Below are 57,671 nucleotides of genomic sequence, written 5' to 3'. Positions count from 1 at the left end.
GTTCCACACGCCCAGCGGGGAGCCTCCCAAACCGCAGTTCTGCTACCTGGACGACATCGAGTCCTGGTCCACCAACGAGGTCGCGATCAACTGGAACTCCGCGCTGGCCTGGGTCGCGTCCTTCGCCGCCGGCCAACGCCCGCCCGGCGACAACGACGGGCCGTACCGCGTCGGCGACGTGACCGTCCGCCTGAGCGGCGACCACCAGGTCGACGTCGTGGTGCCGGTCGGCTGGTCCTTGCACGTCGAATCGGCCGCGACGGGGCGATGAAACCCCCGCCGGTACACCGCCGATGCGGGGGGTGATTCGGATGAACGGGAAAGTGCAGCTGCCGGCAAGCTTCGTGAACCAGGCCGGTGACGACCTCGCCGGTCCGACCAAGCAGGAGCTCATCGCGCTCAACCTGCTCGAAGCCGACGGCACCAGCGTCACCGGCTGGAAAACGCCGTTCGACAAGCAGGCGATCACGGCGGGCGCCCTGGCTGTCAGCAAGTGGACGGGCGCGGCGATCGCCTCGGTCGGCGGCGTCGCCACCGTCCTCGCGACGATCGCGGCGTTCACCGCGACCGAGCGCATCGCGTACGCGGCCTCGGCGACCGTCCTGCTGGTCGGCGTCGCGCTCGCACTGGCCCTGATCGTGCGCGCCGACGTCACGGCCCGCGCCACCGCGACGGCGGCGATGTACCAGGCACGCGCCCAGGTGGCGAAGAGCTTCCTCACCACCACCGGCGCCGTCCTCGGGTCAGAGCCGCAGTACTGGGCCAAGTCCAACAAGGACAACCACTGGCATCCGATCAGCGAGTTCAAACAACAGGGCCGCGAGATCGTCGCGGTGGGCCCGGACGGCTTGCCCTTGCACCTCGCCGAGATCGACGACCTGGAGATCTCCCACGTGCACTCAGTGCGCTGACCTCGACCCGTTCCGCCGCGGTGCGAGGAGGCCGGCGGTGGGATCGCCGCCGCCGGCCTCGTGGTGCTCAGTACCTTCTGGTCGTCTGGTGCCGGGCCGTGCGGCCTGCACCAGGTGCTACCGGTTGAACTGGAACCAGTTGAGGTTGACGAAGTCGGTGCCCGCGGTGCCGGTGAAGGTGAGGAACACCGGGTGGACGCCGGTGGCTGTGCCGGTCAGGTTGGTGGTGGTGCTGGTCCAGGCTTGCCAGCCGCCGGTGGAGGTGACTGGGACGCTGGCGATGATCGGGCCGGTGGTGGAGTCCAGGCGGTACTGGATGGTGCCGCTGGACGCGCCGGAGGCCAGCCGCGTGGTCACCGACACCGCGGTCGGGGTGCCGAAGTCCACGTTGGTGTAGCCGAGCCAGTCGCCGGGCGTGACGTAGCCGACGTTCTGGCCGCCGCCGGTGTCGGTGGTGGTCTCGGTCTGGGTGCCGGACTGGCTGCCGAAGCTCTCCGCCTGCCGCACGCCGTACGCGTTGGGCAGTGCGCTGCCCGCGTTGAACTGCAGCCAGTTGAGGTTGACGAAGTCGGTGCCCGCGGTGCCGGTGAAGGTGAGGTACAGCCGGTGGACGCCGGTGGCGGTGCCGGTCAGGTTGGTGGTGGTGCTGGTCCAGGCTTGCCAGCCGCCGGTGGAGGTGACGGGGACGCTGGCGATGATCGGGCCGGTGGTGGAGTCCAGGCGGTACTGGATGGTGCCGCTGGACGCGCCGGAGGCCAGCCGGGTGGTGACCGAGGCCGGCGACGCCGCGCCGAAGTCGAGGTCGTAGGCGAGCGTGTCGCCCGGCGTGATGTAGCCGATGCTCTGGCCGCCGCCGGTGTCGGTGGTGGTCTCGGTCTGCGTCCCGGTCTGGGCGTTGTAGCTCTCGGCCTGGATCTGGGTGTACGCGCTGCGCGTCGGCTGGGAAGTGCTCCACGGGACCTGCGGCGAGCTGTAGTAGTTGATCCCCTGCACCGTCCACCGTGGACCCTGCGCGCCGAGCCGCACCTTGAAGGTGTCCCAGTTGCGTGCCGACTGCGGCGACCACGCCAGCTCGGCCAGTGCCGGCAGCCGCGGGAACGCCATGAACTCGATGTCGGCCAGTTTGGTGATCGTCTCTGTCCACATGGGAGCCTCGACGCCGATGATCGCGCTGGCCGGCACGCCGGAGAGGTAGGCGCCCGGGTCCCAGTTGTAGGCGGTCTGCACCTCGATCAGGCCCGCCCAGCTGAGGCCGATCGGGGTCGCGTTGGTGTACTTCATGTCCAGGTACGCCTTGTTCGCCGGCGACAGCAGGATCTTGTCGCCCTTGCTCACCGCCGCGCTCAGGTCCGCGTCCGATGTGGACGTTCCCCAGTACTGCGCGACCCGGTTCGTCGTGTGGTTGGCCTGCCCGACCTGGTGCCAGCCCATGACGGTCTTGCCGGCCGCGCCGACGAAGGGCTGCACGCGGTTCATGAACGTGGTGTAGTCCGCCGGCGGCGTGCTGGACGCCTCGTCGCCGCCGATGTGCAGGTACGGCCCGGGGGTGATCGCGGCGAGCTCGTTGAGCACCTGCTGCACGAAGGTGTACGTGATCTCCTTGCTGACGCACAGCGAGCTGAAGCCGACGTTCGTGCCGGTGTACAGCGGCGGGGCCGTGTTGTTGCAGTTGAGCTGCGCGTAGGAGGCGAGCGCGGTGTTGGTGTGTCCCGGCATGTCGATCTCGGGCACGATGGTGATCTGCCGCGACGCCGCGTAGGAGACCAGGTCGGAGTACTGCGCCTTGGTGTAGTAGCCGCCCGCGCCGCCGCCCACCTGGGTGCTGCCGCCGATGGTGGTCAGCTGCGGCCAGGCGTCGATCACGATGCGCCAGCCCTGGTCGTCGGAGAGGTGCAGGTGCAGGGTGTTGATCTTGTACTGGGCGATCTCGTCGATGTAACGCTTCACCACGTCGGGGGCGAAGAAGTGCCGCGAGACGTCGAGCATCGCGCCGCGGTAGGCGTACCGCGGGTAGTCGACGATCCGCCCGCCGCTGATCGTCCACGGGCCGCTCTGGACGGTCCTCGCCTCGACCGTCGCCGGCAGCAGCTGCCGCAGCGTCTGCACCCCGTTGAACAGTCCGGCCGCGGTCTGCGCGCGGAGCGTGACGGCGGCGGCGGTCACGTCGAGCTGGTAGCCCTCGGTGCCCACGCTCGGGTCGGCGCCGGACAGCAGCAGTGCGATGCCGCTCGTCGGTGTGCCGGTCGTGGTCGAGACCGGCAGCGCGTAGCCGGTTGACGGGCGGAGGATGCCGGCGAGGTAGTTGCCGGCGTCGGTGGCGCCGGCCGCGGTCTGGATCGCGGCGTTCGACGGCAGTGTGTAGGTCACGCCGGCGGCGGGCTGCGCCGACACCGGCGCGGGCACGACGTCGGAGAGGCTCACCGCGGCGCCGGCGGGGGAGGCCGCCAGGAGTAAGGCGGCGCCGGCGGCGGCGGTCGCGACCGCCACGGCGGAGGCGAGCAGCGGGTTGCGCGGAGAACGGTGCACGGCATCCTCCAGTGAAACTGTTAAGTTTCCTGCTAGTTTGACGGCACGCTATGTCCCACGCGGGAAGGTGTCAAGGGACCCGCCTCCCTGCTCCACCCGCTGCCACAACCCGTCCGGCACGATCTGCGGCTACCGACGGGTGATCAAAGTCGAGCGGGCGTTGTCCGGACTGCCATTGAGCAAGGCGAAGTCGTAATCTCCGTCGCCGTCGGGGGTCAACGCATAGCCGCAGTACCTCCCGGTCAGGACAGGCGGGGTGGTCGCTGTGGTGTGGCGCGTGAGGTACGCCCACGCGTCGTCGACCAGGCGGACGCAAGCGATGCCGTGGGCTTTGGCGAACTCGATGGCGCCGCTCTGGAAGCCGGTGGCGGCCACCACGACGCCCTTCTGGGCGCCCGTGGACTGGAGCTTGGTGAGCAGCACCTGGACGTCGGACCGTTTGACGGGGTCCTTGTGACGCTTGCACTCGAACAGGATCAGGAAGTCCATGCCCGCCAGCTGGAACCGCGCCGTGACGTCCATGACGTAGGTCCCGTCCAGCCCTTCGAGTGGGTCGAGGTGTTTGACCTCCCAGCCCACCAGCTCCAGGTCCATCGACCCGGCGATCGCGGCGACTGCTTCCTCGTACCCCTTCGGCGTGATGTCGAACGACGGCCAATGGTCTTCCTCGCCCGCCGCGGCAGTCGTAGCCGGGGAATTGTCGCTCATGATGCCCGCTCTCGGTGAGGAGTGAATCAGTCGGTGGAGGCTGCCGGTACGTCCGGCAAAAGGCTAGCCGCGCCTGGAATGGCTAGGATGCGGCCGGTGGGCATTGACGGCGGTGCGATGATCGATCTCGAAAACGAGGCGCATGAGCCTGTCGCGCAATGGCAGCTGCGCGACCACGGCCCCTTGGACATGGCGGTGCGGATCCAGGTCGGCACGGTCGCCGGCGGCTGGTACGTGCGTCACCAGGGGTTCGGTGGCCGGCGCTTCGGCGACAAGACGGCCGCCTGGCAGGCAGTTCGTGGGCTGATGGGCCAGCACGACGGCCGCTGGGAACGGGTCGAGGTCGACTCCGCGCCGTTCCGCGTGGTGTGCCGTCCGGATGGTTCGCGGGTCCTGTACGACACGCACGACGACGAATCGCTGCACGCCGGCTGGGGCCGGCACAAGGACGAGCGTTGGGCCGCCTATATGGCCGCAATGGACGCGGGCGAGACGCTGCGGAGGACCGAGACGCATTCGCTGCTCGAGGGCGCCATCGAATTGATCAGATATCGCGACCCGGTCGAGGCGGCGGTGCGGTACGCGGTCTCCACGGCCGTCGAGGCGGGCTCGGACTGGCGGGTGGTCGACCACCGCGAGCGGGGTCCCGCCGACGCGGAGTACGAGCACGAAGTGCATGCCAACGCCGACCCGGAGCTGCCCTACAGGTCGAGCGACATGACCGACGTGCCGGTCAGCCGCCGGTCCAGGCCGCCGGACGGCCTGAGCGTCCTGCCGTCCGGGGAGGTCGGCGTGACCGAGGACCTGCGGCACCTGGGGCTGCTGCCGCCGCGCATCATCTGGCCGCGGACGCCCGCGCCGGCAGGTCCGCCGCGCCCGGTGTGCGGCATGACGGCGCGACCCAGAGACTGGGGACCGAAGGCGGTGAACGTCCAGGACGTGACCCCGGTGGCGTGGCAGGAGGCGGTCGACCCGCCGCCCAACCACCTGGCCCTGGCCTCCCTACCTGACGGCCGGCACCTGCTCGCCTCGGCCGACGACGCCGTCGCGGAGGTCTGGAGCACCGGCGACGGCCGCCGGATACGCACGGTCTCCGGGCACGCCGAGTGGGTCCTGTCCGTCGCGCTCACGGTGCTCCCCGACGGCAAGGTGGTGCTGGCGACCGGCGGGAAGGACGGCCTGGCCCGCGTCTGGACCACCCGGGAGGGCGAGCCGGTCGCCGAGCTCACCGGGCACCGCGGACCGGTCAACGCCCTCGCCTGGGCCAGCCCGCCGGGCGACGTGCCGTGGTTGGTCACCGGCGGCGACGACGCGACCGTACGCGTCTGGGACGTGGAATCCGAGCGGATCCGGGCCGCCTTCGAGGTCGGCGACCGCGGTGTCGACCTCGTGTGGTCGGTGGCCGCTGCCGTCCGGTCCGACGGGCACGTCTGTGTCGTCGCCGGCGTCGACGACGCGGCCAGGTCCACCGTGTACGTCTGGGACGCGACCGCCGGCACGACCACGCACGAGTTCGTGTTCGAGCGCGCCGAGTCGGGGATCCGGTCGCCGCAGGTGGCGGTGGCGACGCTCGCCGACCGCTCGTTGCGGGTCGCGGCCGCGGCCGGCGGCGTGGTACGGGTGTGGGACGGCCACACCGGTGAGGTGGTGCGGACGTTCACCGTGCCCGGGCGGGGTGACGGAGGCGTCGCGCTGGCCGTGCTGCCGGACCTGCGCGTGGCCGTCGCCGCGACCGGCGGCCGGCAAACCGTGGTCTGGGACGCGGAGTCGGGGGCGCCACTGGCCACCGTGGACCACGCGGGCGAGGGCTGGCGGAAGCCGGTCGCCCTCGTGGCCCGGCCGGACGGTGCGCTGCTGCTGGCGACCGGCCGGGAGGGCGACACACCGGCCCGCGTGCTGCGGGTGAGCCCGCATTGGTAGCGGCCATGTCCATCGAGGAGCTCATCGTCCGGGTGACCGCCTGGGTCGAGGAGTACCGGTGGTCCGGCGATCCGGCCGCCCTCCTGGACACCACCGCGCAGCGGGACGCGGCGGCACTGTGGCGGGTGGTGCGCGGCGTCGACCCGGACACCGCCTCGGCACCGCTGGAGGCGCTGTTTCTCAAGGCCTGCCACGCGCTGGGCCTGCTGCACTACTGGCGGCACCGGGCGTCGGCCGGCGATCGACGCCACGCCGAGTTGGCCCGGGCGCTGGTGTGCCTGGAGGTCGTCGCGGATGACCACCACGCCGTGCCGGCCGAGCTGCACCCGCTGGTCGGGCGGTTCACCGATCCGGATGCCCAGGCGGAGGCTGCGGTGGCGCTGCTGGCGGCTTCGGTTCGGCTGCCCGACCCGGCCCTGCTCGACGCGGTGATCCTGCTGATGACCGTCGCGGCGCAGGCGCCGCCGCCGCGGGATCCACGTCGCGGTGCGCGGCTGTCGCATCTCTGCCTCGCCCTGCGGCGCCGCCACGAGCGGGACGGCGCTGCGGCCGACCTCGACGCCGCGGTCACCGCCGGCGAGGAGGCGGTCGAGATCGCCGACGGGCGTGGCGAGCCGGCCCCGGAGGCATGGTCGAACCTGGCCGCCGCCTACCGGTGCCGCCACCGCCTCCGCGGCCGGGCCGGAGACCTGCGGCGGGCCGTCGACCTGCTGGAGCGGCGGCTGGCGGTCACCGGGGCCGACCCGGCCGCGCTGGCCGAGCTGGGTGAGGCCTACCGGCAGCGGTACGAGCAGACCGGCGACCCCGCGTACGTCGAGCGGGCCGTGGCACTGGCCGACCAGGCGGTCACGCGCGCCGGCGAGCAGGCGAGCCCCGCGCTGCTGGCCACCCTCGGCGGCGCGCTGCTGCGGCGGTACGAGCGGACCGGCGCCCGGCCCGACCTGTGGCGCGCGGCGGACCTCAGCGAACGGATCGTGGCCGGGCTGCGGCCGGACGTTGCCGACCGCGGCGCCCACCTGGCGGCCGCGGCGTCTGTCCTGCTCAAGCGGTACGAGCGGAGCCGGTCGCGGGAGGACGTGCACCGCGCCGTCGACCTGTACGAGCAGGCGCTGTCGACGCTGCCCGACGACGACCGCGCCCGCCCGCCGCTCCTGCGCGGCCTCGCCGGGGCGCTCCACCAGCGACACCTCACCACCGGCGACGGTGCCGACCTGGAGCGGGCGGTGACCCTGGCCGGCTGGGCGCTCGCCGCGGTCCCGCCCGGCCACCCCGAGCGGGCCGCCGCGACCATGGAGGCGGTGGCCGTCCATCTGACCCGGTACGCGCGCACCGGCGTGCTCGCCGACCTGGCCTACGCCGTCGACCAGGCCGAGACGGTGCTCGCGGCCGGTGGGCCACCGCCGTGGCTGTCCACCTTGGGCGACGCCTACCAGCAGCGGTACGTCGTCACCGGCGACGTCGCCGACCTCGACCGGGCGATCGCGCTCGGCGAGCGGGCCGCGGTCGGCACGGACTTCGCGCTCGCCGCGCGGCAGGTGCGGCTCGCGACCGCGTACTGGCGCCGCCACCGCGGCGCGGACCGCAAGAGCGACCTGGACCGGGCGGTCGAGCTGGGCGAGCGGGCCGTGTCCGGTACTCCCGCGGACCACGTCGAGCTGCCCGGTCGGCTGTCGCTGCTCGCCGAGATGCGGCTCGACCGGTACCGGATCGGCGGCACGACCGCGGACGCGGACGCGGCGGCTGACCTCGGCGAGCGGGCGCTGGCAAGCGCCCCGGCCGACCATCCCGGCCGCTCGCTGTTCACCGCCACCGTCTGCGTCGCCCACCTCGAACGCGGAGCCGCCGCGCTGGATCCGGCCCGGCTCCGCGACCTGGCGGCCGGGGTCGCCGAGGCACGGGGCACGGCGCCACTCGACCGCATTGCCGCCCACCACGCCGCCGGCTCGCTCGCGCTGGCGGCCGGCGATGCGACGCTGGCCGTGCAGCTGCTGGACCGTGCGGTCGCGTTGCTGCCGTCCGCGGCGCCGCGGGAGGCCGGCTGGGCCGACCAGCAACACCGGCTCGGCAGGCAGGCCGGCCTCGTCGGTGACGCGGTGGCCGCGCACTGCGCGGCTGGTGACCCCCGCGGGGCGGTCGAGGTCGCTGAGCTCGGCCGGGGCGTGCTGCTCGCGAGCCAGGCGAACACCCGCGTCGACCTTGTGGAGCTGGCCGACCGTGACCCGCGCCTCGCGGACCGGTTCGGGTGGGTGTGCGACAGACTCAACACGCCCGACTTTCCGGCCGACGAACGGCGGCGGTGGTGGGCGGACTACGACGCGCTGCTCATCGAGATTCGGCAGCTGCCCGGTCTGGAGGAGTTCCTGGCCGCGCCGCGCCTGGCGGGACTGCGCCCCGCGGTGGCGGGCGGCTGCGCCGTCCTGGTCAACGCGAGCCGGCACCGCGGCGACGCGGTCGTCGTCCGGCCCGACGCCGAGCCGTCGCTGGTCGAGCTGCCCGCCCTGCGCCTGTCCGATGTGGATACCTGGGTGACGGCGCTCCTCGGCGCGTTCGAGGGCGAGCCGTCGCTGGCCGGCGTGCTGCGCCGCGGGCGAGTGGTACGCGAGGTCCTGGACTGGCTGGAAGAGACGGTCGTCGGCCCGGTCGTCGCCACGCTGCCCGCGACGGAGGCGGCGCCGTGCCGGGTGTGGTGGCTGCCGACCGGCCTGCTCGGCCTGCTGCCGCTACACGCCGCCGGCACCGCCCCCGACCTGCTGGTTTCGTCCTACATACCCTCCCTGCGTGCCCTGCGGACGGCCCGCGACCGCCCGCCCACGACCCGGCGCCGGCGCCTCACCGTGGCGTTGCCGCACACGCCCGGTCTCGCCGCGCTGCCCGGAGCCGCCCGCGAGGCCGCCGCGCTGGGCGGCACGGTGCTCACCGACGGGCAGGCCACCGCCGACCGGGTGGTGCCGGCCATCGAGGCGGCCACCTGGGCGCACTTCGCCTGCCACGGTGTGCTCGACCCGACCTCCCAGGCCGACAGCGGGTTGCGGCTGTTCGACCGGACGCTGCGCCTGCCGGAGGTCGGCGGGCTGCGGCTGGCCGAGGCGGAGCTGGCGTATCTGTCCGCCTGCTCCACCGCCAACCACGGCATCCGGTACGCCGATGAGGTGCTGCACCTGGCGTCCGCCTTCCAGTTCGCCGGCTTCCGGCACGTGGTGGCATGCCTGTGGCCACTCGACGACGGCATCGCCAGGAAAGCCGCCCGCGCGTTCTACAAAGGGCTGCCGGACGCACCGGTCGCGGACGGCGCGGCCACGGTCCTGCGGCAGGTGATCCGTCGCCTGCGCGCGGCGAACCCGGATCGCCCCGACCTCTGGGCCCCATTGATCCATAGCGGACCATGAGTCATCGCTGCCATGCCGGTGGTGACCGGGCCGGGGCCGCGGGAACCGCTGCTGCGGCTCACGCCCGTTGTGGGTACCCTTGGGACAGGCGATCAACAACCGGAGCCGGCACAGCCATGGCACGTGGCGAACGTGCAGCACACCCGGCATCGGGAGCTGCCGAGATGAGCGTGTGGCAATGTCGTGTGGCAATGACGCCGATATCGACGTGACTCGTCGCGTTCAGGCGGTTCTCATCTCGTTGCCGCACCGTACGCAGATGCGTACTGCCCCGTTCCGGGTGACCGCCGCGAGGCGGACGTGGGCCTGGCCGCGGTGGGTGGGTTACGCGCTGACCCTGGCTGCGGTGACGGCGGCGTTCGTCCTGCTGCGCCGGTCCCTGCCTGACCCCGGCACTGTCCTGCGGGCGCTGGTGGATGCGCGGTGGGGGTGGCTTACCGCGGCGCTGCTGGTCCAGGCCGGGTCCGTCTTCATGTACGCCGTGCAACAGCGCCGGCTCCTGGCGGCCTACGGCGGTGCGATGTCCAACGGCCAGGCCGTCGGCGTGTCGCTCGCCCGTACGGCACTGTCCACGGCGATGCCGGCCGGTGGCCCGGTGTCGACCGCGTTCGCCGTGCGGCAGTTCTGCACGTACGGCCTGACCAGCGCGCACGCCCTTGCCACCACGGCCCTGGCCAGCGTGCAGGCGAGCGCGGCCATCGTGCTGCTGTACCTCGTCTGGTACCTCACCGGCCTGACTACCGGCGAACTGCTGATCACCGCTGCCGTCGCGGCCCTGCTGTGCACGGCCGTCGTCCTGGTCCGGCTCCTGCGGCACCAGCTGCGGCACCAGCTGCGGCACCAGCTGCGGCACCAGCTGCGGCACCGCCTGATGCGCCGCCGCCCCGAGCTGCTGCGCCGCGCACCGCACGCCCCGCACGCCCCGCAGGCACCGCAGGCCCCGGGCATCCCGGCGCAGCCCGCGGGGGCGCTGCGCCGTGGCGTCCGCGCGCTGATCCGCCTGGGCGCGGACACGTCGCGTGCCTGCTGGTCGCTGCCGGGCAGATACTGGCTCACGGCCGGCGGCGCGGCCGTCGCGAGACGGCTGTTCGACCTGGTCTGCTTCATCGCGGCGGCATACGCGTACCGTCTCGACACCGCCACCACGGCTCTTGTCGGCGCGTACCTCACCGGCCAGCTCGTCCGGCAGATCCCGCTCGTCGCCGGCGGTGCCGGACTCATCGAGGCCAGCCTCCTGGCCGCGTTGATCACCTCCGGCGCCGACCCCTCGGCCGCCGCGGCCGCCGTCCTGACGTACCGGCTGCTGTCGTGCTGGTTGATCGCGCTCGCCGGCCTGCCCGTCGTGATCACCCTCGACGGTTCAGCGAACTGCCACCCCCGGCGGGACGCAGGTCCGGTGCGATCGTCGATCGGGGCGCGCCCGTGCGGCGGGGGCGGCGGCGGCCGGCCCCGCCGCACGGAAGCGGTCGGGCCGCTCAGCCGGTGGCGCGGCCGGTCAGCTTGTCCCGCAGCCGGTCGACCAGGCCCACACCGGGCCCGACCAGCTTGTGGAACAGCTCGCTGTTCGGCGCGCCCGGGTGCGGGCGGGTCGGCGCGAGCTTCTTCGCGGTCTCCACCTTGGCCGCCAGTTCGGTGAGCTCCTCGTGCGGGACCCGGCCGCGCTCCTCGGCCACGGTGTGGCGCACCAACTCGCTGATGGCGGTGTCTGCCAGGTCCCGGCGGGCCTGCGGGTCGGTCGTCGCCCGGATCTCCCCGAGGAGCGCGGTGACCTCCCGGTGGTCGGTGGTGAGCACGTCGACGACGTCGCCACGGACTTGGCTGCTGGTCATGAGATCTCCATGGGTCAGCGCCGGCAATTGCGCCTGGCCTCCCCAGCGGCGGCTCGATCACTCATCGCAGTCACCCGCGGTTGCCGGTCCGGTGGGTGAGTCACCGGACGGCGAAGGGCCCGGCAGCCGACGCTGCCGGGCCCTTCCGGTGTGCTGCGAGGGTCAGCCCACCGTGATGTACGTGACGTTGGTGGCGCCGGCGTAGGAGATCACGCCGAAGTACCGCTTGGCCGGGTCGAGACCCGTCCAGGTCGCGGTCAGCGTCGTCGGCACGCCGGCGGTCACCGGCGGGTTGCTGACGCTGAGGTTGCCCGCGGCGCTGTTCGGCACCACCCAGTTGCTGAGGGCGTACGACGTGGCACCGCCGGGCGTGGCGAAGCCGTTGACATAGATGTCGTACGTGCCGGCGGCCGGCGCGTCCAGCGTCGCGCGTTCGTCCGCCGAGCCGGAGGCCGACAGGCCCACCAGCGTGCCCGCCTTGTAGACGTACAGGTCGAGGTCGGCGGTCTTGTCGTCGGAGACAAGGTCGAACCGTGCCGCCTTGGTCCCTTCCGGCACCGTCACCTGGTACACCTTCGTGCCCGCGCCGGCCACCGGGTTGGCGCTGTCGAACGGTCCGGTGGCCACGCTGTCGGCGACCGGCGTGACGCCGACCAGGCCGGCGACGGACGTACCGAGGGCGGCCGCCGTCGAGCCGGGCGTGACCGAGTACGTCGCCGACCCGGCCGAAATCGCCCCGGCCACATCGCTCGGCGCCTTGACCGCAACGGGCCGCAGCGCGATGGGGCTGCGGACGCTGTGCTTGCCGTCCGACCAGGTCAGGCTGCCGGTGGCCCACGTGGTCAGCGGCGTCGTGCCGCGGGTGAACGTGACCGTGAACGTCTGCGTCGCGTTCGGCGCCAGCGTGAAGCTGGACGGCGAGACCACGGCGGTGAAGCCGGGGACGTTCGCCGTGGCCTTGTAGGTCGCCGTGGTGGTGCCGACGTTCTTCACCGTCCGGGTCACCGTCTGGACGCCGGCCAGGCCGCCGATGGCGATCGACGCCTGGTTGAGGTCCGGGCCGGCGACGGCCGGCAGCGTGTCGTACGGCGCCGCGAACTGGACCCCGAGGCTGACCATGTAGCTGCGGTAGTCGTTCGGGGCGGCCGGGTAGACCAGGCCGGGGTCGGCCGCACGGTTCGGGTTGACGAAGCCGGCGCCCTGGGCGAACGGGCTGGTCGTCGTCTTGGTGTCGACGGCCGACGTCATGAGCGCGGACTTGATCTCGGACGGCTGCCAGGTCGGGTGGAGCTGCTTCATGAGCGCGCCGATGCCCGCGATGTGCGGTGAGGCCATCGAGGTGCCCGAGTAGAAGTCCCAGTCGCGGCCGTGGTTGCTCGGCGGCGCGACCGCGGCCACGACGTCGTTGCCGGGTGCGGCGATGTCCGGCTTGAGGATGTCGCCACCGGTGGTCGTCGACGGGCCCCGCGAGGAGAAGTCGGTGATCTCCGGGACGTCCGGCAGCGCGGCGACCTCCGCCGGGGTCAGGTCCACGATGCTCGCGGTCGCGCCGGGCGTGGCCGCGTACGCCTTGACGGCGGCACCGGCGACGTCGTTGAGGTGGACCGACGGGATCGGGTGGTAGTCGCCGTTGAGCGAGTTCGGGCTGGTGTTCGTCAGCACCATGCCGACGCCGCCGGCCCGCTTGACCTCGAAGCTCTTGTCGATCCGGGCGTTGACGCCGCGGTCGCAGATGACCACCTTGCCGGTGACCTTGGCCGGGTCGAGCGTGCCGTCGAAGCAGAGCCTGGCGTCATTGTCGCTGGCCCCGGCCAGCTTCGCGCTCACCGCGGTGACCAGCGGCGCCGGCGTGTTCAGGGCCGAGGTGGTCGACGCGCCCACGTACCGCGCGCCGTTGCCGAGCGCGACCGCCCGGTACGCCTTGCGGAAGGTGGCGGCGGCGACGGTGGTGACCCACGGCGCGGGGTGGTCCAGGGTGCTCGCGCCCGGGCCGCTGTTGCCGGCCGAGTTCGCCACGAAGATGCCGGCGTTCGACGCGACCCGGAACGCCTGGGCCACCGAGTCGAGCACCGACGACTCCGACGAGCCGCCGATCGAGTAGTTGATCACGTCGACACCGTCGAGGACGGCGTCGTTGATGGCGGCGACGCTGTCGGAGTTGTAGCAGCCGGCCGCGACGCCCGGCTTGCCCTCCCAGCAGACCTTGTACATCGCGACGGAGGCGGCCGGGGCCATGCCCGACGCGGTGCCGATCTGCTTGCCGTCGATCGTCACCGAGACCCCGGCGTTGCCGGCGGCCGTCGAGGTGGTGTGCGAACCGTGGCCCGATCCGTCACGCGGCGACAGGTAGTCCTCGTCGGCGATGTTCTTCTTGCCGAAGCCCTCGACGTAGTACCGGGCGCCGACCAGCTTGTTGCCGCACAGCGACACCGCGAAGTTCTCGCCGGCGACACACGCGCCGTGCCAGTTCTTCGGCCGCGGGTTGATCTTCTCGTTGGCGAACGAGGGGTTCTCCGGCCAGATGCCGCTGTCGATGACGCCGACGACCACGCCGGCGCCCGCGTTGGCCTGACCACCCGCCTGCGCCCACACGCCGCCCGCGGTGTTGAGGCCGAGGAACTCCGGCGACACCGTGGTGTCCACCTGCGACACCTGGTCGCGCTCGAGCTTGATGACACCCGGAGTCTTCGCGAGCACGGCCGCCTGCGCCTTGGTGAGGTCGACGGCGACGCCGTTGTTCGTGATCGTGTAGTCGTAGATCTTGGTCGCGCCGACCTTCGTCAGCGCCGCGTCGTGCTTGCTCGTCAGGTGCGCACGCCACGCCTTGACCGCTGCGGAATTCGGGTCGAGTTTGTCGCCCGCCTTGGGTTTGGTGGCCTTGAAATTGGCGTCGTAACCCTCATAGCTACCGACGGGGTCATCCACGAACGAAACGATGTAGCGGCCGTCGTTGTAGGCGCCGGAGTTGCTGGACGACGAGGCCGCGTCCGACGTTGTCGCGGCAGCGATGCTGCCCGCGGCGGCGATGATCGGGAGCGCGGCCAAACTTGCTCGCCGCATCCCCTTCGACCTGAAGATCATGTGGTTCTCCTCAGCGGTGCGTTGCCCGGTTGGGGCACGTCGGCATCATGACCAAGGAGGGGATCGCTGTCCATACTGTTCATGCCGCGAGGTCGTCGTCGAAATCAAATCGGCACATTTGAAAACAATGAGCGGGAATTGTGTAACGCGGGACGGCCGCGATCCGCTTCTTCAACGCGTGGTGTGTTCGGGCCGTGAGGTACACGCCGAGGAGGCGTCACCCGGGTTTGTGATCGAGGAAATGCGGGAAACGTGCTGACCGATCGCCCGAAACGAAACCCCCATCAAGGAGTTGATCCGACATGCGACGGTTGCTGACCGCGGCGCTGCTCGCCGCTCTCGTGAGCACGTCCACCGCGTGTGCGAGCGACGACTCGTCCACCAGCGCGACCCCGTCGACGAGTGCCTCCGGGTCGGCGACTGCGAGCCCTTCGGTCGACGCGAGTGCGGACGCCAAGGCCGTGTGCGCCAACGCCGAGAAGATCGTCACCCGGGAGAACGCGACTGAGCTCGGTCGGCAGATCGGTCTCATGATCGTGGCACGGCAGCAGAACAACAGCGCCAACGAGGCGCAGGCGAAGGCGGCTATCAAGACCCAGACCGACACCTGGGCCAAGCAGCTGCGCGACCTGAAGGCGGGGGCCTCCGACCCCGCCATGCAGGCCGCCCTCGACAAGGCGGCCAGCGGCATCGCCACGATCAGCAGCGACGAGTACCTCGCGAAGATCAAGACGGTGAACGACGTCTCCATGGTGGAGAAGGACCTCGCCGCGGCCGGCGCCGACCTCGAAGCCCTCTGCTCCTGACGCGGGTCACCGCCACGGCTCACGGCGCGGGGAGTCCGACCGGGCTCCCCGCGCCGTCCGGCTCGGCGGTTCACCGCCGGTGAGCAGCCCGCCTCGTTCCTGTGCGACGTCAGCGTCGCCACCAGCATCCCGCTGTACGGCGCGTCGCCGAGCGAATATGCGCAGGCTGTCAACGCCGAGACCGCGTCGCGTGCCGCGACCTGAGGCTCACCTCGTGTCCTTGACGCGGCGGTACGCGGGCCGATCGACGTCGCGGCATCACTCGATCGGTGAGTACTGCCCTCGTGGTACGTCGTTTACGCTGAGTGGCGCCGGCGGTCCGCGGCCCCGTTCGTCCAGCGTTCCATAGCTGTCGCACCCATGACGTAACCGCGCCAGTGGCCTTGGCGGAGGCGCCTTCAGCATGCCCATCGCCGGCTTCGCCCGCACATGACGCAACGGCGAATCCGTGTCGCGCCGCGCCTCCGCACGACCTTCACCCGGACCGAGTACCGCCAGCCGCATGGTCATCACTCGCCACAGGGAGGAAGCAGTGACACGACCACGCCTCGTCGCGGTCCTGACGGCTGTCGCCGTGGGGGCCGGGACGATCGCCGTCCTCAGCCCACCCGCACACGCCGACCCGAACGTGACCGCACGGGTCACCATCGAACGCATCCGCGCACTGAACTCGGAAGAGGAGGGCGCCTGCGGCAGCATCGACTGGTACGTGAAGGTCTGGATCAACGGCCACGAACACAACAACGAGGACTCGCCGGACCAGGACGCGCGGGAAGGCAACCCGGACATCAGCCCGGACTGGGAGTTCTCCGACGGCATCGACGTCGCATCGCTGGACACGTCCAGCGGGGTCGCCCGCATCCCGATCCGGATCGAGGTGTGGGACGAGGACGGCGCGTTCTGCTTCGGTGACGACCAGTTCGACGCGTCGCCAGGCGGCTCGCGGTCCATCGACGGCTGGGTCTCCGCGGCACCCTGCACCGGGTCGACCGTCGACCACGGCGACTTCACCTGCGGGTGGAGCATCGTCACCGCCGGCAACGACGATGACCGCGCCGAGGTCACCTTCAGCGTCGACGTCACTGAGCCGCCGAGCGCGCCGAACCTGCGCATCCGTTGCACGCACTCCCCGCTGTGGCCGAAGCCCGGAGAGCCGGTGACGATCGTCGCGACCGCGCTCGACGGCGCGCTCAGACCGACCGTGGTCGGCGATTCGGTGGAGATCTACGCCGCGGGCCGCGAGGCGAAGGTGTCCGGTGTCGGGTCCCTGACCAGAACATTCGACCTGAACGGCGGTCCGCGGGACTTCGCGTACGGCTGCCGGCTCCGCAAAGGCGGCACGACGATCTTCTCCGGATGGCACAAGGTCGCCATCTACCCACCGGCACCGATCGGCTCGGCCGTCCCCGTGCTGTACACCGGACCACGGTCCAGCCGCATCGACATCGTCTTCGTGTCGGACCGGGACACCTACCCCACCGGGCAGTACGACCGGTTCCTGGCAGACGTGGCCACCGTCATCAACACCTCGTACTACGGCTTCGACCAGTTCTTGACGGCGCAGGACAAGTTCAACTTCTGGGTGCTGCCGTCAACGGTGCAGGCACGGGCCGACGACTACGACGACGACAAGGACTGCGGGCACGACCTGCCGGACGGCTGGGATGACGCGTATGCGTTCGCCGACGCCGGTGCCATCCTGCACCGCAAAGACCAGCGCGACTGCGCGCTGCGTGGCGATCGCATCTTCTCCGCCGTCGTCGACACCAACGTCCGTAGCGACGCCCTGCAGGTGCCCACGCACGAGACCGGGCACCAGCCGTTCGGGCTCGCCGACGAGTACTGCTGCGAACTGGGCTACGGCGGCTACTTCCAGCAGGACGTGGCACCCAACGTGTACGAGGAGATCGACGGCGACGACGGGTGCGCTGCCGACCGTCCCAACCTGGGCCGGGGCCCGCTCGTGCCGTGCCGGGAATGGGAGGACCCCGTGGACTGGTGGTTCGACCCGGACTGGTCCACCTCGGAGCCCGGCAACGTCACCCCGGGCATGGCCAACGACGACCTCATGCACGACAACGGGCCGGCGAGCGCCGCCGACGTCCGGCGATTCAACCTCATCTTCGGTGACTGCGCGAGCGCGAAATGCTGAGGAGAACTGCGATGCCACACCGACGAATCCTGGGTGCGGCCGTGCTGACCACGGCGGCGCTGGCGCTGGCGGCCGCGATGCTGCCGCAGGCCGGGTCGGCCGACCCGACCGACCCGACCGACCCGCACACGATCCCGATCCCAGCGTTCGACGATGACGACCCGGCGAAGGCGATCGTCGCGCGGGTCCACTTCGACGGCCGCACCCGGGCGACGGTCGAGTCGACCACGGTGAGCGCGCAACGGGCCCACACGCACGCCGGTGACCCGCCGATCCTGCGGCTCACGCTGTCCGACGTCGATGACGCGGTCGTCGACCGGCTCAACGCGTGGAGCCCGCTGTGGCAGATGGGTGCCGGCGGGGGAGGGCAGCTGCGGATCGCGGCGAGCGCCTCGGGCAGCTTCATCGTGCCGTTCTCACCCGCCCTGTCCAAGATGGTCATCGCCGACGTCGGCCTCGGCCAGGACGTCGTCACGGTCGACCTCGCCACGCCGATCCACGGCTTCTGCGTGGCCAACCCGGCCGACCCCGACTGCCGGGAAAGCGACCTGTCGGTGGACGCGGTCGAGCCCTCGGGGCCGCTGTTCGCGGTCCTCGGCAGGCCGGTCACCATCACCGTCGCAAGCACCGTCGGCAACGCCGGAGCCGACGGCCCCACCGACGCGCGGGTGACCCGGACCGTCACCGCCGGAGCCGGTGTCACGGTCACGCCGGCGGCGCCCGACACCACCACGGTGAGCCTGCCGGTCGGTGCACCGCAGCGGCTGCTGCGCACCTACACGGCGACCTGTACGCAGCCGGGCACCCACCAGATCGACTTCGGCACGACCGTGGCACCGAAGCTGCCGTCGGTGGTCGACGGCAACGCCGCGAACGACATCCGCACCGCGCGGCTGTCGGTGGACTGCGCGGTGCCGGTGACGATCAACGTGCAGCCGGGCAGCGCGCAGAACCCGGTCAACCGCAACGGCAGCACGCTACCGGTGGCGGTGCTCACGACCCGCGCGGGGGAGTACGGCAACCCCGTCGCGATCGACGCGACGACGATCGTCGCCGGGTCGGTCCGGTTCGGCTCGCCTGACGGGCTCCTGCTCGGCGGCGGCACACCGGAGACCCACGGGCAGGTCCACCGCGAGGACGCGCTCGAACTCGACGAGCGCAGCCGCGACGGTGACCAGGACGCGCTGCTGCACTTCAGTCCCCGCGCGGACGCGTTGACTCCGACGGACACGTCGGGCTGCGTGTTCGGCCGGATGAACAGCGCGAACGGTCCCGTCAGTTTCTACGGTTGCGACACGATCCGGGTCATCGGCTGATCCCTGCCGGGTGGCGGCACCGGTCCGGGTGCCGCCACCCGGCGCCGTCCCGGCTCTCAGGCACGCGAGTGTCCGAGAAGGTCGGCGGCGGCGGTCGCGTCCCGAACGGCGAGGCCACAGCTGGCCGGGTCATGCCGGGCCATGGCAATGTGCCGGGCGGCAGTCCGTTCTGCACCTCGACGACATGCCGCTCCCAGGCGCGGACCCTTGCCGTCACGGCGTCCGGCAGCAGCCTGTCGATCAGCCCGAGCGGCTCCAACCGCGGCGCGGGCGGGGCGAGGCGGTCACCCTCGAGGGTGCGGTAGCGTTGCCTGCGTGTGGTTCTGATCATCTTCGGTCAGGATCGGCCCAGTTGCCGGGCAGACCCCTGTCATCCCTGCTCGCAGCCGCTGCGGCGTCGGTGGCCGCCGTCGCCGGTCTGGGCAGTTCGGGACTGCTGAGCCCATGGTGGTCGCTGTTCGCTTACGACGCCGGACAGTCCTTCGCCGCACTCGCCGCAACCCTTGCCTGCTGGATGACCGCCGCCCAGCATTCCGGCGCGCAGCGGTGGTGGCGGCTGTGGATGGGCGCCGCGACGTGTGCCTGGATGGTCGGGCAGCTCTTCTGGTCCAGATACGAACTGGCCCGCGACGTCGGGCCGCCGTCGCCGTCGCTCGCGGACGCCGGATACCTGATCCTGCCGGTGTTCGCGATCGCGGCGATCATCGCCCTTGCCACCGACCGGCCCGGGCAGGGCGCACTGCGACGCCCCGCGAGGCTGCTGGTGATGGGCCTCGACGGGCTCATCGTCGTGGGTGCGGTGTTCGTGCTCACCTGGGCCACCACGCTCAGATCGGTGGTGCGGGCCCGTGCGGCCACCCCGCTCGCCTACACCGTCGCGATCGCCTACCCGGTCATCGATCTGCTGCTGACCGTCATCGTCATCCTGCTCATCGCCACAGGCTCGTCGGCGGCGAACCAGATGCAGCTGATCATCCTCGGAGCCGGGCTGTTCTGCGTTTCGGCCTCGGACAGCGTGTTCGCGTACGTGGTGTCCGGGGGCGCGCGGAGCATACCGCCGCTGGCCACTGTCGGATACGTCGCCGGGCTCGCGCTGGTCGCGGTCGCCGCGCTGACGCCGACCCAGGAGGCGGCGCGCCCGCACGCCCGTTGGGGCCATCTGCTCCTGCCGTACGTGCCGGTGGCCGGTATGGGCGTGTTGTTCATCGTGCAGCGCGTCCGGGGCACCCCGCTGGACAACGTCGAGATCCTGATGGCGACGGCGGTCGTCGCGCTGCTGATCATCCGCCAGTCGCTCACGCTCATGCAGGTTGCCGGTCTCGTCGCATCGAGGGCGCGGCTCGTACTCGTCGCCGACCAGACCCGCCGACAGCTTGAACGCGACCTGCACGATGGCGTCCAGCAGCGACTCATCTCGCTGGGCTTGGAAATCCGCCGGGTCGAGGCGAACGTGCCGTCGGAGCTGACGCAGCTTCGCCAGGAGCTGGCCGCCGTCGCCGCCGAGTTGAGCGGCACGGTCGACGAGGTGCGGGAACTCTCCCGCGGCGTGCATCCGGCGATCCTCAGCGAGGGCGGCCTGCGACCCGCGCTGCGCACGCTGGCCCGCCGCTGCGCCGTCCCGGTGGAGCTTGACATGCAGGTGGACGGCCGACAGCCGGAGCCGGTCGAGGTCGCGGCCTACTACGTGGTGGCGGAAGCGCTGACGAACGTCACCAAGTACGCGCAGGCCACCCTCGTCCGCGTCGGTGTACGGATTCAGCGTGGCCGCCTGTGTCTGACGGTGCGCGACAACGGCGTCGGCGGCGCAGATCCGAAACGCGGCACAGGCCTCACCGGACTGACCGACCGCGTCGAAGCCTTGGGCGGCACCCTCACCCTCGACAGCGCCACCGGCCGGGGCACCTGCCTACAGGCCGAATTTCCGCTCAACCAGCCCTGACCAGCGTCCTTGACCAGGCTGCACAGCGGCGACGCCCGCGCCCTCGCTCGCGCCGCGACGGCACCCGGATCGCCCGGCGCGGACTCTGACCAGCGCACCGTCGGGCGAGGTGGCCGCGCCGGCGCACGAGAAGAACGTCACCTGGCGCAGGTCAACCTCGACCGGACCGTTCGTGGCGGTCGCCGCGCGACGCAACGCGTCCCGCAACGCGGGCGCCGTGCACAGGTCGACATCGCCGGCAGCGGCGACGTGGGCCACCCCGCCCTTCCGGAGGACCGTCACCGTGATCTTCTCTGTCGAACAACCGCACGGCCGGCCGTGCGGCCGCCCAGCGGTCAGTGGCCGCGCAGCGGCAGCGTGATGGTCATCGTCGTGCCGGCGCCGAGCTCACTGGCCGCCTCGATCCGGCCGCCCTGGTCGATGACGATCCGCCGCGCGATGGCGAGACCGAGCCCGCTGCCGCCGGTGTCCCGGCCCCGTGCGGCATCGGCCCGCCACAGCCGGTCGAACACGTGGGGCAGATCGTGCGGGGCGATCCCGCATCCGGTGTCGGCCACGGTGACCACCGCGTCGTCGCCGTCGGCGACCGCTTGCACAGTGACACTCCCGCCGGCCGGGGTATGCCGGATCGCGTTGCTCAGCAGGTTGCCGAGCACCTGCCGGATCCGGTCGGCGTCGACCCGGACCGGCAGCCGATGCCCCGGTTCGACCACGATGCGGACACCGGACTGCTCGGCCGCCGCCTGGCCGGCGCGGGCGCTCACCTCGACCAGGTCGGTGAGGTCGAGGTCCGCCAGGTGGTACACCAGCGCACCGGACTCGGCGAGCGCCAGGTCTTGCAGGTCGTCGACGAGGCGCTGCTGCAGGATCGCCTCCTCGTGCAGCGACGCCAGGACGTCGTCGGTCGGCTCGAACACCCCGTCGCGGATGGCCTCGATGTACCCGCGGAGATTGGACAGCGGGGTGCGCAGTTCATGCGCGAGGTCCGCGACGAGGCGCCGCTGGCGCTCGTCCGCCCCTTCGAGGGAGGCGGCCATCCGGTTGAACGACGCGGCCAGGCGGATGAGTTCCTCGCTGCCCCCGACCGTGACCCGGGCACCGAACTCGCCGTCGGCGACCCGGGCCGACGCCGTGGTCAGCGCCCGCACCGGACGGACGATCCGGGCGGCGATCACGGCCGTGCCGAGCAGCGCCACGACGATCACCCCGCCGGCGGCGATCGTGACGGGTCCCCGCACCGACCGCAGCGTCGGCAGGTCGATCGCACCCAGGTAGAGCTTCACCGGAACGGCCGAGAACTCGCTGATCCGCGTGGTGAACGCCTTGTCGAGGCAGCGCGAGGTGATGGACAGGGGGATCGAGCATGCGTTCACCGTGGCGGTGTCCTGCGCCGATTCGACTGCGGTGGTGACGCCGGCGTCGTGGCAGGCGGGATCGGCCCGACTGTCCGGCCCCGTCAGCCGGGGAACGTCTTCCGCGTCGCGTTCAACGATCACCGGCCCCCAGGAGCGGGTCAGACAGGTGGCGACCCCGACGGTCCGCCGGTACTGCGCGATGGCATCCACCACGCGACGCTGCCGCGCCGTATCGTCCGGATAGTCGGTCCAGCGCAGCGCGAGCCACGGGCGCGGGTCGATCTCGACCGGCCGCGCGGCGACCGGCCGGGCGGTGCGTTCGGCGAGCGCCTCCGTGTCGACGATGACGTGGTCGTCCGCGGTCGTCAGCCGGATCCGCTGCCGGTGCGGATCCGTTCGGAAACGGGCGTAGATGACCTCGGAGATGCCCTCCCAGATGCCGTGGTTCTGGCCGTACAGGCGGATGGTGTCGACGAACGCCCAATCCTGTGCGGCCGCGGCGGCCAGCGACCGGTCCAGCTGGCTGGAGGTCAGCCGCACCGACAGCCAGGCCGTCGCGCCGACCGCGCTCACCGCCACCAGCGTCACGAACAGGAAGACCTGCGTGCGCAGGCTCATCGGGCGGGTCGGCAGCGGTCGTCGGCTCACTGTTCGGCCATCCGGTACCCGCGTCCGTACACGGTCTGTATGAAGCGTGGCCGCGACACGTCGGTCTCCAGCTTGCGGCGCAGGTTGACGACGTGCGTGTCGACGGCGCGTTCCAGGACGTCGTGGTCGAACCCGAAGGCGCGGTCGATGAGCTGCGCTCGGGTGAAGACCCGGCCCGGCGCGGCGGCGAGCACCTCCAGAATGCCGAACTCCTTCGCCGTCAGTTGCACCGCGACCCCGTCGACGCGTACCTCGAAGCGCCCGGCGTCCACCTCCAGGCCGCCCACGCGCAGCACCGGCTGGTCGGCCGCGGCGACCGCGCCGGAGCGGCGCAGCAGGGCGCGCACCCGCGCGACCAGCACCCGCGGGCTGTACGGCTTGGTCAGATAGTCATCGGCGCCCAGATCGAGGCCGAGCAGCTGGTCGTTCTCGGTCGAGCGGGCGGTCAGCATCAGGATCGGCACGGCCGACTCCGCGCGCAGGATTCGGCACACGTCCAGGCCATCGACGTGCGGCATCATCACGTCGAGCACGACGAGGTCGGGCCTGCGGGCCCGATACTGCTCGATCGCGCTGCGGCCGTCGCCGACAGCCAGCACGTCGTGGCCGTCGCGTTCCAGATACACCCGCACGAGACGGGCCTGCTTCGGATCGTCCTCCGCGACCAGGACACGCGCGCTCATGTGCCCATTCTGCGACCCAATCATGCGGAATCGATGGGGAACCGGCACGGAACTCGTTGCCCCGCCCACCCGCCACGCATCGACACGGGTTCCCCACGGCTTCCGCACAGATCCCTGCCTAGGGTCCCCGCGCCGGACGGTCCGGCCTGCGGAAGGAGCAGGGGCATGAGTATCACCACCGCCGACGCGCCGGCGCGCGCCGACAGCGTCGGGTCATTCGATCGCCGCAGCGCGCTGCCGTACGCCCTGGCAGCGGCGTTGTTCGCCGCTTACACCACGCTGTCGGTCTCGCGGCACCTGCGAATCCAGACGGCGGGCTACGACCTGGGCATCTTCGAACAAGCCATTCGCGCGTACGCACACCTGCAAGCTCCCGTGTCGCAGCTCAAAGGCCCCGGCTACCACCTGCTCGGCGACCACTTCCATCCGCTGCTGATGCTGCTCGCCCCGGCGTACCGGATCTTCCCGAGCCCGATCACCCTCCTGGTGGCCCAGGCGCTGATGCTGGCCGTTTCGGCGATACCCGTCACCCGCCACGGGATGCGGGTCACCGGCCCGACCGGCGGCCTCGGCATCGGCATCGCCTACGGCCTGTCCTGGGGACTGCAGGAGGCCGTCGGGTTCGACTTCCACGAGATCTGCCTCGCGGTGCCGCTGCTCGCCTGCGCGCTCGTACGGCTCGCCGAGCACCGCTGGCACGCCGCGGCGCTGTGGGCGCTTCCGCTCGTGCTCGTCAAGGAGGAGCTGCCCGCGACCGTCGCGGCGCTCGGCGGCTACCTGATCCTGCGGCGGCAGTACAAGCTGGGCCTGGCGGTCGTCGCGTTCGCCGTCATCACCGGACTGGTGATCGTCGGTCTGGTGATCCCCGCGTTCAACCCAGGGCACGCATACCCCTACGAGACCGGCGCGAGTGCCCAGGACCCGCTGACCCGGCTGCTGACTCCCGGCGTCAAACTCCGCACGATCCTCTGGCTGCTCCTGCCGACGCTGTTCCTCGCCGTACGCTCACCGCTGCTCCTGCTCGCGGCGCCGACGCTCGCCTGGCGTTTCTGGTCGACGAACCACATGTACTGGGGAACCGAGTTTCAGTACAGCGCCATACTCATGCCGGTCATCTTCGTCGCGCTCTTGCACGCACTCGCGGCACTGCGGACCCACCCGAACGCCACGGTCCGGTGGTGGACGCGGACCGTGCCCGCGCTCACCGTCGTCGTGGCCCTCGCCTGCACCACGACGCTGCCGCTGCGACGACTGGTGGTTCCCTCGACGTGGAGATCCGATCCCGCTGCGGCCGCGACCCGTGCCACGCTCGAGATGATCCCGGACGGCGCCGTCGTCGCCGCGACGAACCTCCTGGCCGCACAGCTCACCGTCCGATGCACCGTCTACCTGTACCCGAACTACCCGGACAGCGCGCTGCGTCCCGAATGGGTCGCCGTCACCGACTTCGCCGACCCGGCGCTGATCCCACTGGACCAGCGCGCCGCGTTTGCGGCACTGCCGGGCCGCGGCTACGAGCTCGTCACCCGCCGGGGCGGCGTCGCGATCTACCATCGGGGCCCGGCACACGCCGGCCCCGGGGCGGGGCGATGAATCCGTACCCCGCCGAGGTGGACGATGCGTCCATGACGGACCTGTCACCGGCCGTCGCCGCGCTGCTCGACATGCTCGACCACCAGCCCATGAAGGGCTCCGCCGACCGCCTGCGCCGTGCGATCCTCGCCTTAGCCTCGCCGAGGGGCCATCGCGGCACCGGGCCGATCCGTGTTACCGTCCTGTCAGTGGCCGATCGTAGCCACCATCGCAAGCCGTCGAGGTCACTCCGGCTTTGCGTCCTCTTTCCCGCACCTGGCCCCGGTTCTAGGAATCGGTGTCCGGTGCGCGCGTGCGTACCAGCCCGAGTCAGGAGAAACCTGTGTCACTGTCCACCGAGGACCTGCGCCGGACCGCTGCGAATGCCTGGGCTGAAGCCCGGCGGGATGCACCGGCGCCGACGGTCCGCTTCTTTGCATCGCTGCTCGAACACAACCCCGACGCACCGATCGCGATGTTCCACCGCGCCCGGTCGCTCGACTTCAGCGGGCGGCCGGACCTGGCGTTGCCGTTCTACGAGGCGGCCTTCGAGGCCGGACTCGACGGCGACGAGCTCCGACACGCGTTCGCGGGCCGTGGCAGCACGCTGCGCAACCTGGGCCGGATGGAGGAGTCGGTCGAGCTTCTCGGAGAGGGGCATTGGCGCTTTCCCGAGGACGCGGTGATCCAGTGCTACCTCGCTCTTGCCATGTACAGCGCTGGGCGGTCGGCACCGGCCTTGGCACTGATGGTGGATCTCGCCGTCGAGCGTATCGACGACCCCGACCTGGCGGCTGGCGCTCGGTCGTTGCGCAACTACGCCGCCGCCCTACGCAATGGCTATTGGACCCCCGACGGCGGAGCTTCCCGCTGATCGTCCCACCACGTCGCGACGGGCCAGGGGCATGGCGGTCCGCCAGCCGACCAGCTCTCGCCGCACCGGCACGAGCCGGTCCGGCCCGGTGATCAGCCCGATCCGCCGGTGCCCGAGCGCCATCGGGTGCGCCACGGCCGGCCAGCCCCGCGCGGCGCTTGCGCGGCCGGGCCGGGCGCTCGTAACCGAGCATGTCGAGGGTGGTGAGGACGGCCTGCCGGGTCTGCGTGGCCACGCCGGGGCGGTCGTTGAGCACCCGCGACACCGTGGCCTCGCTGACTTCGGCCTGCTGGGCGATGCCGGCCAGTCGAGCGCGCATGGCAGTTGACTCCTCCGTTGACAACGGAGCTCGCGACTCTATACGTTTAACATGTTGGTTAAATGGGAGGGTTTCCGATGGCAGGCACCGATCAGCTCAGTGCGGTGTTCTCGGCGCTCGCTGACCCGACTCGGCGGGCGATCATCGCCGAGTTGGCTGCACGCGACGCCACGGTCACCGAGCTCACCGCTCCTCTGTCGATCTCGATGCCCGCGGTGTCCCGGCACCTGAAGGTGCTTGAGCGCGCCGCGCTCATCTCGCGGTCGCGGTCGGGCAAGTGGCGCGCGAGTCACCTCGAAGCGGCCCCGCTGCGTGAGGCGGCCGACTGGATCGAGCGCTACCGGCAGTTGTGGGACTCGTCCCTCACCCGCCTCGACGCCCACCTCGCCGCGGTGCAAGCGGCTGAGCGGGCGGCCAACGACCCTAGGGAGATGGAATGAGAGCGACGACTCCGCAGCTGGCGATCTCGCGTGTGTTCGACGCGCCGCGGCAGCTCGTTTACCGAGCCTTCACCGATCCTGACCACCTGGCTGCGTGGTGGGGTCCGACCGGCAACTCACTGCCGCGCGAGGAGATCGAGTTCGACGTGCGCCCCGGCGGCTTTCAGCGGTGGACCGAGGTCAACGCCTCCGACCCCGGCCTTCGCGTGCACATCCACGTCGACCTCACCGACGTCGTCGACGGCGAGTTGATCGACGGTGTCATGCGCGTCAGTGGCCGGCTGCAGGAGGGTGTCGAGCCGTTCGAGACGAGGCTGCGGGTCGAGTTCCACGACGATGCTGACGGGCGGACGCGGTTGGAGATCCGCCAGTGGCTTCCGGGACATCTGGCGCGGCCCAGCGAGGAGGGCTGGCGTCAGGCGTTCACCAAGCTGGACGCCGCCCTGGTGGACGTCCGGCTGTTGTAGCTGATTCATTGAGAGGTAGAGGCATGGCAAAGCTGGTGTACATGAACAACGTGTCGCTCGACGGCTACATGGAAGACGAACGCGGCGCGTTCGCCTGGTTCCCCATCGACGAGGACGTCTTCGCGTTCCAGACCGAACTCTTACGGCCTGTGGGTACGTTCCTCTACGGGCGGCGCTTGTACGAGGCGATGGCCGTCTGGGAGACCGACCCCGCGCTGGCGGCGAAGTCGGACCTCATGGCCGACTTCGCGGGTGTCTGGCAGGCGGCGAGCAAAGTCGTGTACTCCAGCACCCTCACCGACGTCTCGACTGCCGACACCCGAATCGAACGCCATTTCGACCCCGCCGCCGTCCGTGAACTGAAGGCCACAGCCAGCGGCGACCTGATGGTCGGAGGGGCACATCTCGCGGCGCAGGCCTGGCAGGCAGGGCTGGTCGACGAGTGCGAGCTGTTCATCCTGCCCATCGTCGTCGGTGGGGGTAAGCCAGGATTGCCGACCGGGATACGCGCCGACCTCGAGCTCCTCGAGGAGCGCCGGTTCCGAAACGGCGTCGTCTACCTCCGCTACCGCCCTGTGGGACCGTGAGCGACGCCCCTGCGGTGCGGCGTGGCGCCAGCAGCGAGACGCAGCGTGTCGACGTCCGAGCCGAGCGTCTGGCCAGCCGCAGATGTGTGGGAGTGCGTGGCGACGGCACGGCTGGGTACTGCGCGGCCTGACCTGAAGTCGGCGATGACCGTAAGGAGCCTTCGTGACGATCGACAGCGGCGGCCACGGCAACGGAACCGGTGTGCTGCTACCTCGAGGTGGCGTGGTGCTCGCCCGGGGCCTGCGCAATACCGGCGCGCCGGTGCCCGCGCCTGATTTTGGCCTCTATCTGCTTGGACACCCGCTCGATAAGCCAAGCTTGTACGGGCGCTTGCTGGTGGGGTTGACGCGCTGGGTGCCGGAATGGCCGTACGAGCACGTGGATTGGCCCGACTTCGCAGCACCGCGCCACCCGTTGCGGGCCATTGAGCAGCTACGCGGAACCTTGGACAGGATTGAACGGTCGGAGCGTGTAGAGGTGGCCTGCGCTGGGGGGAGAGGGCGTACAGGTACCGCCCTCGCCGCCATGGCCATCCTCCAGGGCAGCACAGCACAGGAAGCGCTGGCCTGGGTCCGCTCGACCTATCACCCTAAAGCCATTGAGTCACGGCGCCAGCGCAACTTTCTCCAAGTAGTGGCGGCGAACCGCAACGATGCGGCCTGAGAGGTCCTGACAAAGTCACCTGACGTGTCGGTACGGGATGCCGGCGCTCTCGGTCCGGACGTGGTGCTTCCCGCTCGGGCGCGGCGGACCGGACTCGGGCCGCTGTTGGGCCACGACGAGCGGCGCGCACGTGAGACGAGTCGATGACTCCTGGACCAGTCCAGCACCAGCCGGTCGGGGATCCGCTTGCGTCCGGGACGCCGCGGATCCCGCGGCACGGGCCTGGGCGGCAGCGGTTCGATGCGCTGCCACAGCCCGTCCGGCACGATCCACGGCGGCTGTTCACCACGCCTCGAAACCCGTCGGCGAAACACTCCGGCGATCCTGTCCCGCAACATCACGGCATCGGACCGGTCCGGTCCAGCGCTTGATCGTTGACGACAGCACTCGCGCTCATTACACTTAACACGTTGGTTAAGTGACGGGGTTTCCGGCAGCGGGCGCCAATCAGTGCGGCGTTCTCAGCTCGCCGGGCGCAAGCCGATCACGGTGTCGCGCGCGTCAGGGGCGGGCTGCGGCAGGGCGCCGAGCCGTTCGAGACGAGACCGCGGGTCGAGTTCCACGACGATGCTGACGGGCGGACGCGGCTGGAGATCCGCCAGTGGCTCCCCGGACATCTGACGCGGCCCGGCGAGGAGGGCCGGCGTCGGGCGTTCACCAAGCTGGACGCCCGCCCTGGTGGACGTCCGGCTGTTGTAGCTGATTCATTGAGAGGTAGAGGCATGGCAAAGCTGATTTACATGAACAACGTGTCGCTCGACGGCTACATGGAAGACGAACGCGGCGCGTTCGGCTGGCTCCCCATGGCCGACGAGGTTTTCGTGCTCTACACCGAGCACCTGCGGTCCGTGGGCACGTTCCTGTACGGGCGGCGCCTGTACGAGACGATGGCCCACTGGGAGACCGACCCCGCGCTGGCCGCCACGTCGGACCTCACGGCCGACTTCGCCAGCGCCTGGCAGGCGGCGAGCAAAGTCGTCTACTCCAGCACCCTCACCGAAGTCTCGACTGCCGACACCCGAATCGAACGCCGTTTCGACCCGGCCGCAGTGAAAGCGTTGAAGGCCACCGCCAGCAGCGATTTCACCATCGGAGGCGCCAACCTCGCGGCGCAGGCTTTCAAGGCCGGGCTGCTCGACGAGTGCCACTTGTTCGTCTGGCCCATTGTCGTCGGTGGGGGTAAGCCAGGGCTGCCGACCGGGATGCGCGCCGACCTCGAGCTCCTCGAGGAGCGCCGGTTCCGAAACGGCGTCGTCTACCTCCGCTACCGCCCTGGTGGGCAGTGAGCGACGCCCCTGCGGTGCGGCGTGCCGCCAGCAGCGACGCCGCGGCGGTAGCCGAGCTTGCAAGTCACCTCGCACAGTCGTTCCCGTTCTCCCGGGCCGGTGGCTGCCGTGGAGGAAATCCTGGTTCGCGCTGAGTTTCGTGGGCGCGATGTCGGCCGGACGTTGATGGAGGCATTCGAACGGTGGGCCGTGAGCCGCCCCTGCAACCTCGTCGGACTTGCCACCCGACGGGCGGCGCCGTTCTACATCGCGCTCAGGTACGAGGAGTCAGCAGCCTATCTGAGGAAGGTGCTCCGTGAGCCCGCAGTACAGTGACAGCCCGGCGGCCCCGATCGCCGCCACGGAACGCAGGGAGGAGCGGTAATGACAACCGCTCAGGTACTGGCCTTCGGCGGCGTCGTCGCCCTCGGCGCCATGTCGCCTGGACCGGACTTCGCCGTCGTGGTGCGCCGCTCGGCCCTCGCCGGGCGCGCACACGGTGTGGCGGCGGCGCTGGGCGTGGCCGCCGGGGTCTTCGCGTGGGCGATTGCCGCCGCCACCGGCGTCGCGGCACTGGTCACCATGACCTCCGTTGCCTTCACCGTCATCAAGGTCGTGGGCGCGGGCTATCTGGTCTACCTGGGCGTCAACGCACTGCGCTCGGCCTGGCGCTCACACGACGTCCGATCCGAGGCAATCGCCGAGCGCACCACCGGGTCAAGTTTGTGGGGATCGTTTCGCGCCGGCCTGCTGTGCAACACGCTCAACCCCAAGGCAGCGATCTTCTTCGTCGCGCTCCTGCCCCAGTTTCTCCCGGCCGATGCCGGTCTCATCCCCATGCTGGCGTTGTCACTGATCGCCGTCGTGATCACGGCCGCCTGGTTCCTCACCGTAGCGAACCTGGTCGCCGCGGCCCGTCGAGTGTTCTCCCGGCCGGCCACGCGTCGCCTCATCGGCGGGGTGAGCGGAACGGTGCTGATCGGCTTCGGAGTCCGGCTCGCGTTCACCACCACCAGGTAAGTCCACCGCGCGACGCCGGCCACATCCCGGCCGGTGTGCGCTCATGGCCGCAGCCCGAGCGCGTCAGGCCGCCGGAAGCGGCAACGCCTCGTGGCCGGCGTTCGGCGCTGGCGGGCGCCTGGATCTGGCGATGTGCGTGCAGCAAGATCACGCCTTGCCGGCGATATACCGCGTGATGGGTCAACGGTTGCGGCCGCTGGATGCGTCTGTTCGGAAGATGGACTTCCACGAGTACGTGTACGCCCGCGGGCCCGCGCTGCTTCGCCTTGCCTGCCTGCTGGCCGGCGACCCGCACCGGGCCGAGGACCTTGTGCAGGAGGTGCTGGCCAGCGCATATACGAAATGGCACCGGATCAGCACCGCCGACCGCCCCGACGTGTACGTGCGCCGCATGCTCGTCAACGCGAACATCTCGTGGTGGCGGCGGCTGACGAACCGGGAAGTCACGATCGACGCCGTCCCCGATCGCCGCGGCGGCGGCGACCATGAGCAGGCCGTGGCCGACCGGGACGCGATGTGGCGCCTCATCCGCGAGCTGCCGCCGAAACAGCGCGCAGTCCTGGTCCTGCGGTACTACGAAGACCTCGACGACGCGGCGATCGCCGAGATCCTGTCGTGCTCCACGGCGACCGTCCGGACCCATGCCATGCGCGGGCTGGCGACCTTGCGGGGACATTTCCCGGCACCGAGCACCTCGACCTCTGGGAGCGGGACATGATCGACGAACTGTTGACCGAGACACTTCGCGAGCGTGCCGAAAGCCGGGCGGACCTCACCGTCCTGGCGCAGCGCGCCGTCAGGCGAGGCCGACGCCGGATCGCGACGCGCCGATTGGCCACCGGAAGTACCGCCTTGGTGGTGACCGGTGCACTGGTCATCGGTATCGCGGTGTACCGCAACCACGGCGAGCCGTCGATGCCGGTCGGTGTCTCCCCGCTCGTCGTCGTGCCCGGCGTTCCCGGGCTGCCCACGACCGACGCGTCCGGCTTGCCGAGCCGCGCCGAGGTAACCGCCGGCGACCCGGACGAGCTGCCGTTCGCACTCGATGCCATCCCTGCCGCGTACAACCTGTACGGCGCGCGGTTCGGACCGGAGCCGGGGCTGCTGCTCCGAGACGGTCGGGGGGCCAGCGCCCAGCTGCAGCTGCTGGACAAGCCGACGCCGATCGAAGCCGCGGAGTCGACACAGACGCTCACCGTGGGGCAGCGCACGGCGACGCTGTACCGCTCCGGCGACTTCCACCGGGTGGTGTGGGAGATCGCCGACGGTGCCGGGGTGTGGATGCATGTGACCGCCGGCAGCGATGCACTCGCCATGGAGCTGGCCGAGCACGTCCGCCTCGACCGTCGCACGCACTGCGCCGCGCCGGCCGCGCCCGTCGCCTTGCCGACCGGCTACGCCGTGGAGGACTGCGACGTCTCGCTGCGGTTGCTGCCCGAACAACAGCGGGCGTCCCTGGACGGCGCGACCATCACCTACAGCCAAACCGGCACGGCGCACCGCATCATGATGATCGTCGTGAAACGGGAGCCGCGCACCAAGGACGCCGCTGCGCTGGACCGCAAGGTGGCCGGCTGGCCGGCGGCGTTGGTACCCGCCGAGGACGGGGTGCAGCTGCAACTGCCGGAGTTCGGCGAGCTGACCCTGGCCATGACGACCTCCCGCGGCGCGACCGAAGCCGAGGTACTGGCGGTGGGCAAGGCCGTCCGGTCCGCCCCGGACATCTCGATGCCGGAGCACTGGCTCCCGGCGACGCCGGGCTGAGACCGTCATCGGTTCGCCGGTGACGGGGGGCACGGGCTGCCGTGCGGCCGGTCAAGTCCACACACATGCCGCTGAGCACACGCGCCGACTCCCTGAGCCACATCACGCTCGATCCGCGGGTAGGCCCGCACCGCCACGACGCCCGCCCGGCCCATCGGCGCGGCCGGTCACAGCGTGTCGGGTCAGCCGCGCTGCTGCACGTCGAGGGCGTGATCGGCGCCGCATCCGGCCGGGACGGCCGTCGGTCGTCCCCGTACCGTCACGGTGGCACCGTCGCGCAGGGTCGTGGCGAGCGGGCCGGTCAGCGCCCAGCGGGCCGCGCCGGCGTCGAGGATCACGCAGCCCGGTCGGGTGTGCACCGTGCCGGTGATCGTCATGGGTGCGCCGCGGAGGTCCTGGGGGTTCTCCGGATCCAGTGGCAGGCTCGGCGTCGGCGCGGCGGTCGGGTGCGGTCCGGTGCCGCCGGTGCGGGCGCTGCCCGCCGGCGTGCCGGGAACGCTCGAGGCGGCGCTCGCCGCGGGGGACGCGGGCCCGGCCGGTGCGGGCGTCGCCTGACCCGAGCACCCGGCCAGCAGCGTCACCGCGACCAGTCCGAGCGCCGTACGCAGAGGTCGCACACCCGCTTGGACGCCCGCCCCCGGCGGGCGGCTCCCGCCGCTGACCCTTGCCCCCACCCTACGCAACACCCTGCACCGTTCCATCTGGCATTCCTCCTCTTGGATGCGTCGCGCGGAGCGAGAACGATCGGCGTGAACGCGCCGGCACCACCGTCGCCCGGCGCTCCGCACGGAGGGAGCGGGCCGTTGTCGCCTGCATTAGTACCCAGAAGGCGCAGAAACACCCTGGTCATCTGCGGTCTGTCCGCAGTCGTGCTGGTGCTGAGCGGGCTGCCGGCCGACGCCGCACCGGGCAAGCCACGACCGAACCGGTACGGTGACCTCGCCGCCACCGCTCATCGGACCACGGCGACGTCCAAGACGTTCTCCGCCGAGGAGGACGAAGAAGGCTCCGACGACATCATGGAGCAGGCGGAGCAGTGGAACGAGGCCCGCAGCGCGCCCGGCATCGTCGCCCCGGGCGCGTACACCGCGGCGTGGGCGCAGCTGCAGGCGCTGCCGCGCACCGGTGGACGCTGGGCCGATGAGACGGCGTTGCCGTACGACTCCGACGACCCGCGGTACCGCGACATCAACTCCAACTCCTCCGGTGGCGCCGGCTACGTGACCGGCCGGGTCACCGGGCTGGCCGCCGACGACCACGGCTACGTCTACGCCGGCTCCGCCAACGGCGGCGTGTGGCGCTCCAGCACCGGCGGCGGCAACTGGCGCCCGATCTCCGACAAGCTGTCCTCCCCGGCGACCGGTGACCTGCGCCTGGACGGCAGCGGGCGGCTCTGGTACGCCACCGGCGAGGCCAACTCCAGCTCGACCAGCTTCGTCGGCGCCGGCGTGTACGTGCTGCGCGACCCGCGCCGAAGCGAGTTCCAGCCGGGCGACCGGGTCGGCGGCACCGAACTGGACAGCACCACCATCGCCAGCCTGCGTTTCGGCGGCACCACCGTCTGGGCGGCTACCAGCCGCGGCGTGTGGTCGCACTCCTCGGTCAACCTCTCGGGGCCGTGGAAGCTCGAGTTCGCGCCCAACCCCGACTACCTGCCAGGCGGCTCGCTCGCGAGTGACCCGGCCGCGCCGTACAAGAACATCACCACCGACGTGGCGATCGACCCGAAGGACCCGTCGAAGGTGGTCCTCGCCGTCGGCTGGCGCGGCGGCGACACGTACAACGGCTTCTACACCAAGCAGGGCGGCGCCTGGCAGCGCACGAACCTCGCCGGGGCGATCGCCAGCAACCCGGAGGACGTCGGCACGGTCACGTTCGCCGCGGCCGCGGACGGCTCCAAGTACTACGCCATCGAACAGTCGCCGCGGCTGCTCGCCACGAACCCGGACAGCAACCTCGGCGGCGTGTACGCGTCGGCGTCCGGCTCGCCGTTCGGGCCGTGGACCCTGGTCGCGGACTACCAGAAGCTCGCCGAGTCCGGGTCGGCGAACAACCGGCCGGGGTACAAGCCCGGCGTGCAGGCCTGGTACAACCAGTTCCTGCAGGTCGACCCGAAGAACCCGGCCCACGTGTACCTCGGCCTGGAAGAGGTGTTCGAGACCAGGGACGCCGGCGCCACGTGGACCACGCCGGGGCCGTACTGGAACTTCCCGTTCCCGTGCTGGAGCATCGACCCGGCGAAGCAGACCGGCGACTGCCACCAGACCACCCACGCCGACCAGCACTCCGTCGCGATCGGCAGCAACGGCGGCAAGCCGTACGTGATCGTCGGCGACGACGGCGGCACCTACCGGCGCCCGGTCGACGGCAAGGCCGACGCGTCCGGGCACGCCACCGACTGGAAGTCCCTCAACGACGGCAGCATGGACGTCCTGCAGTACTACTCCGTCGGCGTCGGCGCCGACAAGCAGGGCCGCACCATCGGCCTGGCCGTCTCCGGCGGCCTGCAGGACAACGGCCAGTCGATCAAGCGGCCGGGTGACCGGGTCATGGGCTCCAACTTCGGCGGCGACGGCGGCGACACCATCGTCGACCCGAACAACGGCTGCAACATCGTGTCCGAGTACGTCTACCTCGCGCTGTCCGTGACGAACAACTGCGCGGTCAACGACGGCTCCTGGACCACCGACCCGTCGAAGGTCTCCAGCCGCAACATCGCACCACCGGACAACGACCTCGGCCCGGCCGGCGCCCGGTTCATCGCCCCGATCGCCGCCGACGCCAAGGACATCAACACCTGGGTCGCCGGCGGCACCCACGTCTGGGTGCAGCGCAAGGGCTTCGCCATCCAGTCCGGCGCGGAGTGGCAGAACGTGTTCGACCTCGGCGCGGGCCACGTCGCCACCGGCGTGTCCGTCTCCGGCGGCATGGCGTACGTCGGCTGGTGCGGCCCCTGCAACAACCAGGGCTTCACCCGCGGCATCGCCGTCGGCCGCACCGACGGCACCGGCTGGCACCAGCTGAACCTGCCCGTCGACGGCACCATCCCGAACCGGTACGTCTCCGGCTTCGACGTCGACCCGGCGGACTCGAACCACGTGTACGTCGCCATCAACGGCTTCTCCCGCAAGTGGACCGAGGGCCCCGGAGCCGGCATCGGGCACGTGTTCGAGTCGACCGACGCCGGCGCCACCTGGAAGGACGTCTCGGGCAACCTGCCCGACATCCCGGCCAACGCGGTGAAGGTCCTCTGGGGCGGCGGCCTCGTCGTCGGCACCGACCTCGGCGTGCTGTACCGCCCGCCGGGCCAGACCGGCTGGAAGGTGCTCGGCCGCAACCTGCCGACCACCGCCACCATGCAACTGCGCAGCGGCCTGTTCGGCCTGCGCCTCTACGCCGCGACCCACGGACGCGGCATCCAGTCCTACGACCTGTGGCAACTCGTGCTCTTCGGCTGACCGGAACGCGAACAGGCCGGCCCGGCAGGCACCTGCCGGGCCGGCCTCCGGACGACCCGACACGAGGGTGTGCGGCGTCCCGGGCGGTCGCCGGGCCCGCGCCCGCGCCGCCGGGGTCGCTCGGCGCGGTGTGACTCCGCCGAGTGCTCGTGACGACCGACGGACGCACGTCCGGCCGAAATCCACCTATACTGCCCGCCGAGCGGTGTCCCCCCGCACCGTCACCAACCGCTACCCGGTGAGGCAGGAACGCGACGCATGGTCTTCACACGTCAGGTCGAGCGAGACGAACCGGCGACGCGGGGCGATGCCGTCACCGCGCACCGGACGGCGATCTGGCGCTCCGGCTGGTGGCCGGCGGCGCTGGTGCTCCTCGCCGGTGCCGGGCTGCTGCGCTACTACGACGTGTCCCTGGCCACCTACGCGATCTTCGTCGGCTACGTCGGCCTCGGTGTCACGCTGCCGGGCCTGCTGCTGTGGCGGCTGGTGCACCGCGGATCCCGCTCGATGGCCGAGGATGCCGCCGCCGGCACCGCGATCGGTTTCGCGATCGAGGTCCTGGCCTACATCCCGGCCCGCGCGGTCGGGGTCCCGCTGGCGGCGCAGGCGGTGCTGCTGCTGGTCATCGCCGTGTTCGTCGCGGTTCCGGGGCTGCGGCGGTACTGGCGGGGCGCGGGCCCGGCCGGCCGCGCACCGTTGGCGTGGTCGTGGACGTTGGCGGTGATCGCCCTGATCATGCTGGCCTGGGCGACGAAGTACTACCGCCATCACGGCACCGGCTGGCCCAGCTACGGCCGGATCGACATCGACCTGCCGTTCCACCTGGCGCTCATCGGCGAGTTCAAGCACCACATGGACTTCGTCACGCCGTGGGTGACCAGTGAGCCGATCCGCTACCACTGGTTCGCCTACGCGGAGATGGCCTCGACGAGCTGGGCGACCGGCATCGAGCCGTTCATCCTCGTCACCCGGCTCACGCCGCTGGTGATGACCGTGGCGTACGCGGTGCTGATCGCCTCGTTCGGCCGCCGGCTGATCGGCACCTGGTGGGGCGGCGCACTCACCGTGCTCGCGACGTTCTTCGTGCTGTCGCCCGACCCGTACGGGTGGGTGTTGTCGTCCTTCTACCGCGCCTACGGGTTCGACCCGACCGAGGACGGCTCGAACCTCGCGCTGTACCTGTGGACGAGCCCCACCCAGACGTTCGGCGCCCTGCTGTTCGTGCCGCTGATGCTGGTGCTGCTGGACCTGCTGCGGGAGCACGGGAACGACCGGCGGCGCTGGGTGCTGTTCGCCCTGCTGCCGGCCGCGGTCATGGGCGCCAAGGCGACGTTCCTGCCGACGCTGCTGTGCGGGCTGCTGCTGGTCATCGGCGCGCAGCTGGTCTTCCAGCGGCGGCTCAACCGCGTCGCGCTCAAGGCGCTCGGCATCGTGGTCTTCTGGATCCTGTTCGCGCAGTTCGTCCTCTTCGGTGGAGAGAGCCAGGGCCTGAGCCTGCGCCCGCTGGAGGCGATGCGGCGAACCGCGATCGCCGTCAACACGAACTACGCCGCCGATCCGAAGCTGTCGCGGCTCGTCGTGCTGTGCGCGCTGACGGTCCTGTGCTGGGTCTTCATGTGGGCCGGCGTCGCCGGCCTGCGCCGCCGGGTGTTCGACGCCGAGGTGCTGCTCCTCGCCGGACTCGGCCTCGCCGGGATCGGCGCGCTGCTGCTCACCGCCCACTCCGGCGGGTCCGAGAGCTACTTCCTGACGGGTGCCCGGCCGTACGTCGCGGCCGCCGCCACCTGGGGCCTGCTGCTGCTCCTGCCGGGGCTCACCTTGCGCAAGGCCCGCCCCCTGCTGGCCGTCGCGGTCGCCGGCATCGTCGTGGTCTACCTGATCCGCGCCGTCGACGGGGACTGGGCGCCGTGGCACAACACCACGTACAGCGCCGAGCGGCTCACGATCAAGCTGGTCTACCCGTACGCGGCCCTGGCACTGGTGGCGCTCGCGGCCGTGGCGGCGATCTGGTGGTACCGCCGCAGGATCCCCACGGGCACGGCCGTCGGGCTCATCGTCGCCCTGCTGCTCGGCTTCTCCCTGCCGACGGCGTTCACCCAGCTCACGTATGTCGTCACCGACGGGCATGAGCGCGGCTGGAGGAACCGCGCCGAGCTGTGGCCGATCGTCACCGAGGGCACCGTGGAGGCCGGCCGCTGGCTGCGCGGGAACTCCTCGCCCGGCGACCTGGTCGCCACCAACGCGCACTGCGTGTACCTCCACTTCGGCAAGAACCTCGGCTGTGACCGCCGGCATTTCGGCATCGCGGCCTACACCGAGCGGCGGGTCCTGATCGAGTCCTGGGCCTACACCGCCGCGGCGCACGAGCAGGAGATCAAGCAAGGCGTGCCGCAGGAGCAGACGACGTACTGGGACCCGTCCCGCCTGATCGACAACGATGCCGCGTTCACCAACCCGTCGGAGACGACGATCGGCCGCCTGCGCGACGGGTACGGCGTCAAGTGGCTGTGGGTCGAGGACGTGTCGAACTGGTACTGGACCAGCGACCCACCGTCGGCGGACGAGGTCCACGTGTCCGCCGACCTGGGCAGGTACGCGACACTGCGGTTCCGCTCGGGTCACGTGGCGGTGTACGAGATCCGCTGAAGCGACGTGCAGTCGCATCGTCAGAAGGGTCGATGCCCGGAAACGTGATCGCGCGCTACTGTGTGTTCGTGCTTACTGCCGACAATGACACCGTCACCGTACGTGATTATCGTGCCGGTATGAGGTCTGGGCGCGGTGCGGCTTCCTGAGCACGAACGGTCGAGAGCGGTCCTCGTCGGCGTCGGTCACTACCACTCCAGCCGGCTCGCTGACCTTGCATCGGCCGTCACCAACGTACGGGACCTGCGCGACGTCCTCACCAGCGCCTCGCTGTCGACCTTCTCAGCCGAAACCTGCGAGGTGATCGAGGACCCGCAGAGCACCAACGATGTGCTGGCGCCCATCAAACGGGCGGCAAGCGAGGCGAGGGATCTGCTGCTGGTCTACTTCGCGGGCCACGGCCTCCTGCTTGGCGACAGCGGCGAGCTGCACCTGGCGACCGGTGAGGCATCCGACGACGAGCAGTGGCGCAGCGTGCCGTACCGCTACCTCGCGGAACTGCTCGGAGGCTGCGAGGCCGCCACCAAGATTGTCATCCTGGACTGTTGTTACAGCGGCTGGGCGTTGAAGCTCCCGATCGCCGTCCCCGGTGGCCTCGGCGTTGAGGGCACCTACGTGATCACGTCGAGCTCATGGACACGGCGTTCGCTCGCGCCTGAGGGCATGCGCAACACGGCGTTCACCGGCCAGCTCCTAGAGCTGATGCGCGACGGCCTCGAGGGCGCCGGCGACCTGCTCCCGATGCGGACGCTGTTCAACCACGTCCGGAAGCGACTCGCAGACGCCGGATATCCGGCTCCGCAGCAACTGGACGGCAACACGGCCGGTGCGATGGCGCTGGTACGCAACGTGCACCCGTACGCCACTGGACGCCCGAGCACCGAGCTACGTGCCGCCGTCCGCGAAGAGATACCTGCTGCCTTACGGTCGTCCCTCGACGACATCCGTCAGGCAGTCGCGGCGCAGTCCGCCTTGAGGGTCCTGGGCCGGTCAGCCGAAGAAGATCTTTGGGCGGCCCTGGCCGCCGTGCCGCCGATGGAGCCTGCCGTGCTGCACGCGATCTGGGAGCGTGCCTTGGCGCCGATGACCGTGCGACCGTCCACCGCCGGCTTCACGACGCTCGCCCAGTTGGTGCAGGCGGCCGGGGAACTGGCACATGCCGGCGACCCGGCACATCACCCGCTGTTCCGTTGCGTCGCGGAGATCCTGGCGCGGTGCCCCACTCGTGCCGCAGCGTCCGCGCTCGCCACCTGGGCGGACCGGCATCGTCCCGGACCATCCGTCCCGGGTCCGCGCCTGACCGAAGACCGCCGACCGGTCGACGCGGCCGTCGTGATCCTGCTGTCGCCGGCGGCAACGCCGGAGCGGCGCGGAAAGCGGTACCACGCCGCGATCTGGCTCTATACGGACACCGACGGCTTCACCGCGTGGTATCCGGACCCGGCACGCTACCCACACGCGGGACAGATGACCGTCAAGGACGCGCAGGCAGGGCTCGGCACGGTGCTGTACGACGCGCTCGACCGGCTCGCCCGCACCGCCGGCGACACCCAACCGGTCATCGAGTTCGTGCTGCCGCAGGAGCTCTGGGACCTCGACGTGGAGGAGTGGCGGATCGGGCCGCAGCGCAGCAAGATCGGCCTGCAGTACCCGACAGTCGTGCGCTCGCTCGAGCGGCTGCGCCAAGTTGAGTCGCACCAGCGCTGGCAGCAGCAGTGGGCCGCCGCCGCCACCCAGCTCGGCGACCGCGGCCGGCCGCGGATCACCTGCCGATCGTGCAACGCCGCGATGAACACGCTGGCGTTTCAGGACTTCCTGCATCGCACGGACCAGCATGGCGCGGTCGTGCTGCTCGAACGCCACGGGCGTGGCGGACGCAACCGCGAGTCGCTACGCGCCGGGCTGGCCGCCGGGGTACCCGGATTCCTGCTGCTACGGCCCGGTGCCTCCGTTGTGGCCGAGGCGTGCCGCGGAGATCGATTCCATCGCAAGATCGCCGAGTCGTTCGCCGCGGGTACCGCGGCGGAACTTCCGCATCTGACGCTGCGGCTGCGCAGGAGCGCCAGACCGCCCTTCGACCAGGGATTCGTGCTGCTCTGGGACGACCCGGGCCGACGCCCGCACCTGGAGGCCCCACTTGTCGCCCCTGCCGCACGGCCGTTGATCTGAGCTTGAGGAGGACCCGTGAACTGGCACGTTTTCCGTGGCGACGCCACGCCGCACGACGGCATTCAGGATCTTCCACCGCCCCCGCCCTGGCGGACGTTCGACGGTGAGGTGGACGACGACGCCGCACCCGGTGCGACGGTACGAGCGGTCCACCAACGACGCGGTGCCGTGTACCGCAGCGAAAGCCGGGAGGAGATCGATGCGGTCAACGCGGCGCTCGCGTTGCGACGGCCGCTGCTGCTCACGGGGAGCCCGGGAGCCGGTAAGTCGTCACTCGCCTACGCCGTGGCGTATGAACTGCAGCTCGGGCCGGTGCTGCACTGGCCAATCATCAGCCGCAGCACGGTCACTGACGGGCTGTACCAGTACGACGCACTGAGCCGGGTCCAGGACGCGACGCTCGCGGTCGGCGGCGATATCGGCGCGTACATGCGCCTCGGACCGCTGGGAACCGCGCTGCTGCCACGGCGGCGCCCCCGCGTCCTGCTCATCGACGAGATCGACAAGAGCGACATCGACCTTCCGAACGACCTGCTCACCATCTTCGAGGACGGTGAGTACACCATTCCGGAGCTTGCTCGTCTCGCCGAACGCCAGCCAGAGGTTGAGGTCGCATCCGCCGACGCCGACGACCGGGTCGTGATCCGGCGGGGACACGTGCGCTGCCGGGAGTTTCCGTTCGTGGTGCTGACGAGCAACGGCGAGCGCGAGTTTCCGCCGGCGTTCCTCCGTCGCTGTATCCGGTTGCGGCTGCCTCCGCCGAGCGCGCAGCAACTGGCCCGCATCGTCGAGGCGCATCTGGGCGACGACGCCGTGGCGGCCAGCGGTCCGATCATCGAGCGGTTCCTGGCCGTTCGGGGCTTCGGTGACGTCGCCACCGACCAGCTGCTCAATGCCATCTACCTCACGGGCCGGCACGCGGACGGTGACGACCGCGGCCGGGAACGCGTCCTTGACCTGCTGTTGCAGGCATTGGACCCGGCATGAGCCGATGACCATCGAACGCGTGATCCGCACCTTGAGGCGTCTCGATCTGGATCTCGACCCGGTGGAGGTGGCCGAGGCGCTGTGGCTTGCGGCGTTGCTCCCGGCCGGCGATCGCGACGCGTCGCCGGCATCCTCGGATCCGGAGTCCGCCGACGACCCTGCGTCAGCGCGGTCGCCCGCGGTGCCCGCCGCCGCGACGCCACACGAGGCCATGACCGATGTCGCCGAAGCCAGTTCGTTGACATCGCATGGTCACGCCGACCGTCCCGGTGCCGGCACGGACCTCGGAGAGCGGGTCCAGATGCGGCAACGGGCCACGCCACCGCCGCCGGCATCGGTCGAGCTCGCGCGGGCGCTCCGCCCGCTCAACCGCCGGGTGCCTGACAGCAGGCGTGTGCTCCTGGACGAGGAGGCCACCGCACGGCAACGTGCCGACTACGGGTTCTGGTTGCCGCTGCTGCGGCAGGTCGACCGTCGCTGGCTGGACCTGCTCGTCGTCACGGACGCCTCCGCATCGATGGACATCTGGCGTGCCTGCGCCGACGACCTGCGGGTGGCGCTGGGCCGCTCCCGCATCTTCCAGAACGTCCAGCATCGGTACCTGCATGACTCGCCGACCGGTCCGCGGCTGTCGGTCGACGCGGCCGGCACGGTCATCCGAACCCGGCGTGACATCGTGCAGGACACGCACCAGCGCGCCATCCTGGTCCTCACCGATGGCGTCGGCGCGTTCTGGCGCACCGAGCCGGCCGGGCAGCTGCTGCGTTACCTGGCGCAGCGGGCGCCGACCGCCATCGTGCAGCCGCTGCCGCAGCGCCTCTGGCCACGAACCGCCCTGTCCCCGCAGATCGGACGGCTGGCCACCTTCGGGCCACCCGCGAACAACCGCGCGTTGCGCTTCACACCGTCCAACGGCCAATCGCCGCCCGGCGACCCTGTCCATTTGCCGGTCTTCGGGCTCCAGCAGCGGTGGCTGACGAGTTGGGCGGCGTTGATCGCCGGTTCGAGTCTGTCGGAAGCAGCATCACTGGCCGTCAGCGAGCATTGGGGTCAGGCCGCCAGCCACAACCTCGGCGTCGACACAGGCGACACCGACGCTGATGCCCTGCTATCGCGGTTCCGGTCTTCGGCTTCACCGACGGCGCTCCACCTGGCTGCACGCCTCGCCGCCGCGGCGCCGCTGACCCTCCCGGTGATCCACCACATTCAGCAGGCCACCGTGCCCGCCGCGGGTCTGCCCGAGATCGCGGAGGTGTTCCTCGGCGGGCTCCTGCACCACATCACACCCGCGGACCGGTCCGATCCGGACTCGGCTGAATACGACTTTCGACCGGGAGTGCGGGAGCGACTGTTCGACACCCTTCGCCGCCACGAGGCCGGCGAGGTCTCCAACACCCTCCTTTCCGCCGTAATCAGGCAAGAATTCGCGCCACCGGACGCACCGATGCCGGACCGATTGCCGGCGCGGCCGGTCGCTGCCCGGCCCGTCATGCTCTCCACCGGCCCCCTGATCCAGATGGCGGAGTGGACCCTGCGCCGCCTCGCCGGCAACGGCGCCCCGCAGCCGGCCATCGAACGCACCGCAGCGAAGAGCTCCGCGCTGAGGCTCGAGGGCCGCAGCGGCTTCGCCGGGCTGTTCCGGCTCGACACGACGAAGTATCAGCGACCGGTTCTGGCCGCCGCCACCGACGGCGTCGGCACGAAACTGGCCATCGCCCGGGCCCTGGGCGTCCACGACACCGTCGGCATCGACTTGGTCGCCATGGTCGTCGACGATCTGGTCGCCAGCGGCGCGGCACCGCTGTTCCTGTCCGACCATGTCGCCAGCGGCGAGTTCGTGCCGGAGCGGGTCGCCGAGATCGGCGCCGGCATCACCGCTGGCTGCCGGTACGCCGGGTGCGTCCGGCTGGGCAGCAGTACCGTCGAGCTGCCCGGCATGCTGCGGCCCGACGAGTACGACCTGTCCGCCACCGCCATCGGCGTCATCGACGAGGGCACGATCCTAGGCCGTCACCGGGTCAGGGTCGGCGACGCGGTCATCGCCTTGCCCTCCACCGGGCTGCACGCCAACGGCTACTCGCTCGTTCGGCACATCCTGGTGGGCACCGGCCGCTTGCGTCTGGACAGTATCGTCGACGAGCTCGGCAGCCAACGAACCTTCGGCGAGGAGCTTCTGACCCCGGCCCGCATCTACGCCAGAGCATGCCTCGACCTGTTGTACGAGACGGATGTCCACGCGTTCGCCCACATCACCGGCGGCGGCGTCCCCGGCAACCTGGTCCGGGTCCTGCCCGACCACGTCGACGCCGTCGTTGACCGCAGGACGTGGCGCCCGCAGCCGATCTTCGACGTGATCCGCACGGAGGGCTCCATCGAGGACGTTGAGATGGAAAGCACCTACAACATGGGCATTGGCATGGTGGCCGTGGTCGCGGCCGACGACGTCGACCGCACGTTGGCCCGACTGGCCGGCCATGACCTGGACGCCTGGTTGGTAGGCCAGATCGTCAAGGGCACGGGATCCGTACGCGTGGTGGGCAGGCACCATCGATGACCCCCCACGGTCGCCGGGCTGCACGCAGACGTTCTTTTCCCCGCCGTTGTGTGCGCCCCACAGCCATCCGTAACAGCTGAGGCCGGTCTATCTGGTCCGGTCGGCGTCGGTGGGTTGGACACGGAGGAGGTGGCGCCGATGTCGCGCAGGCCGGCCAGGATGCCGTAGAGCTGGGCCTGATCGGCGACGGGGCCGGTGAGGACGCTGGTCCCGTCGTCGCGGTGGACGATGCTGAGGCCGCCGAGCCGGCCGGATCATCTGGCGTCGAGGTGGCCGGCCACGTGGATGTCGTAACTGGTGCTCACGGCGCCGGCCGGCGGCGGATGGCGTACCCGGCCACGGCGAGGGTGATCAGCCAGCCGGCGACGACCAGGCCCGCGGCCGACAGGACGCGACCGGCGCGCCGGTGCCAGTTCGGGTGGTCGCGCCGCAGCCGCGGGACGAGCTGGAAGGTGCCGGCGAGAGCGTAGACGCCGGCGGCGACGATGTGCGCGATCAGCGGCGCGGGGGAGCGGAAACGGTCGGCGGAGGGGACGAGCTGGGGGCGTGACGTAGGCCGGCACGTCGACGTCGTCGAACAGCACCCGCCGGGGCGGCGGCGGGCCTGGCGCTCCACCTGTGCCGGCTCCTTCGGCTGGTGGTTGTGCTGCGGTCGGGGCGCCCGGGCCTCGACCGGCCGGTAGGCCGGCGCGCCGCCGTCGAAGCCGGCCGCGATCACCGTGACGCGCACCTCGTCGCCGAGCGCGTCGTCGATGACCGTACCGAAGATGATGTTGGCGTCCGGGTGGGGCGCGTCGGTGACCAGCTGCGCCGCGTCGTTGATCTCGAACAGGCCGAGGTCGGAGCCGCCGGCGATGGACAGCAGCACGCCCCGCGCGCCGTCCATGCTCTGCTCCAGCAGCGGGCTGGAGATTGCCGACTCGGCCGCCTCGACGGCGCGGTTGTCGCCGCGCGCGCTGCCGATGCCCATGAAGGCGCTGCCCGCGCCGCTCGTGACGCTTGTGACGTCGGCGAAGTCGAGGTTTGGTCAGACCGGGTGTGGTGATCAGGTCGGTGATGCCTGGGCGGCGACCTTGCGGGCTTGCTTGCGGACGCCCAAGGGCCAGCCAGTACGCGGCCTCGGGTCACCGTCTGTCGCGGGCCGCCGGACTACCGGGTGGTAGGGCAGCGGCCCGGTCGGTATGCTGCGGACGCACAATTTCGATCGCTAGCGACCTGCGGGGGTCTCGTGGCAGACGAGTTGGCACAGCGCATGTTCGCCCCACCGGTGGAGCCTGCCGGGGAAACGACTGTCGATGGCGGGCCGCCGACACCCGCCCGGATCATCGAGTTGTTCGCCGGTTTCATGGTGTCGAAGACGTTGTTCGCGGCGATCGAATTCGGCGTCTTCGCCGCTGTCGGGCCGGACGGAGCGACCCCGGCGGAAATCGGGGAACGCTGCTCCATCCCGGAGCGCAGCGCCCGAGCGATCGCTGACCTGATGGTCGACGCCGGGCTGCTGGTGCGGGACGGCGAGCGATTGCGCAACGCGCCCGACGCCGAGGCGTTCCTCGCCGGCCGCGGACCGTTCGACATGCGGCCCCTGGCGCGGTACTGGGACACGGTGAGCTATCCGACGTGGGTCAACGCCGCGACGGCCTTCCGCACCCGGCGGGGCGTGCGCGGCGACCTCGATGAGGGGCAGGCCGAGGCGTACGAGTCGGCCGTCGCGCTGGTGACCGCGGAGACCGCCGCAGACTTCGCCCGGGAGTACGACTTCGGCCCACACCGCCGGGTGCTCGACGTGGGCGGCGGGCTGGCCACCTTCCTCAAGCCGATCCTGGAGCGCTACGCCCACCTGACCGCGACGCTTGTGGAGTTGCCAGACGTCGCGGCCGTCGTCGCACAGCAGACCGCAGCCGGCCCGCTCGCCGCACGCCTGGAGGCTGTTGGCGCCGACTTCTTCGCCGATCCACTGCCCACCGGCCACGACGCCATTCTCGTTGCGAACGTGGTGCACCTGTTCAACCCGGAGCGCATCGTTCAGCTGCTGCGTCGGCTGCGCGACGTGGTGACCCCGGACGGGCGCCTGATGCTCGTGGATTGGTGGCGCACGGACGCGGCTCCGCACCCGTCGGCCCGGTTCGGCGCCGGCGAATTCCTCATGATCAGCGGCGGCGACCTCTACCAGGTGGACGATGTCGCCCAGTGGCTCGGCGCGGCCGGCTGGCGATTCGTCGGCCTCCAGCCGCTCCCGCCACCCTCCGGGGTCATCGTCGCCGAGCCGGCCTAGATGAGTTGCGGACCGCCGTAGGTCAGCTCGATGCGGCCGACTCGAGTGCTCGCGTACCTTGTCCGCGAAGCACCTCAGCCGCCGGTCGCGCTTTGCCGTCGGCGGTCACCAGGGTCAGGTGGCACAGGGCACGGCAACGACCATCGTGATTGCCGACCGCAGCGTGCGGTGCTCAGCGCGCGCTGCGAGGTCCGTCGCTCGCCGTGTATCACCGGCGGACGCCATAACGCTCGCGAGCTGGCGGCGCTCAGTCGGCCGCTGGATGCCCGGTGCCGGCGATCCGCAGCTCGAGTGCTTGGGCGTGCAGCCGGGTCCTCATCTCCCGCGGTCCCGCGATGCCTCGGCACGTACCGCGGATCGAGTTCGCGCAACGCGTGCGATGTGCGTGCGGGCACGGGCCGAGGTGGTCGCAGAGGCTCGAAGCGGACAGTTGGCGCAGCGTCGCGGCTGCCGCGCCCTTTGTGGTCAGCGTGTCGATGGCGGCGGTCCGCCCTCCTCGGCAACGGAATCTACGCTTTCCGGTCAATCTCGGCAGATGGCGGCTGTGTTCGTCGCACTGCAGCCGGGTGGACTGCCCACATAGTAGAGGACCAATGCGGTGTGACTGATCAAATTGGCCTTCGTGAGTGATCAGGCGGGCGATGGCACTGCGGAGGCGTTGCCACCTGCGGGCGGTCGAGCAATCAATGCATACCTGGAGTACGGACGTGACCCTGGCTCGCCGTCTAGGCTTCGTTGGATCTCCGGCCGCCGTCGGGACTGCCGGAGCTCGGAGCTATTCTCAGGATTTGTCAGCAGGCCGATATTGGATAGCGAGCAGGGCCCCGAGGCGAGGACGGCCGACACGTGCCTGATGATCTGTTGTACGAGAGCGGCCGTACGCGGGTATTCCGGGTCGCCTCGGGTCCGACGCGACCCGGAGCGATCCGAAAGGAACTGACCGGCCCGGGTGCCGTCGAGCGGCTGCGCAATGAGCTGACCATGCTCGGCCGTCTGGCCGGCGTGCCGGGTGTACCGCTACTGCTGTCCAAATCGGATGATCAACAGGTCCTGCTCATCGACGACGGCGGCACCGCGCTCGCCGCCAGCATCGTCCGGGCGCCCATGGGCGTGCCGGAGCTGCTCGACTTCGCCGTCGAGCTCACCGAGGTGGTGGCCGCGATGCATCGGCGCCGCGTCGTGCACAAGGACATCAATCCGGCCAACGTCGTCGTGGTCCGGCGCGAGGCCGGACCGCGCCGCCCGATCCTCATCGACTTCGACCTGGCCAGCACGTCGGCGGAGGAGCGACCGGGCTTCACCCACCACCGGGACATCATCGGCACCCTGCCATACATCGCACCCGAGCAGACAGGACGCACCGGCTGGCCGGTCGACCAACGAGCGGACCTGTACGGCCTGGGCTCCACCCTCTACGAACTGGCGACCGGATCGCCGCCGTTCGGGCACGGTGACGATCCGCTCCGGCTCACCCATGATCTGCTGACCCGGACCCCAACGCCGCCGTCGGAGGTGAATCCGGCGGTGCCGGCCTCATTCTCGGCGATCGTCGCGCACCTCTTGGAGAAGGAGCCCGACCGTCGGTACCAGAGCGCCGAAGGGGTACTGCACGACCTCCGCCAGCTCCGCGACCACTACGCCCGCGGCACGGAAGGCACCCTCGAGATCGGGCGGCGTGACTTCCCGGGGCGGTTGCAGGCGCCCGCACGGTTGGTCGGGCGGTCGGCCGAGATCGAGTCGGCGCGGCGCGCGTTCAGCGAGTCCGTCGCGGGCCGCTGTCCCGGCGCGCTGATCAGCGGCGATTCGGGAGTCGGCAAGAGCAGCCTCATCGACCGGCTCCGCCCGATCGTCACGGAGGCCGGTGGCTGGTTCGTGTTCGGAAAGTTCGACCAGTTCCGGCAGGGGCCGGGCTCGGACGGGGTCCGGCAGGCCATGCGCGCGCTCGCCCGCATGCTGCTCGCCGAACCCGAAACCGAACTCGCCGCGGCGCGGGTGCGGCTGCATGAGGCACTCGGCGCCGACGCCGCCGTCATGGCCGCCGACCCCGAGTTCGGCGCTCTGCTCGGCGTGTCCACCGGCACCGGTACGACCGATCCGCGCACCGCGCAGGCCCGGCTGGTCCAAGCCGGCCTCGCGGTGCTGAAGTCGCTGGCCGGTCCGCAACGCCCGATCGTCATGGTCATCGACGATTTGCAGTGGGCGAGCCCGACCGCGCTCGGACTGTTCGACGCCGTGTACAGCTCCGACGGCCTGCCCGGCCTGCTGCTCATCGGCGCGTACCGGCACAACGAGGTAGACGACACGCATCCCCTCGCCGCGGCCCTTCCACGCTGGCGGAAGCAGGCCCGGCCGCCGGTCGACATCACGCTCGGCAACCTCGGCCCGGCGGACGTCTGCCAACTGCTCGGCGAACTGCTGCGGCTGCCGGCGCACGACCTGGACGCGGTTGGGGCGGCGATCCGGGAGCGCACCGACGGTAACCCGTTCGACACCGTGGAGCTGGTGAACGCCCTGCGGCGAGAGGGCGCGCTGGTGCCCGGCGAGAGCGGCTGGATCTGGGACCCGGCGGCGCTGCGCCACCACGTCGGACGAGGCGACGTCGTCGAACTCATTGAGGCGCGGATCGCCGCGCTGGCCGATCAGACGCGTGAGCTGGTGTACACCATGGCCTGCCTCGGTGGCGACGTCGAGCTCGGCCTGCTCCGCGCGGCCATCGGCGATCCGGCGGACGCGGGAGGCCAGCTGACCGGGATGTTGGCCCCGGCTCTGGAGGACGGCCTGCTGGTGACCGAGCACGGCGCCGCGACGTCGGTGCGGTTCCGGCACGATCGGGTCCGTCAGGCCGCATACGCCGGCATGAGTGCGATGGTCCGGCCGGCCCGGCATCTCGAGCTTGCCCGGATGCTGGCCCGGTTCCCGCAGTTCGAGCCGGTCGCGGCCGAGCAGTACCTCGCGGCGATCGACGAGGTGACCGAACTGCGCGAGCGGCAGACGGTGGCCGAGCTCTTCACGGTCGCCGCCGCCAGGGCCCGGCTGCAGGCCAACTACGACCTGATGGACAACTATCTGGCCGCGGCCGAAGGACTGCTGGCGCCCGACCCGGGGACCGACTCCGGCCTGCGTCAGCGACTGGGGATCGAACGCCACACCGCATTGTTCGGCTCGGGTCGCCTCGACGAGGCGGACGAGCTCTACACTCGGGTCGCGCCCACGATCGACCCGGTTCAGCGGGCTCAGCTCGCCGTGATCCAGATCAGCAGCCTCGCCCACCGCGCTCGTCCGCAGGAGGCGGTGGAATTGGGCGTCGGCCTGCTCGCGGACCTCGGACATCCGGCGCCCGCGCCAGCCGACCTGCCCGGCGTGATCGACCGCGGGATCGACGCGCTGCGCGCCTGGGCGATCAGTGGCAGCGCGGCGGACGACCTGCGCCGTCCGGACAACGAGGACCCGCGGGCGGTGGCCATCGCCAGCCTGATCTACCGCCTGATCCCGGCCTCGTTCTTCTGCGGGTCGCCGCTCATGCCGTGGTTGGTGACCGAGGCGCGCCGCCTGTGGGACGAGGGCGGGCCGTGCGCCGACCTGGTCGGCGCGCTGGCGCACGCGCCGTATGTGACCGTCCCGTCGCGCCAGGACTATGCGTCGGCGTACACCGCAGTCCGCCGCGTGCTGGAGGTGAGTCACGCTCGCGGATATGATCCGGCCGCCGGACAGGCCGAGTACATCTTCGCGATCTGCGCGGCGCCGTGGTTCGAACCGCTCGAGGACACGATCCGTCATGCCCGCCAGGCCCGGGAACTCCTCCTGCGCGGCGGCGACCTCTACCACGCCTGCTTCACCTACTACGCCTCGATTCCTCAGCTGCTCGACAGTGCCCCGGCCCTGGCCGACGTCGTCGCCGAGGCCGAAGCCGGGCTGTCCTTCGCGGCCCGGATCGGTAACGAGTGGGGCGCGACGACCATCCGGGGATGGCCGCAGGCCGCTCGGGCGCTGCGCGGCGAGACGGCCGTCCTGGGCGGCTTCGACGACGCCAGCTTCAAGCTCGACGAGCAGCTCGCCGCGTTCAGCGACAACCCGATCGCTGCGGTGAACCTGCGCGCCGCCCATGCCCTCGTCTCGGCCATCTTCGGCGATGCTGACGCTTTGGTCGAGCACTCCGGCGCCGCGGTGCCGATTCTGCCGTTCGTGGTGCCGACCCAATCGATGACGCTGGTACTGCTGATGCACGGCCTGGCCCTGGCCGAACGGGCCCGGGTGGCCGACGCGGCGCAGCGGGCGGCACTGCTCGCCGAGCTCGACGAGCGCCGCGCCTGGCTGGCCGGGCGGGCGGCCGACTGCCCGGCCAACTTCCTGCACCTGCGTCGCCTGCTGGACGCCGAGCGGGCCTGGGCGTCCGGCGATGCGATGGGCGCATTGCGAGCGTTCGACGCAGCCCGCCGTGAGGTGGCCGGCCGGCAGCGACCGTGGCAACGTGCGTACATCACCGAACGCCTGGCGAAGTGCCTTCTCGCCCACAATATGGAGTACACCGGCCAGGCGACCCTGCACGAGGCGCTGCACCTGTACCGGGAGTGGGGCGCGGCGGGCAAGGTCACGCAGTTGGAGCAGGACTACCCGTTTCTGGCCGGGGTACGCGGGAGCGCGGCCGCGGTGACGTCGACCGGGCCGTTCAGCGGGAACGTCTCGGCCAGCACGATCGACATGCTCGCCGTGGTGCGCGCGTCGCAGGCGCTGAGCTCTGAGACTACGCTGGCCGGGCTGCAGGATCGGGTCACCGAGGTTCTCGCCGCCATGACCGGCGCCAGCGGGGTGCGGATCGTCCTGCGCATCGCCGACGCCAGTGGCTGGGTGCTGCCCCACCCCGTCGGGGACGGACACAACGTGCTGGACATCGACCACCCCGATGTCGCTGCCCTGTTGCCGCTGTCCGCGTTCCGCTACGCCGAGCGGACCCGCCAGCCGCTGCTCGTCGAGGACGCCACCCGCGACGACCGGTTCAGCCGGGACCCTTATCTGCACGACGTGCCGGTGTGCTCGCTGCTTGTCGTGCCGATCCTCAGCCGCGGCGAACCGCGCGCAATGCTGTTGCTGGAGAACCGGCGCATCCGCGGCGCGTTCGGCCCGAACCGGCTGGACGCGGTCGAGCTGATCGCCGGGCAGCTGTCGGTGTCGCTGGACAACGCGTTGCTCTACGCCGCCCTGGAAGACAAGGTAACCGAGCGCACCGAGGCGCTACGCGCCGCGAACGAACAACTCGAACTGCTCGCGATCACCGACCCGCTCACGGGGCTCGCGAACCGCCGCAGACTGACCGAGGCGCTGGACCTGGAATGGCACCGGGCGATCCGCCTACGCACCCCGGTCGGCATCGCGATCATGGACATCGACCACTTCAAGAAGTACAACGACCATTACGGCCACCTCGCCGGAGACGACTGCCTGCGCCGGGTGGCCGCCACCATCAGCCGGTCGGTGCGGGACGCTGACATCGTCGCCCGGTACGGCGGAGAGGAGTTCATGGTCGTGCTACCCGGTGCCGATCTGGCGACCGTCGCCTCGGCGGCCGAGCGGATCCGGGTCGCCGTCGAGCGCCTGGCCGAACCGCACGAGCTGGCCGACACGGGCCTGGTGACCCTGAGCATCGGGTTCGCCGCGGCCGAACCCACCAGATCGAACCACCACGAGCAGTTGACCAAACTTGCCGACGCCGCGCTGTACGAGGCGAAGCGGGCGGGCCGCAACCGGACTTGCGCGGCGCCGCTGCTGCCACGGTCTGGATGAGACCGGCGCACCCAGGCGAGCACCACGCGGCTGCTCAAGCATGGCCCAGGACCCGGAAGATACTGCACTGGCTCACCGAGGTGTACGAGACCGACGCCCGTAGCGAAGCTCAAGAAGCGGAACAGCGTCACCAGGGCCTGGATCATTGACAACTCGGCGGCGGCCGGTTCACGTGCAAATCTGCCGGGTCGGCTGGACTGCAGCACGTGATACCGCGCTTCCGCCCGCTCAAGCTGCCCGCCCAAATCTTGACCGTGCTTGAGCACGTCGCTGGAGCCTCCGACGACCGGGGGTCAAGGGGTCGTGGGTTCGAATCCCGCCGTCCCGACAATTTGAGGGTTTCCGCAGGTCAGGCTACCTGCAGAGATTCTCTTTAATCTGAATGTCGGGTCAAGCATGTCGCTGCTGGACCCCTTTACTCAGCTTGTTCGGTTCCAAACGATCTGGATCCGGGTGTGTCCTTGCTGGTCGCGGGCTTGTGCTCCCGTATCTGCCTTGCGCGGGCCAGCGATTAGACACCTTGACGTTGCGCCTGAACGAGTCAAGGTGTCTCGCCCCTTCGGATCATGGCGCTGGGTGGTCCGTTGCGGGCACGCACCGCTCTCGATTGCGTGTAAAGGAATCCGTGTCGGCGCCCTCGAAGTGGAGTGCATGGCCCGGGTACGTTGCGCTGGGCGTTCCCACGTCAGGCAGCCTTGAACGATGAAGTACTCGAGCCGTCGGCGTCCGGTCCTGCCACCGCGGTCGGCGTTCGCCGGGTTCCGGTTCCCGCCCGACGTGATCGTGGTCGCCGTCCGGCTGTACCTGCGGTACAACCTCTCCTACCGTGATGTCGAGGAGGTGCTGCTTGAGCGGGGTGTAGAGGTCGACCACGTCACCGTTCCCGTTGGGTGCAACGCTTCACGCCGCTGTTGGCTGACGCGGCCCGGTTCTGCCGGCTCGCACCCGGTGGCAGGTGGTTCGTCGACGAGACCTATGTGAAGGTCAACGGTGTCTGGCGGTACGTGTACCGGGCCGTCGAACAGGACGGTCAGGTCATCGACGTGCTCGTCTCCGTCCGCCGCGACGCCACCGCGGCGCGGCGGTTCTTCCGCCGGGCGATGACCACCCTGAAGGTGCGACCCACCGAAGTCGTTACCGACGCGGCGCCGGTGTACCCGGCAGTTCTCGACGAACTGGTCCGGTGGGCCTGGCATCACGTCGAACGGCATGCCAACAACCGGATAGAAGCAGACCACAGTCAGCTCAGGCACCGGCTCAGACCGATGCGCGGGCTACGGACCGACCGGACCGCACAGACGATCATCGCCGGACACGCCTTCATGCAGAATCTCCGACGCGGCCACTACGAACTCGGACTCGACGCCCCGCGGGGTCTCCGTGTCGCCGCGGCGTTCACCGAACTCACCCACGCCATCTGAAGACCGGGCTCCGGCAACTCGCTCGACCGCGCCCTCCGATCGGCAAATGCAACAGCGCCGCCTGGAACTTTCAACAGTTACATCCGGCTGGCTACGACGGATGACGCCAGCGGGCGCGGGGCATGACCCGCCCGCACCCGTGCCGCGTCACTGCGCGGGGTCGGCGTGTTCACCGCGGGTCCCGTCCGGCTCGACGAGCGGGATCTCCGCGGTCAGGGTCGTTCCCTGTTCCGGCGGGCTGACGAGGCTGAACCGGCCTCCCAGCGCCTCGACGCGGTCGCGCAGGCTGACAAGCCCCGTGCCACGGTCCGGATCGGCGCCGCCGACGCCGTCGTCGCTGACCGACAGCCAGACGCGCCGCACGTCCGCGCGCACCGTGACGCGGGCGACCGATGCCCGTGCGTGCTTGGCGATGTTGGACAGCGCCTCCGAGACCACGTAGTACACTGCCACGTCCACCCGCTCGGGAAGCCGGTCCGGGACCCGCAGCTGCAGCTCGACCGGCACGATGCTGCGCCGGGCCAGCGCGCGCAGCATCGGGCAGATCCCGCCCTGGGTAAGCAGGGCCGGGTGAATGCCGCGGGCGAGGTCGGTCATGGACTGGTGGATCTCGGTGAGTGTCCGGACGGTGTCGGACATCAGGTCCCGCATCGCCGACCGGTCGTCCAATGCCGACTTCTGTGTCATGCGCAGCCGCAGGGCGAGTGAGACGATGCGCTGCTGCGGCCCGTCATGCAGGTCGCGCTCGATGCGTCGTCGTGCGTCATCCGCCGCGGTGACCAGCCTGACGCGGGATGCGATGAGCCGGGCGCGGTTCTCGGTGTTCGCGATGGTGGTGGCGACGAGCTCGGTGAAGGCCTGCAGGCGTCGCTCCGCGTCGGCGGGCACCGGCTCCGGCCTGTACGACACGATGCGCGTAACACCCCAGGTCGCGCCATCGACCACGATGGGCACGCCGAGGCCGCGGCGGATGCCGCGGGTCCGCAGCTCCTCGGCGATCGGCCCGGTGGAGGTGTCGTAGTCGATCCGGGCCGTGCGGCGGGTACGTAAGACCGTGCTGACGACGTTCTCACCGGCAATGGGCAGTCTCGGGCGGTCGGGCATCAGCCGCCCATCGTCGTCGCGCTCCGAGACCACCGTGACGGTACGGTCCGGCTCGTAGCGCAGCAGTGCGGTGTGGAACCCCTGGAACAGGCGGTGCAGTTCGGCTGTCACCGCCGCGAAGACCTCCTCGGGCGGCCCGCCGTTGGCGACCATCGTGGCTACCCGCCGCAGTGCTGCCTGCTCCGCCAGCAGGGCCTGAGTCGCCTGCTGGCTGGCCCACAGGGTATCGATGAGCTCCTGGCGGCGCACCGCGGCGCGAACGATCTCCGTCAGTGCGGGGCCCAGCCGGTCGCGGAGGCGTTCCAGCGTCGCCGGCGGGGTGTCGTCCGCAACGACCAGCCGCCCGGGACGGCCGTCTTCGACGCCAAGTTCGAGCGTGGTCGCGCCGGCGATCTCGTCCGGGCCCGATGGGTCGCCGACCTCGATCGACACGCGGGAGAGGCCGAACCCGGCGGCGAGACACTCGGATCCGGCCCGCAGCCCGGACGGCAGTTCGTCCTGGCCGAGGACGCGGCGAGCGACTTCGGCCGCGATGTCCGCCTCGGCCGCCCGCAGTTGCGCCTCTATCGCTCGCGCTTGCGCCTCTATCGCTCGCGCTCGAGCGAGGTCGGCCAGCCCGGCGCTGGCCAGCGCCACGAACCCGAAGATCACGGCCCGCTGGAGGTCCTGGTCCACGCTCAGGTGCAGCCCGGCCGGCGGTAGGTAAAAATAGTTGAACATCAATACGCTGGCCAGCGCGACGCCGATGCCGAGCCAGACGCCCCACACGGTCGTCAACGCGACCACGCCGAGGATGTAGACGGCGGCGCTCGGCTGACTCCGCGGGTAGGCGGCATGCAGCACCGCGATCACAGCGGTCTCGGCGATGACGACCACCGCCGCGACGATGACGCCGACGATGAGCGGCGGCGGCGTCGCCGGCAGCAAACACGACATGAGCCGATGCCGGACACCGTCGGTCACCGCCACGCGACCTCCCGGTAGGCGGGTCGCGGCACTGGGCCGTGTCCGCACCGGTCCTGCACGCACACGTCCGACCGTTCGCCTTCCTGACGATGCTCACCACCACCCGATACGGGTGACATCGCGCCGACGCTGCCCCGGCGCGCTGCACGCGGCTCGAGACCGCACTCGGAAGAGGACGGCGTCGGGGGAGTAAGAACGGGCCGACACGGCCGATATCGGGCGCCGCGGCGGCCACCGGCGGGCCTTCCGACCGGCGGGCGGCGGACCACCGGGCGAGCCGACGCGGTCACCGGTCCGGTAACCGCCGGGTGGGTCCGGCCAGGAACGCTGCCTCGGCGGCGCCGGCCACCATGACCGCGAACGGCTTCGCCGGCGGTGCGCGCCGGCGCGGAGCCGGGCGACGGCTGGCGGGCCGGTGGTGTCGCCTGCCAGTTACTGGCCGCCCGGCCCTTTGCAGGCGGGGATGCCGCCAACGCGCACAGGGCATGGCGGCGGAGGGCGTCATCGCCACGAAGCTGCCCGTCCCCGCAACAGCCTCACCCGCGCTACATCAGTCGTGTGAAGACCGCTGCCGGGGAAGAGCCCTTACGGGCGACCTCAACGCGCGGAGGCGGCGCAGACTGCCGCACCACCCGACGGCGCAGCCGCAGCCGGTCCTGCTGGTCGGTGTCGCCGCAGATACCGACCAGCCCCCGCGGAGCCCGCGACGGCCGGCAGCAGAAGCCACAAGGAGGTTGACATGGCAACGGCCAAGCACTGAAGTGTCGACCTCTACATCGGGGAGAATGACGGCCGGACGTACGCCGAGGCCCTGTACGGTGCCGAAACTGTGTTTCGGGTGTGAGCTGAAAACCGCAGCATCCTCGGCACTCTCACCGTCCCGCGGGACGCCTTGACGACCTCGCTGCCGCCTACCACGCCATCGGCGCTGTTCCTGCGGCTCACGTATGCCAGGCCCGACCTGGTCCGCACTGCCGGTCTACCCTTCACCCGGCGACGGATCCGTACCGACACCATCAACGCAGTGTTCCTGACCCACACCATGCACTACGACCTGGTACAACCCGAGCGCCGGCAGCGCATCGGCACGGCAGCCAGCTATACCGAACTGCTGAACACGCTGTACGGCACGACGCCACGCTAGACCGTCGGCGCTGCAGACCATCAGCTCGATCAAACTGGAGGCAGCGTCGACGCGTCAGGCCAGTTGGACCATCCAGCCTGGTCGTTGGCAGACCGTCTGAGCCGAAGACCTGGCTGCCACACCAGGGCCGCGACGAGCCCGCAGCGGCTGGGGCCCAACAGCACGGAATTTCAACCGTTCCTGAGCCCTCGCACCAGCCGGCGGTACATCGGCCGCAGATCGACGTCCGTCTCAGCAAGTGCATCGGGGTCGACGGCCATCATCGCCGGCGCCTCGGCGAGCACTTCGATGCGCCGGCCGAGCGGCGGCGTGACCGCGAACGTCGACGCGGTGCGTGCCACGTCGACGTCGCACCGTTCGGGCACCGACGCCGCGTTCGTGGTCCTCGGCGAGGTTGGTGGACGCCTGCTCCTCACCGACCCGCTGGCCGGGGTTTACCGAGATAGTCTTGACGACGTCGTTGTTGCGACTGGTCTGCATCCGCTTGTCCGCGGAGGGTTCGAAGACGGCGACCATCGTCGCGAGCGTGCACGCGACGGTGCCGGTGAGCGCGGCGCGACTCGGGTCCCGGGCACCAAACCGGGCCGGTTCAAGAGGCACCAGCGCGGCGCGCTGCGCTGGATCGAGCACCGCCCAGAGCGGGGCGCCGCTGCGCAGGTACCGCCGCCGCAGGAGCCCGGCGAAGCCCGAGTCGGCGGCGAAGCGCTCGTCCAGCACCACGACGTGCGGCCGGGGCACGCCCACCGCGTCGGCGACCCGGTCCGTCAGCGCGTGCAGCGCGGGGGTATCGGCGCGGCGGGCGGTGACGGCGTCACGTGGCAGGGCGGCCGGCCAGGGCAGAGTCAGCCCTCCGAAGAGGGGCAACACGGCACCGGGCCGCAGCGCCACGCTGGGGAACCGCACGGTGCACGGCCAGGCACCGAACACCAGGGTCGTGAAG

Annotated in this window: 38 protein-coding genes and 7 pseudogenes (1 of these 45 running past the window's edge); 31 read left to right on the top strand and 14 right to left on the bottom strand. The window is 70.9% G+C overall.

Annotated features, from left to right (window positions below):
* Positions 1-271, top strand: the 3' end of a protein-coding gene (locus tag OP18_RS27940) for a glycoside hydrolase family 9 protein (RefSeq protein WP_063745612.1). It extends 2,045 nt beyond the left edge of the window; the window shows 271 of its 2,316 coding nt (coding positions 2,046-2,316); its start codon lies off the left edge, out of view; the stop codon is at positions 269-271.
* A gap of 40 nt (positions 272-311) precedes the next feature.
* Positions 312-911, top strand: a complete 600-nt coding sequence (locus tag OP18_RS27935; protein ID WP_156089840.1) for a hypothetical protein — start codon at positions 312-314, stop codon at positions 909-911.
* 117 nt (positions 912-1,028) lie between these two features.
* Here OP18_RS27935 and OP18_RS53185 read toward each other — a convergent pair whose 3' ends face one another.
* Together OP18_RS53185 and OP18_RS53180 are read right to left on the bottom strand one after the other, a co-directional pair.
* Complete coding sequence (locus OP18_RS53185; protein ID WP_052387456.1) at positions 1,029-3,437, bottom strand: family 20 glycosylhydrolase; 2,409 nt, start codon at positions 3,435-3,437, stop codon at positions 1,029-1,031.
* A gap of 129 nt (positions 3,438-3,566) precedes the next feature.
* Positions 3,567-4,145, bottom strand: a complete 579-nt coding sequence (locus tag OP18_RS53180; protein ID WP_052387455.1) for a restriction endonuclease — start codon at positions 4,143-4,145, stop codon at positions 3,567-3,569.
* A gap of 117 nt (positions 4,146-4,262) precedes the next feature.
* On the opposite strand from OP18_RS53180, the gene OP18_RS27920 reads away from it, so the two are divergent.
* The 3 genes and pseudogenes from OP18_RS27920 to OP18_RS60885 all read left to right on the top strand — a co-directional run.
* On the top strand, positions 4,263-6,065 hold the full coding sequence (locus tag OP18_RS27920; protein WP_033362076.1) for a WD40 repeat domain-containing protein: 1,803 nt from the start codon (positions 4,263-4,265) through the stop codon (positions 6,063-6,065).
* Positions 6,066-6,070: 5 nt separating this feature from the next.
* The gene (locus OP18_RS27915) at positions 6,071-9,451 is read left to right on the top strand and encodes a CHAT domain-containing protein (RefSeq protein WP_033362041.1); all 3,381 of its coding nucleotides are present in this window, start codon (positions 6,071-6,073) and stop codon (positions 9,449-9,451) included.
* A gap of 178 nt (positions 9,452-9,629) precedes the next feature.
* A pseudogene (locus OP18_RS60885) lies at positions 9,630-10,772 on the top strand (lysylphosphatidylglycerol synthase domain-containing protein); the annotation flags it as partial.
* A 154-nt stretch (positions 10,773-10,926) separates the two neighbouring features.
* On the opposite strand, the gene OP18_RS27905 reads toward OP18_RS60885, so the two are convergent.
* Both OP18_RS27905 and OP18_RS27900 read right to left on the bottom strand, forming a co-directional pair.
* Positions 10,927-11,280: a hypothetical protein gene (locus OP18_RS27905; RefSeq protein WP_033362039.1), complete on the bottom strand. Its 354-nt coding sequence runs from the start codon at positions 11,278-11,280 to the stop codon at positions 10,927-10,929.
* A 162-nt stretch (positions 11,281-11,442) separates the two neighbouring features.
* Entirely contained in the window at positions 11,443-14,340 is a 2,898-nt protein-coding gene (locus OP18_RS27900) for a S8 family serine peptidase (protein WP_033362075.1), read from the bottom strand.
* Here OP18_RS27900 and OP18_RS58740 point away from each other — a divergent pair.
* The 5 genes from OP18_RS58740 (at position 14,246) to OP18_RS53175 (ending at position 20,574) form a co-directional block, all read left to right on the top strand.
* Positions 14,246-14,620 carry a hypothetical protein gene (locus tag OP18_RS58740; RefSeq protein WP_162189847.1) on the top strand — a complete coding sequence of 125 codons (375 nt, stop codon included), beginning with the start codon at positions 14,246-14,248 and terminating at the stop codon, positions 14,618-14,620. The genes OP18_RS27900 and OP18_RS58740 overlap by 95 nt on opposite strands.
* A gap of 43 nt (positions 14,621-14,663) precedes the next feature.
* Complete coding sequence (locus OP18_RS27895; RefSeq protein ID WP_156089839.1) at positions 14,664-15,167, top strand: hypothetical protein; 504 nt, start codon at positions 14,664-14,666, stop codon at positions 15,165-15,167.
* 532 nt (positions 15,168-15,699) lie between these two features.
* Positions 15,700-17,319, top strand: coding sequence for a hypothetical protein (locus tag OP18_RS27890; RefSeq protein ID WP_033362037.1), 1,620 nt, complete (start codon positions 15,700-15,702; stop codon positions 17,317-17,319).
* Positions 17,320-17,330: 11 nt separating this feature from the next.
* Positions 17,331-18,635 (top strand): hypothetical protein, encoded by a 1,305-nt coding sequence (locus OP18_RS27885; protein ID WP_156089838.1) that lies wholly within the window; start codon positions 17,331-17,333, stop codon positions 18,633-18,635.
* A 400-nt stretch (positions 18,636-19,035) separates the two neighbouring features.
* The gene (locus OP18_RS53175; RefSeq protein ID WP_162189846.1) at positions 19,036-20,574 is read left to right on the top strand and encodes a sensor histidine kinase; all 1,539 of its coding nucleotides are present in this window, start codon (positions 19,036-19,038) and stop codon (positions 20,572-20,574) included.
* On the opposite strand, the gene OP18_RS55605 is transcribed toward OP18_RS53175, so the two are convergent.
* From OP18_RS55605 to OP18_RS27870, 3 genes are read right to left on the bottom strand one after another with little or no spacing between them, the layout of a single operon-like run.
* On the bottom strand, positions 20,542-20,856 hold the full coding sequence (locus OP18_RS55605) for an STAS domain-containing protein (RefSeq protein WP_081971184.1): 315 nt from the start codon (positions 20,854-20,856) through the stop codon (positions 20,542-20,544). The genes OP18_RS53175 and OP18_RS55605 overlap by 33 nt on opposite strands.
* 53 nt (positions 20,857-20,909) lie before the next feature.
* Positions 20,910-22,577, bottom strand: coding sequence for a sensor histidine kinase (locus tag OP18_RS27875; RefSeq protein WP_156089836.1), 1,668 nt, complete (start codon positions 22,575-22,577; stop codon positions 20,910-20,912).
* Complete coding sequence (locus OP18_RS27870) at positions 22,574-23,260, bottom strand: response regulator transcription factor (protein ID WP_033362034.1); 687 nt, start codon at positions 23,258-23,260, stop codon at positions 22,574-22,576. The genes OP18_RS27875 and OP18_RS27870 overlap by 4 nt, the downstream gene beginning before the upstream one ends.
* A gap of 165 nt (positions 23,261-23,425) precedes the next feature.
* Between OP18_RS27870 and OP18_RS27865 the strand changes: the two genes are divergently transcribed.
* Together OP18_RS27865 and OP18_RS27860 are read left to right on the top strand one after the other, a co-directional pair.
* The gene (locus OP18_RS27865; protein ID WP_052387451.1) at positions 23,426-24,853 is read left to right on the top strand and encodes a DUF2079 domain-containing protein; all 1,428 of its coding nucleotides are present in this window, start codon (positions 23,426-23,428) and stop codon (positions 24,851-24,853) included.
* A 322-nt stretch (positions 24,854-25,175) separates the two neighbouring features.
* Entirely contained in the window at positions 25,176-25,706 is a 531-nt protein-coding gene (locus OP18_RS27860; protein ID WP_156089834.1) for a tetratricopeptide repeat protein, read from the top strand.
* Between the two features lie 121 nt (positions 25,707-25,827).
* On the opposite strand, the pseudogene OP18_RS55600 reads toward OP18_RS27860, so the two are convergent.
* Positions 25,828-26,025 (bottom strand): annotated as a pseudogene (locus OP18_RS55600) (helix-turn-helix domain-containing protein); the annotation flags it as partial.
* Positions 26,026-26,102: 77 nt separating this feature from the next.
* Between OP18_RS55600 and OP18_RS27850 the strand changes: the two are divergent.
* The 4 genes from OP18_RS27850 (at position 26,103) to OP18_RS55595 (ending at position 28,183) form a co-directional block, all read left to right on the top strand.
* Positions 26,103-26,465: an ArsR/SmtB family transcription factor gene (locus OP18_RS27850; RefSeq protein WP_033362072.1), complete on the top strand. Its 363-nt coding sequence runs from the start codon at positions 26,103-26,105 to the stop codon at positions 26,463-26,465.
* Positions 26,466-26,497: 32 nt separating this feature from the next.
* On the top strand, positions 26,498-26,932 hold the full coding sequence (locus OP18_RS27845) for an SRPBCC family protein (RefSeq protein ID WP_245635542.1): 435 nt from the start codon (positions 26,498-26,500) through the stop codon (positions 26,930-26,932).
* A gap of 23 nt (positions 26,933-26,955) precedes the next feature.
* The gene (locus tag OP18_RS27840) at positions 26,956-27,519 is read left to right on the top strand and encodes a dihydrofolate reductase family protein (RefSeq protein ID WP_033362030.1); all 564 of its coding nucleotides are present in this window, start codon (positions 26,956-26,958) and stop codon (positions 27,517-27,519) included.
* A gap of 163 nt (positions 27,520-27,682) precedes the next feature.
* Entirely contained in the window at positions 27,683-28,183 is a 501-nt protein-coding gene (locus OP18_RS55595; protein ID WP_211273698.1) for a protein-tyrosine phosphatase family protein, read from the top strand.
* Between the two features lie 161 nt (positions 28,184-28,344).
* Here OP18_RS55595 and OP18_RS60880 read toward each other — a convergent pair.
* Positions 28,345-28,452 (bottom strand): annotated as a pseudogene (locus tag OP18_RS60880) (IS5/IS1182 family transposase); the annotation flags it as partial.
* A 453-nt stretch (positions 28,453-28,905) separates the two neighbouring features.
* Here OP18_RS60880 and OP18_RS27835 point away from each other — a divergent pair.
* The 5 genes from OP18_RS27835 (at position 28,906) to OP18_RS27815 (ending at position 32,232) form a co-directional block, all read left to right on the top strand.
* Entirely contained in the window at positions 28,906-29,469 is a 564-nt protein-coding gene (locus OP18_RS27835) for a dihydrofolate reductase family protein (protein WP_033362029.1), read from the top strand.
* Positions 29,470-29,568: 99 nt separating this feature from the next.
* Entirely contained in the window at positions 29,569-29,784 is a 216-nt protein-coding gene (locus tag OP18_RS62615) for a GNAT family N-acetyltransferase (RefSeq protein WP_052387450.1), read from the top strand.
* Between the two features lie 48 nt (positions 29,785-29,832).
* Positions 29,833-30,468 carry a LysE family translocator gene (locus tag OP18_RS27825; protein ID WP_033362028.1) on the top strand — a complete coding sequence of 212 codons (636 nt, stop codon included), beginning with the start codon at positions 29,833-29,835 and terminating at the stop codon, positions 30,466-30,468.
* Positions 30,469-30,685: 217 nt separating this feature from the next.
* Complete coding sequence (locus OP18_RS27820) at positions 30,686-31,186, top strand: SigE family RNA polymerase sigma factor (RefSeq protein ID WP_033362070.1); 501 nt, start codon at positions 30,686-30,688, stop codon at positions 31,184-31,186.
* Positions 31,183-32,232, top strand: coding sequence for a hypothetical protein (locus OP18_RS27815; protein WP_156089833.1), 1,050 nt, complete (start codon positions 31,183-31,185; stop codon positions 32,230-32,232). The genes OP18_RS27820 and OP18_RS27815 overlap by 4 nt, the downstream gene beginning before the upstream one ends.
* A 182-nt stretch (positions 32,233-32,414) precedes the next feature.
* Here the strand turns inward: OP18_RS27815 and OP18_RS27810 are convergent, their stop codons facing one another.
* Positions 32,415-32,849, bottom strand: a complete 435-nt coding sequence (locus OP18_RS27810) for a hypothetical protein (protein WP_156089832.1) — start codon at positions 32,847-32,849, stop codon at positions 32,415-32,417.
* Between the two features lie 252 nt (positions 32,850-33,101).
* On the opposite strand from OP18_RS27810, the gene OP18_RS27805 reads away from it, so the two are divergent.
* The 6 genes and pseudogenes from OP18_RS27805 to purM form a co-directional block, all read left to right on the top strand.
* The gene (locus OP18_RS27805) at positions 33,102-35,690 is read left to right on the top strand and encodes a beta propeller repeat protein (RefSeq protein WP_245635541.1); all 2,589 of its coding nucleotides are present in this window, start codon (positions 33,102-33,104) and stop codon (positions 35,688-35,690) included.
* Between the two features lie 258 nt (positions 35,691-35,948).
* Complete coding sequence (locus OP18_RS27800) at positions 35,949-38,336, top strand: hypothetical protein (protein WP_033362024.1); 2,388 nt, start codon at positions 35,949-35,951, stop codon at positions 38,334-38,336.
* A gap of 135 nt (positions 38,337-38,471) precedes the next feature.
* The gene (locus OP18_RS27795; RefSeq protein WP_033362023.1) at positions 38,472-40,505 is read left to right on the top strand and encodes a caspase, EACC1-associated type; all 2,034 of its coding nucleotides are present in this window, start codon (positions 38,472-38,474) and stop codon (positions 40,503-40,505) included.
* Positions 40,506-40,520: 15 nt separating this feature from the next.
* Positions 40,521-41,492, top strand: coding sequence for an AAA family ATPase (locus OP18_RS27790; protein WP_033362022.1), 972 nt, complete (start codon positions 40,521-40,523; stop codon positions 41,490-41,492).
* Positions 41,398-42,879, top strand: a pseudogene (locus OP18_RS61965) (SAV_2336 N-terminal domain-related protein); the annotation flags it as partial. The gene OP18_RS27790 and the pseudogene OP18_RS61965, both read left to right, overlap by 95 nt.
* Before the next feature lie 225 nt (positions 42,880-43,104).
* Positions 43,105-44,046, top strand: a pseudogene (gene purM, locus OP18_RS55590) (phosphoribosylformylglycinamidine cyclo-ligase); the annotation flags it as partial.
* Between the two features lie 301 nt (positions 44,047-44,347).
* Here the strand turns inward: purM and OP18_RS62345 are convergent.
* Together OP18_RS62345 and OP18_RS51460 are read right to left on the bottom strand one after the other, a co-directional pair.
* The gene (locus OP18_RS62345; protein ID WP_169788968.1) at positions 44,348-44,662 is read right to left on the bottom strand and encodes a DUF2306 domain-containing protein; all 315 of its coding nucleotides are present in this window, start codon (positions 44,660-44,662) and stop codon (positions 44,348-44,350) included.
* Positions 44,583-45,107 (bottom strand): annotated as a pseudogene (locus OP18_RS51460) (cell division protein FtsZ); the annotation flags it as partial. The gene OP18_RS62345 and the pseudogene OP18_RS51460, both read right to left, overlap by 80 nt.
* Before the next feature lie 167 nt (positions 45,108-45,274).
* On the opposite strand from OP18_RS51460, the gene OP18_RS27775 reads away from it, so the two are divergent.
* The 3 genes and pseudogenes from OP18_RS27775 (at position 45,275) to OP18_RS51455 (ending at position 53,517) form a co-directional block, all read left to right on the top strand.
* Entirely contained in the window at positions 45,275-46,318 is a 1,044-nt protein-coding gene (locus OP18_RS27775) for a methyltransferase (protein ID WP_156089831.1), read from the top strand.
* An 846-nt stretch (positions 46,319-47,164) separates the two neighbouring features.
* Positions 47,165-52,096, top strand: coding sequence for a diguanylate cyclase (locus tag OP18_RS27770; RefSeq protein ID WP_063745609.1), 4,932 nt, complete (start codon positions 47,165-47,167; stop codon positions 52,094-52,096).
* Between the two features lie 702 nt (positions 52,097-52,798).
* Positions 52,799-53,517: pseudogene (locus OP18_RS51455) on the top strand (IS6 family transposase).
* 147 nt (positions 53,518-53,664) lie between these two features.
* On the opposite strand, the gene OP18_RS53165 reads toward OP18_RS51455, so the two are convergent.
* Complete coding sequence (locus OP18_RS53165) at positions 53,665-55,590, bottom strand: DUF4118 domain-containing protein (RefSeq protein ID WP_052387446.1); 1,926 nt, start codon at positions 55,588-55,590, stop codon at positions 53,665-53,667.
* An 889-nt stretch (positions 55,591-56,479) separates the two neighbouring features.
* Between OP18_RS53165 and OP18_RS57645 the strand changes: the two genes are divergently transcribed.
* Entirely contained in the window at positions 56,480-56,731 is a 252-nt protein-coding gene (locus OP18_RS57645; RefSeq protein WP_156089830.1) for a hypothetical protein, read from the top strand.
* A gap of 231 nt (positions 56,732-56,962) precedes the next feature.
* Here OP18_RS57645 and OP18_RS27755 read toward each other — a convergent pair whose 3' ends face one another.
* A complete protein-coding gene (locus OP18_RS27755) occupies positions 56,963-57,619 on the bottom strand; it encodes a M48 family metallopeptidase (RefSeq protein ID WP_156089829.1) in 657 nt (218 codons plus the stop codon).
* Between the last annotated feature and the right edge of the window lie 52 nt (positions 57,620-57,671).

It is taken from the genome of Dactylosporangium aurantiacum (assembly GCF_000716715.1).
Taxonomy (GTDB): domain Bacteria; phylum Actinomycetota; class Actinomycetes; order Mycobacteriales; family Micromonosporaceae; genus Dactylosporangium; species Dactylosporangium aurantiacum.
This window is presented reverse-complemented; position numbering and strand designations above follow the sequence as displayed.

Bases quoted from the DNA above. Each gene is read 5' to 3' on its own strand.
- OP18_RS27895 (WP_156089839.1), top strand. From the start codon at position 14,664: ATGCGACGGTTGCTGACCGCGGCGCTGCTCGCCGCTCTCGTGAGCACG.
- OP18_RS27900 (WP_033362075.1), bottom strand. From the start codon at position 14,340: ATGCGGCGAGCAAGTTTGGCCGCGCTCCCGATCATCGCCGCCGCGGGC.
- OP18_RS27905 (WP_033362039.1), bottom strand. From the start codon at position 11,280: ATGACCAGCAGCCAAGTCCGTGGCGACGTCGTCGACGTGCTCACCACC.
- OP18_RS27915 (WP_033362041.1), top strand. From the start codon at position 6,071: ATGTCCATCGAGGAGCTCATCGTCCGGGTGACCGCCTGGGTCGAGGAG.
- OP18_RS27885 (WP_156089838.1), top strand. From the start codon at position 17,331: ATGCCACACCGACGAATCCTGGGTGCGGCCGTGCTGACCACGGCGGCG.
- OP18_RS27820 (WP_033362070.1), top strand. From the start codon at position 30,686: ATGGACTTCCACGAGTACGTGTACGCCCGCGGGCCCGCGCTGCTTCGC.
- OP18_RS27840 (WP_033362030.1), top strand. From the start codon at position 26,956: ATGGCAAAGCTGGTGTACATGAACAACGTGTCGCTCGACGGCTACATG.
- OP18_RS27850 (WP_033362072.1), top strand. From the start codon at position 26,103: ATGGCAGGCACCGATCAGCTCAGTGCGGTGTTCTCGGCGCTCGCTGAC.
- OP18_RS27815 (WP_156089833.1), top strand. From the start codon at position 31,183: ATGATCGACGAACTGTTGACCGAGACACTTCGCGAGCGTGCCGAAAGC.
- OP18_RS53180 (WP_052387455.1), bottom strand. From the start codon at position 4,145: ATGAGCGACAATTCCCCGGCTACGACTGCCGCGGCGGGCGAGGAAGAC.
- OP18_RS27865 (WP_052387451.1), top strand. From the start codon at position 23,426: ATGAGTATCACCACCGCCGACGCGCCGGCGCGCGCCGACAGCGTCGGG.
- OP18_RS27920 (WP_033362076.1), top strand. From the start codon at position 4,263: ATGATCGATCTCGAAAACGAGGCGCATGAGCCTGTCGCGCAATGGCAG.
- OP18_RS27825 (WP_033362028.1), top strand. From the start codon at position 29,833: ATGACAACCGCTCAGGTACTGGCCTTCGGCGGCGTCGTCGCCCTCGGC.
- OP18_RS27935 (WP_156089840.1), top strand. From the start codon at position 312: ATGAACGGGAAAGTGCAGCTGCCGGCAAGCTTCGTGAACCAGGCCGGT.
- OP18_RS27870 (WP_033362034.1), bottom strand. From the start codon at position 23,260: ATGAGCGCGCGTGTCCTGGTCGCGGAGGACGATCCGAAGCAGGCCCGT.
- OP18_RS27835 (WP_033362029.1), top strand. From the start codon at position 28,906: ATGGCAAAGCTGATTTACATGAACAACGTGTCGCTCGACGGCTACATG.
- OP18_RS27800 (WP_033362024.1), top strand. From the start codon at position 35,949: ATGGTCTTCACACGTCAGGTCGAGCGAGACGAACCGGCGACGCGGGGC.